General features: G+C 63.9%; 51 protein-coding genes, 2 tRNA genes and 2 riboswitches (1 of these 55 only partly in view). Of the genes, 21 read left to right on the top strand and 32 right to left on the bottom strand.

Features of this window, described 5'->3' with window-relative positions; translation table 11 throughout:
• From rpoN to HHL26_RS15715, 3 genes are all read right to left on the bottom strand, one after another.
• Positions 1 to 298, bottom strand: partial view of an RNA polymerase factor sigma-54 gene (gene rpoN, locus HHL26_RS15725; RefSeq protein ID WP_066560829.1) — the 5' portion only. The gene continues 1,220 nt to the left of window position 1, outside the view; the window shows 298 of its 1,518 coding nt (coding positions 1-298); the start codon lies at positions 296 to 298; the stop codon falls past the left edge of the window.
• 48 nt (positions 299 to 346) lie between these two features.
• Complete coding sequence (gene lptB / locus HHL26_RS15720) at positions 347 to 1,132, bottom strand: LPS export ABC transporter ATP-binding protein (RefSeq protein WP_013847841.1); 786 nt, start codon at positions 1,130 to 1,132, stop codon at positions 347 to 349.
• 336 nt (positions 1,133 to 1,468) lie between these two features.
• Positions 1,469 to 1,555 (bottom strand) — tRNA-Leu (locus HHL26_RS15715).
• Between the two features lie 147 nt (positions 1,556 to 1,702).
• Here HHL26_RS15715 and HHL26_RS15710 point away from each other — a divergent pair.
• Positions 1,703 to 2,173, top strand: coding sequence for a hypothetical protein (locus tag HHL26_RS15710; RefSeq protein WP_066562071.1), 471 nt, complete (start codon positions 1,703 to 1,705; stop codon positions 2,171 to 2,173).
• Positions 2,174 to 2,182: 9 nt separating this feature from the next.
• Here HHL26_RS15710 and gltB read toward each other — a convergent pair whose 3' ends face one another.
• From gltB to HHL26_RS15655, 11 genes are all read right to left on the bottom strand, one after another.
• Positions 2,183 to 6,721, bottom strand: a complete 4,539-nt coding sequence (gene gltB, locus HHL26_RS15705) for a glutamate synthase large subunit (RefSeq protein WP_066560824.1) — start codon at positions 6,719 to 6,721, stop codon at positions 2,183 to 2,185.
• Between the two features lie 91 nt (positions 6,722 to 6,812).
• Positions 6,813 to 8,264: an NAD(P)-dependent oxidoreductase gene (locus tag HHL26_RS15700; protein WP_066560821.1), complete on the bottom strand. Its 1,452-nt coding sequence runs from the start codon at positions 8,262 to 8,264 to the stop codon at positions 6,813 to 6,815.
• A gap of 165 nt (positions 8,265 to 8,429) precedes the next feature.
• Positions 8,430 to 9,239 (bottom strand): undecaprenyl-diphosphate phosphatase, encoded by an 810-nt coding sequence (locus HHL26_RS15695; RefSeq protein WP_066560818.1) that lies wholly within the window; start codon positions 9,237 to 9,239, stop codon positions 8,430 to 8,432.
• A gap of 154 nt (positions 9,240 to 9,393) precedes the next feature.
• A complete protein-coding gene (locus tag HHL26_RS15690; protein WP_066560815.1) occupies positions 9,394 to 10,332 on the bottom strand; it encodes a complex I NDUFA9 subunit family protein in 939 nt (312 codons plus the stop codon).
• A gap of 70 nt (positions 10,333 to 10,402) precedes the next feature.
• Positions 10,403 to 10,981 (bottom strand): TMEM165/GDT1 family protein, encoded by a 579-nt coding sequence (locus HHL26_RS15685; RefSeq protein ID WP_066560813.1) that lies wholly within the window; start codon positions 10,979 to 10,981, stop codon positions 10,403 to 10,405.
• 20 nt (positions 10,982 to 11,001) lie between these two features.
• Positions 11,002 to 11,194, bottom strand: a riboswitch (yybP-ykoY riboswitch).
• 274 nt (positions 11,195 to 11,468) lie between these two features.
• On the bottom strand, positions 11,469 to 12,704 hold the full coding sequence (locus HHL26_RS15680; RefSeq protein ID WP_066560812.1) for a peptidoglycan DD-metalloendopeptidase family protein: 1,236 nt from the start codon (positions 12,702 to 12,704) through the stop codon (positions 11,469 to 11,471).
• 76 nt (positions 12,705 to 12,780) lie between these two features.
• On the bottom strand, positions 12,781 to 13,203 hold the full coding sequence (locus tag HHL26_RS15675; RefSeq protein WP_066560804.1) for a 23S rRNA (pseudouridine(1915)-N(3))-methyltransferase RlmH: 423 nt from the start codon (positions 13,201 to 13,203) through the stop codon (positions 12,781 to 12,783).
• A gap of 43 nt (positions 13,204 to 13,246) precedes the next feature.
• Positions 13,247 to 13,636 carry a ribosome silencing factor gene (rsfS, locus tag HHL26_RS15670; protein WP_037462830.1) on the bottom strand — a complete coding sequence of 130 codons (390 nt, stop codon included), beginning with the start codon at positions 13,634 to 13,636 and terminating at the stop codon, positions 13,247 to 13,249.
• Positions 13,637 to 13,648: 12 nt separating this feature from the next.
• On the bottom strand, positions 13,649 to 14,326 hold the full coding sequence (locus HHL26_RS15665; protein WP_257721803.1) for a nicotinate-nucleotide adenylyltransferase: 678 nt from the start codon (positions 14,324 to 14,326) through the stop codon (positions 13,649 to 13,651).
• 269 nt (positions 14,327 to 14,595) lie between these two features.
• Positions 14,596 to 16,029, bottom strand: a complete 1,434-nt coding sequence (gene rmuC, locus HHL26_RS15660; protein ID WP_066560798.1) for a DNA recombination protein RmuC — start codon at positions 16,027 to 16,029, stop codon at positions 14,596 to 14,598.
• 62 nt (positions 16,030 to 16,091) lie between these two features.
• Positions 16,092 to 17,099, bottom strand: coding sequence for a GlxA family transcriptional regulator (locus HHL26_RS15655; RefSeq protein WP_066560795.1), 1,008 nt, complete (start codon positions 17,097 to 17,099; stop codon positions 16,092 to 16,094).
• A gap of 124 nt (positions 17,100 to 17,223) precedes the next feature.
• Here HHL26_RS15655 and HHL26_RS15650 point away from each other — a divergent pair, with 124 nt between their 5' ends.
• From HHL26_RS15650 to HHL26_RS15640, 3 genes are all read left to right on the top strand, one after another.
• Entirely contained in the window at positions 17,224 to 18,054 is an 831-nt protein-coding gene (locus HHL26_RS15650; RefSeq protein ID WP_066562069.1) for an alpha/beta hydrolase, read from the top strand.
• A gap of 55 nt (positions 18,055 to 18,109) precedes the next feature.
• A complete protein-coding gene (locus HHL26_RS15645) occupies positions 18,110 to 18,904 on the top strand; it encodes an SDR family oxidoreductase (RefSeq protein ID WP_066560793.1) in 795 nt (264 codons plus the stop codon).
• Between the two features lie 86 nt (positions 18,905 to 18,990).
• Positions 18,991 to 19,500 carry a hypothetical protein gene (locus tag HHL26_RS15640; protein WP_066560792.1) on the top strand — a complete coding sequence of 170 codons (510 nt, stop codon included), beginning with the start codon at positions 18,991 to 18,993 and terminating at the stop codon, positions 19,498 to 19,500.
• On the opposite strand, the gene HHL26_RS15635 is transcribed toward HHL26_RS15640, so the two are convergent.
• Positions 19,455 to 20,642, bottom strand: a complete 1,188-nt coding sequence (locus HHL26_RS15635; RefSeq protein WP_169576166.1) for an aminotransferase — start codon at positions 20,640 to 20,642, stop codon at positions 19,455 to 19,457. The two genes, HHL26_RS15640 and HHL26_RS15635, sit on opposite strands and share 46 nt — an antisense overlap.
• A 104-nt stretch (positions 20,643 to 20,746) precedes the next feature.
• Here HHL26_RS15635 and HHL26_RS15630 point away from each other — a divergent pair, with 104 nt between their 5' ends.
• Complete coding sequence (locus HHL26_RS15630) at positions 20,747 to 21,013, top strand: DUF6356 family protein (RefSeq protein ID WP_066553319.1); 267 nt, start codon at positions 20,747 to 20,749, stop codon at positions 21,011 to 21,013.
• A 112-nt stretch (positions 21,014 to 21,125) separates the two neighbouring features.
• Here HHL26_RS15630 and guaA read toward each other — a convergent pair whose 3' ends face one another.
• The 8 genes from guaA to rpsM all read right to left on the bottom strand — a co-directional run bounded on the left by guaA (position 21,126) and on the right by rpsM (position 29,582).
• A complete protein-coding gene (gene guaA, locus HHL26_RS15625; protein ID WP_066553321.1) occupies positions 21,126 to 22,685 on the bottom strand; it encodes a glutamine-hydrolyzing GMP synthase in 1,560 nt (519 codons plus the stop codon).
• A 42-nt stretch (positions 22,686 to 22,727) separates the two neighbouring features.
• Positions 22,728 to 23,981, bottom strand: a complete 1,254-nt coding sequence (locus HHL26_RS15620) for a TCR/Tet family MFS transporter (protein WP_237229903.1) — start codon at positions 23,979 to 23,981, stop codon at positions 22,728 to 22,730.
• Positions 23,982 to 24,048: 67 nt separating this feature from the next.
• A complete protein-coding gene (locus tag HHL26_RS15615) occupies positions 24,049 to 24,597 on the bottom strand; it encodes a hypothetical protein (protein WP_066553328.1) in 549 nt (182 codons plus the stop codon).
• Between the two features lie 67 nt (positions 24,598 to 24,664).
• The gene (locus HHL26_RS15610; protein WP_066553331.1) at positions 24,665 to 26,848 is read right to left on the bottom strand and encodes a prolyl oligopeptidase family serine peptidase; all 2,184 of its coding nucleotides are present in this window, start codon (positions 26,846 to 26,848) and stop codon (positions 24,665 to 24,667) included.
• 114 nt (positions 26,849 to 26,962) lie between these two features.
• Positions 26,963 to 27,388, bottom strand: a complete 426-nt coding sequence (gene rplQ, locus HHL26_RS15605; protein ID WP_066553334.1) for a 50S ribosomal protein L17 — start codon at positions 27,386 to 27,388, stop codon at positions 26,963 to 26,965.
• A 172-nt stretch (positions 27,389 to 27,560) separates the two neighbouring features.
• Positions 27,561 to 28,625 carry a DNA-directed RNA polymerase subunit alpha gene (locus HHL26_RS15600; RefSeq protein WP_066553338.1) on the bottom strand — a complete coding sequence of 355 codons (1,065 nt, stop codon included), beginning with the start codon at positions 28,623 to 28,625 and terminating at the stop codon, positions 27,561 to 27,563.
• A gap of 122 nt (positions 28,626 to 28,747) precedes the next feature.
• The gene (gene rpsK, locus HHL26_RS15595; RefSeq protein ID WP_004208752.1) at positions 28,748 to 29,137 is read right to left on the bottom strand and encodes a 30S ribosomal protein S11; all 390 of its coding nucleotides are present in this window, start codon (positions 29,135 to 29,137) and stop codon (positions 28,748 to 28,750) included.
• A gap of 76 nt (positions 29,138 to 29,213) precedes the next feature.
• Positions 29,214 to 29,582 (bottom strand): 30S ribosomal protein S13, encoded by a 369-nt coding sequence (gene rpsM / locus HHL26_RS15590; RefSeq protein ID WP_066553341.1) that lies wholly within the window; start codon positions 29,580 to 29,582, stop codon positions 29,214 to 29,216.
• Positions 29,583 to 29,903: 321 nt separating this feature from the next.
• Here rpsM and HHL26_RS15585 point away from each other — a divergent pair, with 321 nt between their 5' ends.
• Complete coding sequence (locus tag HHL26_RS15585) at positions 29,904 to 30,452, top strand: hypothetical protein (protein WP_066553344.1); 549 nt, start codon at positions 29,904 to 29,906, stop codon at positions 30,450 to 30,452.
• 615 nt (positions 30,453 to 31,067) lie between these two features.
• Here the strand turns inward: HHL26_RS15585 and HHL26_RS15580 are convergent.
• Complete coding sequence (locus tag HHL26_RS15580; RefSeq protein WP_066553346.1) at positions 31,068 to 32,579, bottom strand: acetyl-CoA hydrolase/transferase family protein; 1,512 nt, start codon at positions 32,577 to 32,579, stop codon at positions 31,068 to 31,070.
• Between the two features lie 99 nt (positions 32,580 to 32,678).
• On the opposite strand from HHL26_RS15580, the gene HHL26_RS15575 reads away from it, so the two are divergent.
• Entirely contained in the window at positions 32,679 to 33,560 is an 882-nt protein-coding gene (locus tag HHL26_RS15575; RefSeq protein WP_066561251.1) for a LysR family transcriptional regulator, read from the top strand.
• 39 nt (positions 33,561 to 33,599) lie between these two features.
• Here the strand turns inward: HHL26_RS15575 and HHL26_RS15570 are convergent, their stop codons facing one another.
• From HHL26_RS15570 to HHL26_RS15560, 3 genes are all read right to left on the bottom strand, one after another.
• Positions 33,600 to 33,860: a 3TM-type holin gene (locus HHL26_RS15570; protein ID WP_066553349.1), complete on the bottom strand. Its 261-nt coding sequence runs from the start codon at positions 33,858 to 33,860 to the stop codon at positions 33,600 to 33,602.
• An 11-nt stretch (positions 33,861 to 33,871) separates the two neighbouring features.
• Entirely contained in the window at positions 33,872 to 34,411 is a 540-nt protein-coding gene (locus HHL26_RS15565) for a glycosyl hydrolase 108 family protein (protein ID WP_066553352.1), read from the bottom strand.
• 142 nt (positions 34,412 to 34,553) lie between these two features.
• Positions 34,554 to 34,630: transfer RNA gene (locus tag HHL26_RS15560), tRNA-Pro, on the bottom strand.
• A 190-nt stretch (positions 34,631 to 34,820) separates the two neighbouring features.
• Between HHL26_RS15560 and yajC the strand changes: the two genes are divergently transcribed.
• The 7 genes from yajC (at position 34,821) to HHL26_RS15525 (ending at position 41,740) form a co-directional block, all read left to right on the top strand.
• On the top strand, positions 34,821 to 35,156 hold the full coding sequence (gene yajC / locus HHL26_RS15555; RefSeq protein ID WP_066553354.1) for a preprotein translocase subunit YajC: 336 nt from the start codon (positions 34,821 to 34,823) through the stop codon (positions 35,154 to 35,156).
• Positions 35,157 to 35,164: 8 nt separating this feature from the next.
• Entirely contained in the window at positions 35,165 to 36,766 is a 1,602-nt protein-coding gene (gene secD / locus HHL26_RS15550) for a protein translocase subunit SecD (protein WP_066553356.1), read from the top strand.
• 18 nt (positions 36,767 to 36,784) lie between these two features.
• Positions 36,785 to 37,771 (top strand): protein translocase subunit SecF, encoded by a 987-nt coding sequence (gene secF / locus HHL26_RS15545; RefSeq protein ID WP_066553359.1) that lies wholly within the window; start codon positions 36,785 to 36,787, stop codon positions 37,769 to 37,771.
• Positions 37,772 to 37,839: 68 nt separating this feature from the next.
• Positions 37,840 to 38,184 carry an MTH938/NDUFAF3 family protein gene (locus HHL26_RS15540; protein ID WP_082748367.1) on the top strand — a complete coding sequence of 115 codons (345 nt, stop codon included), beginning with the start codon at positions 37,840 to 37,842 and terminating at the stop codon, positions 38,182 to 38,184.
• Positions 38,185 to 38,307: 123 nt separating this feature from the next.
• Positions 38,308 to 39,426 (top strand): Ppx/GppA phosphatase family protein, encoded by a 1,119-nt coding sequence (locus tag HHL26_RS15535; protein WP_066553365.1) that lies wholly within the window; start codon positions 38,308 to 38,310, stop codon positions 39,424 to 39,426.
• Between the two features lie 10 nt (positions 39,427 to 39,436).
• Complete coding sequence (locus HHL26_RS15530) at positions 39,437 to 40,111, top strand: RlmE family RNA methyltransferase (RefSeq protein WP_066553367.1); 675 nt, start codon at positions 39,437 to 39,439, stop codon at positions 40,109 to 40,111.
• A 120-nt stretch (positions 40,112 to 40,231) separates the two neighbouring features.
• On the top strand, positions 40,232 to 41,740 hold the full coding sequence (locus HHL26_RS15525) for a YifB family Mg chelatase-like AAA ATPase (protein WP_066553369.1): 1,509 nt from the start codon (positions 40,232 to 40,234) through the stop codon (positions 41,738 to 41,740).
• 56 nt (positions 41,741 to 41,796) lie between these two features.
• On the opposite strand, the gene HHL26_RS15520 is transcribed toward HHL26_RS15525, so the two are convergent.
• Positions 41,797 to 42,093, bottom strand: a complete 297-nt coding sequence (locus tag HHL26_RS15520) for a hypothetical protein (RefSeq protein WP_066553371.1) — start codon at positions 42,091 to 42,093, stop codon at positions 41,797 to 41,799.
• Positions 42,094 to 42,176: 83 nt separating this feature from the next.
• Positions 42,177 to 42,287, top strand: a riboswitch (TPP riboswitch).
• Positions 42,288 to 42,344: 57 nt separating this feature from the next.
• On the opposite strand from HHL26_RS15520, the gene HHL26_RS15515 reads away from it, so the two are divergent.
• Genes HHL26_RS15515 through HHL26_RS15505 form a run of 3 tightly spaced genes read left to right on the top strand, consistent with a single transcriptional unit; the run spans position 42,345 to position 45,104 of the window.
• Positions 42,345 to 42,752 (top strand): DUF2065 family protein, encoded by a 408-nt coding sequence (locus tag HHL26_RS15515; protein ID WP_066561253.1) that lies wholly within the window; start codon positions 42,345 to 42,347, stop codon positions 42,750 to 42,752.
• Between the two features lie 11 nt (positions 42,753 to 42,763).
• Entirely contained in the window at positions 42,764 to 44,662 is a 1,899-nt protein-coding gene (gene thiC, locus HHL26_RS15510; RefSeq protein WP_269465589.1) for a phosphomethylpyrimidine synthase ThiC, read from the top strand.
• A 37-nt stretch (positions 44,663 to 44,699) separates the two neighbouring features.
• Positions 44,700 to 45,104: a hypothetical protein gene (locus HHL26_RS15505; protein ID WP_240962463.1), complete on the top strand. Its 405-nt coding sequence runs from the start codon at positions 44,700 to 44,702 to the stop codon at positions 45,102 to 45,104.
• A 467-nt stretch (positions 45,105 to 45,571) separates the two neighbouring features.
• On the opposite strand, the gene HHL26_RS15500 is transcribed toward HHL26_RS15505, so the two are convergent.
• Together HHL26_RS15500 and HHL26_RS15495 are read right to left on the bottom strand one after the other, a co-directional pair.
• A complete protein-coding gene (locus tag HHL26_RS15500) occupies positions 45,572 to 46,648 on the bottom strand; it encodes a TauD/TfdA family dioxygenase (protein WP_066553377.1) in 1,077 nt (358 codons plus the stop codon).
• A 120-nt stretch (positions 46,649 to 46,768) separates the two neighbouring features.
• Positions 46,769 to 48,139, bottom strand: coding sequence for an MFS transporter (locus HHL26_RS15495; protein WP_066553379.1), 1,371 nt, complete (start codon positions 48,137 to 48,139; stop codon positions 46,769 to 46,771).
• Between the two features lie 405 nt (positions 48,140 to 48,544).
• Here HHL26_RS15495 and HHL26_RS15490 point away from each other — a divergent pair, with 405 nt between their 5' ends.
• The 4 genes from HHL26_RS15490 (at position 48,545) to ygiD (HHL26_RS15475) (ending at position 54,528) form a co-directional block, all read left to right on the top strand.
• Complete coding sequence (locus HHL26_RS15490) at positions 48,545 to 50,971, top strand: TonB-dependent receptor (protein WP_066553381.1); 2,427 nt, start codon at positions 48,545 to 48,547, stop codon at positions 50,969 to 50,971.
• Between the two features lie 175 nt (positions 50,972 to 51,146).
• The gene (locus HHL26_RS15485) at positions 51,147 to 52,325 is read left to right on the top strand and encodes an aromatic ring-hydroxylating dioxygenase subunit alpha (protein WP_066553384.1); all 1,179 of its coding nucleotides are present in this window, start codon (positions 51,147 to 51,149) and stop codon (positions 52,323 to 52,325) included.
• Complete coding sequence (locus HHL26_RS15480; protein ID WP_082748370.1) at positions 52,304 to 53,758, top strand: MFS transporter; 1,455 nt, start codon at positions 52,304 to 52,306, stop codon at positions 53,756 to 53,758. The genes HHL26_RS15485 and HHL26_RS15480 overlap by 22 nt, the downstream gene beginning before the upstream one ends.
• A complete protein-coding gene (gene ygiD, locus HHL26_RS15475) occupies positions 53,755 to 54,528 on the top strand; it encodes a 4,5-DOPA dioxygenase extradiol (protein WP_066553389.1) in 774 nt (257 codons plus the stop codon). The genes HHL26_RS15480 and ygiD (HHL26_RS15475) overlap by 4 nt, the downstream gene beginning before the upstream one ends.
• Positions 54,529 to 54,577: 49 nt before the next feature.
• Here the strand turns inward: ygiD (HHL26_RS15475) and HHL26_RS15470 are convergent, their stop codons facing one another.
• The gene (locus HHL26_RS15470) at positions 54,578 to 55,675 is read right to left on the bottom strand and encodes an acetamidase/formamidase family protein (RefSeq protein ID WP_066553391.1); all 1,098 of its coding nucleotides are present in this window, start codon (positions 55,673 to 55,675) and stop codon (positions 54,578 to 54,580) included.
• 20 nt (positions 55,676 to 55,695) lie between these two features.
• On the bottom strand, positions 55,696 to 56,475 hold the full coding sequence (ygiD, locus tag HHL26_RS15465) for a 4,5-DOPA dioxygenase extradiol (RefSeq protein ID WP_066553393.1): 780 nt from the start codon (positions 56,473 to 56,475) through the stop codon (positions 55,696 to 55,698).
• Between the last annotated feature and the right edge of the window lie 258 nt (positions 56,476 to 56,733).

The following is a 56,733-nucleotide window of genomic DNA, read 5'->3' as shown; positions in this document are numbered from 1 at the left end:
AATCGACATCCAGCGGCGAATCCGCGACGCCCAGTCCCTGACCGATCAACTGGTCGGCATCGCCAGTCTCCGCGGACAGGTCATGCTGTTCCGCCGGCCGGTCCACGCCGTCGGCGGGCGGCGCGAAATCATCGCCGGGCGCTCCGGCCTCCAGCAGCGGGTTCTTCTCCAATTCGCCCGAAACGAACGCCTCGATTTCCAGATTGGACAGCGCCAGCAGCTTGATCGCCTGCTGAAGCTGCGGCGTCATCACCAGCGATTGGCTCTGCCGCAGGTCGAGACGGGGGGCGAGCGCCATCAGCCCTTCCCCTTGCCGCTGTGTGGAAGGGGCCGCTTGTCGGTCATGTCAGAGCGAGAAATTCTCGCCCAGATAGAGCCGCCGCACATCTGCGTTGGCCACCAGTTCGGTCGGGCTGCCCGCGAACAGCATCTTGCCGTCGTAGATGATGCAGGCGCGGTCGACGATCTCCAGCGTCTCGCGGACATTATGGTCGGTGATGAGCACGCCGATGCCGCGGGTCTTCAACTGCTTCACCAGACCGCGAATATCCGCGATGGACAGTGGATCGATGCCCGCGAAAGGCTCGTCCAGCAACACGATCGACGGATTGGCCGCCAGGGCGCGGGCGATCTCGCAGCGTCGCCGCTCGCCGCCCGACAGTGCCATGGCCGATGAATCGCGCAGCCGGGTCAGGCCGAATTCCTCCAGCAACTGTTCCAGCCGCGCCTGCCGCGCCGCCTTGTCCGGTTCCGCCAGTTCCAGCACCGCGCCGATATTCTGCGCGACGGTGAGGCCACGGAAGATCGAGGTTTCCTGCGGCAGATAGCCCAGCCCCAATATGGAGCGCCGGTACATCGGCAGGCCGGTGATGTCCTGCCCGTCCAGCACGATGCGGCCATGGTCCGGCCGCACCAGCCCCATCACCGAATAGAAGCAGGTCGTCTTGCCCGCGCCATTGGGGCCGAGCAGGCCCACCACCTCGCCCTTGCCGACGGTCAGCGAAACGTCGGCCAGCACGACGCGCTTGTCATAGCTTTTGGCGATGGAGATGACGGACAGGCCTTCACCCACTTCCTGCGGGGGAAGGGGCGATGCCGGGGCTGTCCGGTCCTGCATCATGACGTCGTCCATCACACTATCCTTGCTGCCGCATGGTTGATCGCGGGATAAATCCATGACCCGCGCGGCAATTGGCAAGCTTTGTGCATGGGATCGCCGCCGGGGCAAGGGGGAAAATGGTTTTTGTCGGCACGAAGGCCATGACCCGCGGCAAGATTGGGACTGACAGGGCCGCTTTCAATGACGATGGCGCGAAGAGCCGCCCGCCTTTCGATGATCTCACTCCGTTCCAAAACGGCGAGAACATATCAGTAACATTTTCCAACAAGTCAACAATTTGCTGCCGACGCACGCATTGCTGCGTCATGGATTGCGTGATGACAGGACTTATTGGATTTTCAGGAAAAATGGTGCGGTCGAGAAGACTCGAACTTCCACGGCCTTTCGGCCACAACGACCTCAACGTTGCGCGTCTACCAATTCCGCCACGACCGCACATCAACAGGGAAACCGGCGGGGCCGGTGCCTTGGTAGGAGGCGGCCCTTAGCAAAGGCTTTCGGGCCATGCAACAACCTATCTGCATCTGCGTTATTTTGGAGAGAGAAAGTCGGGAGCGGGCGAGAATGGAGGAGGAGACGATCATGTCCGCGCGCTTCTGGTTGTTTTCATGTGTGAGTGCAGGGGTTGCCCTGACCGGAGGATATGGGCTTGGCCTTTACGCCACGACACCGCCCAAGACCGCAACCGAAACGCCGTTGCCGGAGGCGGTCCTGCCGGAGGATGCCGCCTATGATCCGGTAAAGCTGACCGGCCCTGCGGTCATTCATTGCAAGGGTTGCGGTCCCACCTTGGCCGACCGGCAAATGGCTGCGGACATGGCGGGCTGGGACGGGATGAACGATCCCGTGGTGCGCGATTACGCCGCGCAGGATGTTGTGAGCGAGGCCGATGATGTCGAGCCGCCTCCGCCAGCGCGAACCCTGCCTGCATCGATCGAAAGATTCGTTGCTGGGGAAAGCGAAGGCAGTCTGCAACCCGTGAAGATCGCCCAGGCTCCCAATAGCAAACCGCCCGCCGAGGATAGCCCGGCGGACGCTGCTTTTTCCTACTGAACCGGCCGCTTATTCGGCGGCGACCACTTCCGCCGGAGCGTCGCTCAGCGGATGAGCGAGGCGGTTCACCATTTCCTTCGGGCAAATCTGCCAGAAATAACGGCGCCAGCGGTCCCAGTCGTCCAGGATGGTGTTCGACCATTTGCTGTCGGTCGCCACCGCATGCTGGGCGATCAGAGCCTTCAGCTCCGCTTCCCAATGGGCGCTTTCCAGTCGCTGCCAGACGATGCTTTCCGGGTTGGCGCGCGTAGGGAAGCTACCATCCTCGTCCAGGATGAAGGCCATGCCGCCGGTCATGCCCGCGCCGAAATTGGCGCCGGTCTTGCCCAGGATCACCGCCGTGCCGCCGGTCATATATTCGCAGCCATTGGCGCCGCAGCCCTCGACCACCACCTGCGCGCCCGAATTGCGGACGGCGAAGCGTTCCCCGGCCTGTCCCGCCGCGAACAGCTTGCCGCTGGTCGCGCCGTAGAGCACGGTGTTGCCGATGATCGTGTTGTCCTTGCTGCTCAAGGGGCTGGAGACGGTCGTGCGCACCGTGATGATGCCGCCCGACAGACCCTTGCCGACATAGTCGTTGGCGTCGCCAAAGATCTCCAGCTTGATGCCCTTGCAGAGGAAGGCGCCCAGCGACTGGCCAGCCGAGCCGCGCAGACGCACGGTCAGATGACCGTCCGCCAGGCTAGACATGCCGAACTTCTCGGTCACGGCGGCCGACAGGCGGGTGCCCACGGCGCGATGCGTGTTGCGCACCGTGTAGGTGAGCTGCATCTTCTCGCCCCGCTCGAACACCGCCTTGGCGTCGCGCATCATCTGCGCGTCAAGGCTGTCGGGAACGGCATTGCGCCATTCGGTCAGCGAGAAACGGCGCTGATCGTCGGGTGCGTCCACCTTGGCGAGGATCGGGTTCAGGTCGAGATCGTCCAGATGCTCGGCGCCGCGGTTGACCTGCTTGAGCAGTTCGGTGCGGCCGATCACTTCGTCCAGGCTGCGATAGCCCAGACGGGCGAGAATCTCGCGAACCTCTTCCGCGATGAAGGTCATGAGGTTGATGACCTTCTCCGGCGTGCCGGTGAACTTCTCGCGCAGGCGTTCATCCTGCACGCAGACGCCGACCGGGCAGGTGTTGCTGTGGCACTGACGCACCATGATGCAGCCCATCGCCACCAGCGACAGCGTGCCGATGCCGAACTCTTCGGCGCCCAGAATCGCCGCGATCACGATGTCGCGGCCAGTCTTGAGGCCGCCGTCGGTGCGCAGCTTCACGCGGTGACGCAGACCGTTGAGGGTCAGCACCTGATTGGCTTCCGACAGGCCCATTTCCCACGGCGTGCCCGCATATTTGACGGAGGTCTGGGGTGATGCGCCGGTGCCGCCGACATGGCCCGCGACCAGGATGACGTCGGCATGGGCCTTAGCCACGCCCGCAGCCACGGTGCCGATGCCCGCCTGGCTGACCAGCTTCACGCAAACGCGAGCGCGAGGATTGATCATCTTGCAGTCGTAGATGAGCTGCGCCAGATCCTCGATCGAGTAGATGTCATGGTGCGGCGGCGGCGAGATCAGCGTCACGCCGGGCGTCGCATGGCGCAGCTTGGCGATGAACTCGGTCACCTTGAAACCGGGGAGCTGGCCACCCTCGCCGGGCTTGGCGCCCTGCGCGACCTTGATCTCGATTTCCTCGGCCGACCCCAGATATTCGGCATGGACGCCGAAGCGGCCCGACGCGATCTGCTTGATCACCGAGTTCGCATTGTCGCCATTCTCATAGGGCTTGAAGCGGTTCGCATCCTCGCCGCCTTCGCCCGACACGGCCTTGGCGCCGATGCGGTTCATCGCGATGGCCAGCGTCTCATGCGCTTCGGGCGACAGCGCGCCAAGCGACATGCCCGGCGTCACGAAGCGCTTGCGGATCTCGGTGGTCGCCTCGACCTCGTCGATCGGCACGGCTTCGCGGGCGAAGTTGAACTCCAGCAGGTCGCGCAGATAGACCGGCGGCAAATCGCGCACGCCCCGTGAGAATTGCAGATAGGTCGAATAGCTGTCGGTCGCGACCGAGGTCTGCAACAGGTGCATGAGTTGCGCCGAATAGGCGTGGGTCTCGCCACCATTGCGCTGACGGTAGAAGCCGCCGACCGGCAGACGCACTACGGCGCTATCATAGGCGGTGTCGTGCCGCAGCTTCGCGCTATAGTGAAGCGAAGCATAGCCTTCGCCGGAAATCTTCGCGGGCATGCCGGGGAAGAGATCGTTGACCAGCGCGCGGGACAGACCAACGGCTTCGAAATTATAGCCGCCGCGATAGGAGCTGATGACCGCGATGCCCATTTTGGACATGATCTTCAGCAGGCCTTCGTTGATGGCGATGCGATAGCGTTCGAAGCACTGGTCGAGCGACAGGTCACCGAACAGCCCGCGTGCATGGCGGTCGGCAATGCTGGCCTCGGCCAGATAGGCGTTCACCGTGGTCGCGCCGACGCCGATCAGCACCGCGAAATAATGGGTGTCGAGCGCTTCGGCACAGCGCACGTTGATCGACGCGTAGCTGCGCAGCCCCTTGCGGACGAGATGGGTATGCACAGCCGCCGCCGCCAGCACCCCGGCAATGGCGATCTTATCAGAATTAAGATGCTCGTCGGTCAGGAAGATTTCGGTGCGGCCCTCGCGCACGGCCTGTTCCGCTTCCTCCCGGATGCGGGCGATGGCGGCGCGGAGCTGCTCCTGGTTACCTTCGGCCGGGAAGGTGCAGTCGATCTCGGCCACGGCCGGGCCGAAATGCCCTTGGAGCTTCGCCCATTCGGACGAGGTCAGCACCGGCGAATCCAGCACCAGCACATGGCTGTTCTGCGCGTCATGCTCCAATATGTTGTGCAGGTTGGAGAAGCGCGTCTTCAGGCTCATGACATACCGCTCCCGCAGCGGATCGATCGGCGGGTTGGTGACCTGGCTGAAATTCTGGCGGAAGAAATGGCTGACCGTGCGCGGCTTGTCGGAAATGACCGCGAGCGGCGTGTCGTCGCCCATCGAGCCGACGGCTTCCTTCGCATCCTCGACCATCGGGGCGAGGATCAGCTCCATATCCTCCAGCGTCATGTTGGCGGCGACCTGACGGCGGGTCAGTTCGGCCTTGTCCCAGCTACGCAGCGCGCTCGGCGCGTCGGCCAGATCGTTGACCGTCATGAAGTCCTTGATCAGCTCGCCATAGGGGCGCTCCCCCGCGATCTGGTCCTTGATCTCCTTGTCATCGAAGATCACGCCTTCCTGCAGGTCGACGGCGATCATCTGGCCCGGACCCATGCGGCCCTTCCGCACGATGGTGGTTTCGGGCACCACGACCATGCCGGTTTCCGAACCCACGATCAGCAGATTGTCGCCGGTCAGCGTATAGCGCAGCGGGCGCAGCGCGTTGCGGTCGACGCCCGCCACGACCCAGCGGCCGTCGGTCATCGCCAGCGCGGCGGGACCGTCCCACGGCTCCATCACGGAGGCGAGATATTCGTACATGTCCGAATGGGACTGCGGCAGTTCGGGGCTGGCCGACTGATAGGCTTCGGGCACCAACATCAGCTTGGCGGTCGGCGCATCGCGGCCCGAACGGCAGATCGCCTCGAACACGGCGTCAAGCGCGGCGGTATCGGACGCGCCCGCCGGGATCACGGGCTTGATGTCCTCCGACTGCTCACCGAAGGCGAGCGAAGCCATTTTGATCTCGTGGCTCTTCATCCAGTTCTTGTTGCCGCGGATCGTGTTGATCTCGCCATTATGCGCGAGCGTGCGGAAGGGCTGGGCCAGCCACCATTGCGGGAAGGTGTTGGTCGAATAGCGCTGGTGGAAGATCGCAACGCGGCTCTCGAACCGCTCGTCCTGAAGGTCGGGATAGAAGACCGACAGCGATTCCGCGAGGAACAGGCCCTTGTAGATGATCGAGCGGCACGACAGCGAGCAGACGTAGAAGTCCTGGATCTGCGCGGCGATGACCTGCTTCTCGATCCGGCGGCGGATGAGGTAGAGGTCTTTTTCGAACTCGGCCTGATCGCGCTCCTCCGGCATCGGCCCGGCGATCATGATCTGTTCGATCTCGGGACGGGTGCGCTGCGCCTTCTCCCCGATGACGGAGACGTCGACGGGCACCTGGCGCCAGCCATAGATGGTGTAGCCCGCGTCGATGATCTCGGCCTCGACGATGGTGCGACAGGTTTCCTGCGCCGACAGGTCGGTGCGCGGCAGGAAGATCATGCCGACGGCGAGCCGGTTGGGCAGCGGCTTGTGGCCCGAATCCGCGATCGCATCGTCGAAGAAGCGCACCGGCAGGTCGACATGGATGCCCGCGCCGTCGCCGGTCTTGCCGTCGGCATCGACCGCGCCACGGTGCCATACCGCCTTCAGCGCGTCGATCGCGCTGGCGACCACACGGCGGCTCGGGCGGCCATCCGTCGCGGCGACCAGGCCGACGCCGCAGGCATCGCCTTCCATCTCGGGATGATACATGCCCTCAGCGGCAAGGCGCGCACGCTCTTCGGGGCTCGCCATATAGGGGGTGTTGGCCATGAATGCCTCCTCGTCAAATCCGTCGGTTCGAGCCTGTCTCAAATCTCACGCCACGTTCTCGACAAGCTCGAACCGAACGGGCTGAAATGGCTTAAGCGGCTTGCCTTTCCCCGGCAGAGGCCTTGGCCTTTGCCTTGAGATAGCGGTGCATATGCTCGGTCACGTCGCGGCCGTCGCGGATCGCCCAGACCACCAGCGAAGCGCCGCGCACGATGTCGCCAGCGGCGAACACGCCGTCCATGCTGGTCATCATCGTTTTGTGATCGACGCGCAGCGTGCCCCAGCGGGTGACCGACAGATCCTCCGCGCCGAACAGCTTGGGCAGTTCTTCCGGATCATAGCCCAGCGCCTTGATCACGAGATCGGCCTCCAGCGTGTGCTCCGTGCCCGGATCGGCTTCCGGCGCGCGGCGGCCCGATGCGTCGGGCTGGCCGAGGCGCATCTTGGTGACCTTGACGCCGGTGACATGCTCCGTGCCTTCGAAGGCGATGGGGGCGGAGAGCCAGACGAACTCCACGCCCTCTTCCTCGGCATTGGCGACTTCGCGCTGCGAGCCGGGCATATTGTCGCGGTCGCGGCGGTAGAGGCACTTGACCGAAGTCGCGCCCTGACGGACGGCGGTGCGGACACAGTCCATCGCCGTGTCGCCGCCGCCGATGACGACGACCTTCTTGCCATTGGCGTGCAGCGAGCCATCCTCATGCTCCGGCACGGCGTCACCGAAACCGGCCTTGTTGGAGGCGATCAGGAAGTCGAGCGCCTTGACCACGCCCGGCGCGCCGACGCCCGGCGCCTTGATGTCGCGGGGCTTGTAGACGCCGGTGGCGATCAGCACCGCATCGTGGCGGCTGCGCAGTTCCTCCATCGTAGCGTCGCGGCCGACCTCGAAGCTTTCATGGAAGGTGATGCCGCCGTCCTTGAGGCGCTGGATGCGGCGCATGACGACGTCCTTCTCCAGCTTGAAGCCGGGGATGCCATAGGTCAGCAGGCCGCCTGCGCGATCATGACGGTCGTAGACATGCACTTCATAGCCCGCGACCCGCAGATATTCCGCTGTGGTCAGCCCCGCCGGACCCGCGCCGATGACGCCGACCGACTGGCCGGTCGCTGCGCCTGGCGCCAGCGGTTCGACCCAGCCTTCCTTCCAGGCGGTGTCGGTGATGAACTTTTCCACCGAGCCGATGGTGACGGAACCGTGGCCCGAAAATTCAATGACGCAATTGCCTTCGCACAGGCGATCCTGCGGGCAGATGCGGCCGCAGATTTCCGGCATGGTGCTGGTCAGGTTCGACAGCTCATAGGCCTCGCGCAACCGCCCCTCGGCTGTCAGGCGCAGCCAGTCGGGGATATGGTTGTGCAGCGGGCAATGGGTCGAGCAATAGGGCACGCCGCATTGCGAGCAGCGCGACGCCTGTTCTTCCGCCTTGTCCAAGATGAAGCTGCGACTGATTTCGAGGAAGTCGTCGGCGCGATCGTCGGCCGAACGCTTCTCGGGATAGGCTTGGCCCGTTCCCACGAATTTCAGCATTGGATTGTCAGCCATGGTGAGTCCCTAGAATGAATTTGCAGGGTGCCCATAGCAGAAAAACCCGCAGAGTCACGTGGATTCTGCAATTTATGTCAGCTTATATGTCCTAATTTATACTCGTTTTCCGCAGAAGCGAAGAAATGGCGAAATAATCTTGCGCGTATTAGGTCCGATTCGGCCTTATCGTAGGGAGAGCCACACCAATGCAGTGATTCCCGCAATGATTCGATACCAGGCGAAGGGGGTGAAGCCGTGCCGCGACACCAGGCCCACGAACCATTTGATCACCAGCACCGCGACGATGAAGGATACGATAAAGCCCAAGGCAATGCTGTCCCATCCGACCGTGGCGGAGGTCAGCTTGTCGCCATTTTTCAGCAGTTCCAGCGTGGTCGCGCCCAACATGGTCGGAATGGCGAGGAAGAAGCTGAACTCCGCCGCCGTGCGCCGCTCGACCCCCAGCGTCAGCGCGCCCATGATCGTCGCGCCCGACCGGCTGATGCCCGGGATCATGGCAAGGCACTGGATCAGGCCGATGCCGATCACCCGGACGAAAGGGATGTCGGCTATACCGTGGAAGCGGTTTTCCTTCACCATCCGCTCGATCGCCAGGATCGCGATGCCGCCGACGATCAGCGCCCAGGCGACGACCTTCGGCGCGCCCAGCAGTTGCTCGATATATTTGTGCAGGGCAAGGCCGATCACCGCCGCCGGGATGAACGCGACCAGCAGATTGCGAAGGAAGCGCCAGCTCGTCGGATCGTTGCGCAACAGCCCCATGCCGACCGCCCAGAAAGTCCGCCAGTAAAGCACCACCACCGCCAGGATCGCGCCCAATTGGATGATGACATTGAACATCGCCCAAGTGGACGAATCATAACCCAGCAACTCACTCGCCAGGATCAGATGGCCGGTCGAGGAAACAGGCAGAAACTCGGTCAGCCCCTCGACAATGCCAAGCAGGATGACTGTCAGATAATGCAGGTCCATGGGTGGATCGGATCCTTGTAGGGCGAACGGGAAGAAGCCCTCCCCCAGACGGGAGAGGACGCGAAGGCGTGATATCTATTGTGCAAAAGCGAAAGGCGCGCGCAAGGCGGCCTGTCGCGGTCCGATGTCGGTCCGGCTGATCGGCTTTGCCCGATCAGGCCTGAACCCGCCCGGCAAAGCGACCATGCTTGCGATAGCGGACCAGCCATTTTTCCGCGACGGCCGGCATCGGCGTGGCCGCGACGCCCAGATCGGCCAACCCGTTCGCATCCTCTGCGACGACATTGTCCTTGCCCAGCATCGCCAATTGGTCCCGTGTGATCGGCCCGCCCGGCAGCATCGCCAGCAGCGAGGCGAGCGAAGCGGGAACCGCGCACAGGCTGCGCTTCCGGCCGATGGCCTTGGCGATCCAGGCGTTGAGTTCCAGCATCGAATAGGTCTGCGGCCCGCCCAAATCATAGGTCTTGCCGCCATGGGCGCCCGGCTTTTCGGCGGCATTGGCGATGGCCTGCGCTACGTCCGCGACATAGACGGGCTGGAATTTGGTGTTCGCGCCGATCACCGGCACGACCGGGGCAAGGCGGATGATCTCTGCAAAGCGGTTGAGGAACTGGTCCTCCGGTCCGAAGATGATCGACGGGCGGATGATGGTGGCGTTGGGGAAGGCGGCCTTGACCGCCGCTTCGCCCGCGGCCTTCGACCGGCCATAGGCGGACGGGCTTTGCGCGTCAGCGCCGATCGCGGAGATATGCACCAGCGCCTTGACGCCCGCATCCGCCGCCGCCTTGGCGACATGGGCCGCGCCGTCGTGATGCGATCCTTCGAAATCGCCGGAGAGAACGCCGACCAGATTGATGACGATATCGCTGCCGGCGATGGCGCGGGCGACGCTTTCGGGCTTGCGGATGTCCGCCGCGACGAACTGGGTCTGGCCCAGGCCGCCCAGCGGCTTGACGCGCAGGGCGGTTGCCAGATCGCGCTGCGCCACGCGCACCCGCGCGCCGCGCGCCATCAGCGCCTGTGCGACCTGTCGGCCCAGAAAGCCGCCGCCGCCGAACACCGTAACCAGACTGTCCTTCATCACGCGTCCCATGCCTGTTTTTGATAGGGGTGCGCATCCCCTTGCAACAGCCGCTGCCCGCTGACAACTGGTTTACCGGGGTTTACCCGATCCAGCCCTGCAAATCAGCAATCATCCACAGGCCAAGGCCCAGGAACAGCAGAGCGGCGCCGATCTGAAGCGCGCGCATCGGCACCTTTTTCGCCAGCACGTCCCCGAACAGCACGGCAGGCACATTGGCGATCATCATGCCCAGAGTCGTTCCGGCGGTGACGGCAAAGATATTGTCGAACCGCGCGCCCAGCATCACGGTCGCCACCTGCGTCTTGTCGCCCATCTCGACCAGGAAGAAGGCGATAAGCGTGGTCATGAACACGCCTGCCCCGGAAGGGGCCTTCAGCGGCTCGTCCTCGTCGAACTTGTCGGGGATCAGCGTCCAGGCGGCCATGCCGATGAAACTCGCCGCGACGGCATAGCGGAACCAGGGCTGGGTCAGCACGCCGGCGATGGAATGGCCGACCAGCGCAGCGAGGAAATGGTTGGCGAGCGTCGCGAAGAGGATGCCCAGGATGATCGGCACCGGCTTGCGGAACCGGGTGGCGAGCAACATCGCCAGCAATTGCGTCTTGTCGCCCATTTCCGCGAGCGCGACGAGAGTGGTGGAGGTGAAAATTGCTTCCATAGGGGATTTGTCCGGGCCGGGCGAAGGATGAAGGACACAATGTCACCACCTCCCCCCACCCGGCCGGATGGGGAAGGCGATGCCATTGGTCTCGCCCGATGCGAAAGATTTGCATCCCTCGCGTCCCGCCCGCCATGACCTCTCGGCCAAATATGTTGACGAACGGCCCGCTCCTTATGCGGAACGGCTGGCTACTCCCCAGATGACGCACGGGCATCTAGGATAGATCAGGCAAGAAGGCAAGCCGCACGCGCGGCCCCAATGACGGCTTGCGGCTATCCTCCGTTCCTTTGATGGATGGAATGAGGACTGCAGATGGCCATTTGCTGCCGTTAAGCGCGCCGCGCTCCTGCGAAAGCAGGAGCCCAGTTCAGACGGTCCGATAATCCACAGAGGGCAAGACTGGGCTCCTGCCTTCGCAGGAGCACGGTTCAACCAAGGCGAACATCAATGTCCACCCTCCACCTAAATCCGAACTCGCCCATCATCAGCCCAAACCTACCAGCGGCACGATGTCGACCGGCCGCCCGTTGCGCCGCAATTCGACGGTGATGCTCGGCCGCCCCGGTCCCGCATTGCCGATCGGATCGCCTTGCCGCACGCTGTCCCCCACCGCCGCGTTGAGGCGCAGCAGGCCGGTGATCAGCGTCGTCCAGCCGCCCCCATGGTCGATGATCACGATCTGCCCATAGCCGCGATACGGCCCGGCAAAGACGATGCGCCCCGCGGTCGGCGCCACCGCCAGAGCCTCCGGCCGGGTGGCGATGGTAAGCCCCCGCGAGCGGACGCCGCTTTCGGACACCTCGCCCATGCCCGTCACCAACTGTCCGACGACTGGCAGGCGATAGGGCGGCGCCGCGCCAAGGCCGCGTGGGCGTTGGGGCGCGGGGGCGCGGGCCTGGTCGGGCCGGGCGGGGCGCGGCAAGGGGCCGGGCAAGGCCGCCAATCGGTCGCGCAGGTCGCCCGCTTCCTCCAGCTTGTCCATCAGGTCGACGATATCGCGCGCGCGCTCGCCCAGCGCCAGGGCGCGATCGCTTTCCAGATCGGCATTGGCCCGGTAATCCTGCGCGGCGAGCCGCTTTTGCGCTTCCAGCGTCTGGAGCGCGGCTTGGCGCTGCTTCAGATCCTGCTGGCTCTGCGCGAGCGAATCCGCTGCCTGTTCTGCCGTTGCGCGCAGGGCATGGCTGCGGTCCAGTTCTGCGCGCAACCCGGCGGTGCGTTCGCGGATGACGGGCAGTACCTGGCCCAGCACGGCGCGCATATGGATGGCGTCGCTGATCGATCCGGGCTGGACCAGGGCGAGAGCCAGCGGTCGTTGCGCCATCATTTGCAAGGCGGCGGTCAGCCGGACGACGGGCTCTTGTTTCGCGGCGAGGCGGGCGGCCTGGGCGCGCTGAAGCCGGGCGATGATGGCGATGCGGGCCTGGGCGGCCTGGATGTCGGCTTCTGCCTGCTGGATGCGGGCGGCCATGGCGGCGGCGCGGCGGCGGGCCTGGTCGGCTTCGTCGCGGGCCATTGCGGCTTGCCGTTCGAGCCGTTCGGAGCGGTCGCGGGCCTCATCCGACTGGCGGCGCGCGGTCTTGAGGGCGGATTGTCCTTCGCCAAGGCTGGTGCCGCCGGTGCCAGGCATGATGATGGCTTGGCCATCGGCGGCGGGCAGGCGCGAGGACGCGAGGGCCGCCGCCCCAGCGAGCAATGCCGCGATGATCGCCGTCCGTTTCACCTTTGCCCCCTGCCGGTTCCGGGTTCGGGACCGACTGGGCCTAACTAAGCCCTGTTCCGATAGAAGGAAAGCGCCTCTATCCTTCCCTGTGGTATGGATGCCCGGCCAGGATCGAGCAGGCGCGCCACAATTGCTCGGCCAGCATGGCGCGGGCCATCATATGGGGCCAGGTCATAGCGCCGAAAGCGATCAGCAGGTCGGCATTGTCGCGTTCCGCATCGTCGAAGCCATCCGCCGCGCCGATCAGGAAGCGGCATTCCCGCTTTCCGGAATCGCGCCAGCCTTCGATCCGCTTGGCGAAATCCATGGAGTTAAGCTGGCGGCCCTTCTCGTCCAGCATCACCGTCACGCAAGCCGGCGGGGCGGGAGGCAGCTTGCCGCCCCGATCCGGCAGTTCGGTGATCTTGAACGGCATGGTCAGCCGCTTGGCATAGCGGTCGACCAATTCCGCCTCGGGCGAGCGCCCGATCTTTCCGCGCGCGATGATATGGAGGAGCATGTCCTCCCCCTAATGGCTCAACGCGCGCTTGTCGAAGGGTGGATCAGGCCGTTCCCGCCACCGGCGCGTCGACAAAACCCCACATCCGCTCCAGATTGTAGAAGCTGCGCACCTCCGGCCTGAACAGGTGGACGATCACGTCGCCGGCATCGATCAGCACCCAGTCGGCCACAGGCAGACCTTCGACGCGGGCGGACCGCCCGGTGGCCTGCTTGATCCGCTCGGCCAGCTTCTGCGCCATCGACGCGACCTGACGCGACGAGCGCCCGCTCGCGATCACCATATGATCAGCGATGCTGCTCTTGCCTTCGAGGGGGATGGAAATGGTTTCCTGCGCCTGGTCGTCGTCAAGCGACTTGAGGACAAGGTCATGCAGGGCGGCAACGCTGTCGGCGCTCTGGGCCGTGTCGTTGGCGGGATGCGGTCTGGTCAAACGGGCTCCATTCTAGACAATCAACCGGCGCGTGAGCGGGTCGCGCACGCGTTTCTGTTCATATTCGCGATGCCAGAGGGGGTCTGCCTGCCGCAGCAGGGTCGCCGATCTTGGATCAGGGCGAAAGCGCAGAAGCACAAGCGCCGGCGGTCTCCAATCCGTCCATGCTGCACTCTGGCGTGCGGGCCGGACGAAGCGCCGCAGCCAGCTCATGGCCGATGAACCACGGGCGACCTCATCATAGCCGGGCCGGGCGATTACGGCAATGGGCATAATCCGGGCTATGCCGCGCCAGTCCTTCCATTGGCCGAACTGGGCAAGATTGTCGGCGCCCATCAGCCAAATAAAGCGGTGCCGGGGATAGCGGCTCTGAAGCGATTTCAGTGTGTCGACGGTATAGCGAGTGCGAAGCTGCGCTTCGATCGCTGTGGGGCGGATAGGGTTGCGCCGCGCAACTTTTTGCGCGTGGGCGAGGCGTGCGGGGAGGGGCGCCATTCCGGATTTGGGCTTCAGCGGATTTCCGGGAGACACCAGCCACCAGACTTCATCGAGCTTCAGCGCGTCCATCGCGAACAGGGAAATGGCCCGATGCCCGCCATGCGCTGGATTGAAGGAGCCGCCGAGAAGGCCGATGCGTTTCATGATTCGCCCATGCCAGTTGGCGGAGTTCGGAGCAAATCTCCTGCGCAAGTGGATAGATGTTTAGCGAGCTAAGCTGATTGTCGTAGTCTCGACAAAGGCCGGGCTTTGGGAGGCTGGGTTGCGTGCCATTCATCTATGGTTCTCGCCGGATTAGCGAAATGGAAGGCGGGTTTTGGTCTTTCCGGACATTTTCGAAGTTCGTCATCCCCGCGAAGGCGGGGATCCATCTCCTGACCTAACCGCTTGATGCAACGCTGGGAGATGGAATGGACCGGAAGTATAATTAGCTTCCTAATATTTGATCGAGCCTGTCTGTCCTATTCCGCCGCATTCGGCAGAGCCTCCGGCAACGCCCGCACGGCTTCCGCCGACACCGGCTCCCGGACCAGCGCCTCCACCGGCTCCAGTTCTTCCAGTTCCTTGCCACCGGTTTCGATATTGAGGTCGCGCAGCTTGCGTCCCGTCACTAGCACGCGGCCTTCGAAGCTTCCCACGAAGCTGTTATAATCCGCCACCGCCCCAGTGAGCCGGTTGCCAAGCTTCTTGAGCGAGCCCGCCGCCGCCGCCAGTCGTTCATAAAGTTCCTTACCGAGCATGCCGATTCGCTTGGCCTCGTCCGCCATCTTCTCCTGACGCCAGACCGCCGCCACGGTTCGGGCGATGGCAATGAGGTTGGTCGGCGTGGCCAGCAGCACGCGTTTGCCGAAGGCATGGTCCCAAAGCTGCGGATCATGCTCCAGCGCCGCGGAGAGGAAATGTTCGCCCGGCACGAACATGATCACATAGTCGGGCGCGTCCTCGAACTGGTCGGCATAGCTTTTCCGCCCCAGCGTCTCGACATGGGCGCGCATCGCGGCGGCATGGGCGGACAGGAAACGCTTCTTCTCCTCGTCGCCCTCCGCCCCATAGGCGTCCTGATAGGCGTTCAATGACACCTTGGCGTCAATCACCAGCGCCCGCCCGCCCGGCACCCGCAGGATCGCGTCGGGGCGCAGGCGGCCATCCTCGCCCTCCACGCTGACCTCGGTATGGAAATCGACATATTCGGAAAGGCCGCAGGTTTCGAGGACGTTGCGCAACTGCTGCTCGCCCCACCGCCCGCGCGCCTTGGGGGCATGGCGCAGCGAATCGACCAGACGCTGTGCTTCGGCGCGCACCGCCTCCTGCCCGGTCTTCATCGATTCGATCTCGCCGCGCAATATGCCATAGGCCTCGGTACGCTGCTGCTCGATCTGGGTGATCTTCTGGTCGTAGCGCTGGATCGTCTCATTGACTGGATGCAGCAACTGCTTGAGCTGCGCCTCGCTCTTCTCATGTGCCTGCGCCATGCGCTGGTCGGCGCGTTCGAGGAAATGGCTCTGCGCCTGGTGCAGCAGCTTGCCGCCAATCTCGCTGAACTGGGCCGAAAGCTGCTCCTTGGCGTCCTTGAGCGCAGCGATCTGCGCCTCGAACGCTTCCGCCCGCGCTTGTGTGTCGGATTGCAGCGCCGCCAGCTCCCGCGCCACCAGTTCCCGCGCCGATCGCTCCGCATCCAGCCTTTGCGCCAGATCCGCCGCCTGCGCCGCGCGCTCCTGCGCCACCACCAGTTCCTGAAGCGCCGCGTTGCGCTGGGTCGCCGCCATGTCGAGCTTGCCCGCCAGATCGGCCTTTTCCGCCACAAGTGGCGTCACGGACTTGCCCCGCAACAGCCAGCCGATCCCCAGCCCGGCGACCAGGGCTACAACAACAAGAATGACGGCCAGGCTGTCCATATATACCCCTTTATGGAACGAAAGGTGAACCTAGCGACGTGACGTCATTGCCGCAAGCCTCCTCATGCCGCCCTAGCGCTGACAGCCTGCGCATGGGGCACCGCGAAGCGCTGGCGATAATCACCGGGCGACAGGCCGACCAACCGGTGGAACAGCTTGCGGAAGGCGGCGGCGTCCTCATAGCCGACGCTCCAGGCGATCTGGTCGACCGTGCGCCGGGTGAATTCCAGAAGCTCGCGTGCCTTGGCGATCCGCAGATGCTGGGCATATTCGATCGGGGTCATGCCGGTCGCGGCCTTGAAACGGCGCTGGAAGGTGCGTTCTTCCATGCCCACTTGCCCGGCCATTTCCCCGACGCTGACCACTTTGGCCTCCCGCGCCTGCAACCAGTGCTGGACCTTCAATATCGGCTCGTCGCCATGGGTGAGGCGCGGCACGAAGCGGGCATAATGGCGCTGCTCGCGGCCTGCCGGATCGACCAGCAGGAATTTTCCCGTATCCAGCATCACCGTCGGCCCCAGCAGCCGGTCGACCAGCCGCAGGCCCAGATCGGTCCAGGCCATCAGCCCGCCCGCCGTGATGATGTCGCCATCGTCGATCACCATCCGGTCGCTGTCGAGCCGCACTTTGGGAAAGCGTTCGCGAAAGCGGTCCGCGAACAGCCAGTGCGTCGTCGCCGGCCGCCCATTCAGCAACCCCGTGGCGGCCAGCATGAAGGCGCCGCCGCAATTGGACGCGAGCGTCGCCCCCTGCGCATGGCGGTCGAGCAGCCAGCGCGCATAGGGTGCCGATTCCTCCGCATCCGGCGGGCCGGTGAGGCGCCCCGGGATCAGCAGGATCTCGGGCGTGCCGCCCAAGGCTTCGGCCTCATGCGTGTCATAGCTGCGCGTGAAGCCGTGCTCCTCGTCCCGTTCCCAATGGCTGACCCGCAAGACCGGGCCGCCATGCTCGGCCGAAAAATGCCCGGCGATCGTCAGCAGGTCGGTCACGCCATGGACCATCGCCATCTGGCAACCGGGATAAAGCAGTATCCCGACCTCCGCCCTGGGAAGCATCGTGTCAGCCATCATCGACGCCCTCATGTCGGAATCGGCCCGTTTAATGTCGGGTCCGCCAATTCTGACCATGAGCCGCTTCTCCTATTTCCGCAAGCACAGGGCGTCGGAAGCGCCCTTCATCGGAAGGGAAGTCATCATGAGCCATTTCATCACCGCCAAGGACGGCACCCGCATCTTCTATAAGGATTGGGGACCGCGCGACGGACAGCCGATCATCTTCTCCCATGGCTGGCCGCTGAGCGCCGATGCCTGGGACGCGCAGCTCGTCTTCTTCGCCAATCAGGGCTTTCGTGCCATCGCCCATGACCGCCGCAGCCATGGTCGTTCGGACCAGGTGTGGGACAATAACAATATGGATGGCTATGCTGACGATCTGGCCGATCTGATCGAGACGCTGGACCTGCATGACGTCATATTGGTCGGCCATTCGACCGGCGGCGGCGAAGTCACCCGCTATGTCGGCCGCCATGGCACCAGCCGCGCCGCAAAGCTGGCGCTGATCGGCGCTGTCCCGCCGCTGATGCTGAAGACCGAAGCCAATCCCGGCGGCCTGCCGATCGAGGTGTTCGACGGTATCCGCAAAGGCACGTTCGACAATCGCAGCCAGTTCTTCAAGGATCTCACCATCCCCTTTTACGGCTATAACCGGAAAGGCGCGGCGATCTCCGAAGGCCTTCGCGAAGAATTCTGGCGGCAGGGCATGGCGGGCGGCTTGAAGGGCCAGCTCGACAGCATCCGCGCCTTTTCGGAAAGCGACTTCACCGCCGATCTGAAGAAGGTCGATGTGCCGACGCTCGTTCTGCACGGCGGCGACGACCAGATCGTGCCGATCGGCGCTTCGGCCCTCTCCACCGTCAAGATCGTGTCCCATGCTGTGCTGAAGGTGTATGAAGGGGCGGATCATGGACTGACGCAGACGCATCAGGATCGGTTCAACGCCGACCTGCTGGATTTCATCAACGGCTGAACCGCGAAGGGGGACTTCGCGCCCCCGACGCTGTGCTTACTGCAAGGAAACGACCATGGCTCAGGAAACATTCCTCATCACCGGCGCCTCGGACGGGATCGGCGCGATCTATGCCGACCGGATCGCCCGGCGCGGCGCCAATCTGATCCTCGTCGCCCGGCGCGTGGACAAGCTTGCCGATCTCGCCAACCAACTGCACGCCCAAACCGGCGTGCATGTCGAGGTGCTGGCGGCCGATCTCGCTGACCCAGAAGACCTCGCCCGGATCGAAGCCCGGCTGCGCGATGACGACAGCATCACCGGCCTCGTCAACAATGCCGGGATCGCGGGCGAGAGCAGCTTCGTCGACACCGATCCCGCCCATCTGACCGGCATGATCGACCTCAACGTGCTGGCGGTGACGCGGCTCTCCTCCGCCATCGCGCCGCGCCTCGCGAAAAAGGGAGCGGGGGCGATCATCAACATCACCTCGGTCACGGCGCTGATGCCGGAGAGCTTCAGTGCCGTCTATCCCGCGACCAAGGCGTTCGTGCTGGCCTTCACCGAAGCCCTCCAGGCGCAATTGGGGTCCAAGGGCGTGCGCGTGCAGGCGGTGCTGCCCGGAATCACGCGGACCGCGATCTGGAGCGACGAGCAACTCGCCAACTTTCCGCCGTCCATGGTGATGGAAGCGGGCGAGATGGTGGATGCCGCGCTCGCCGGTTTCGACATGGGCGAGCCGATCACCATTCCCGCCCTGCCCGACAATGCGCAACTCGACGCCTATCTGGCCGCCCGGGCGGCGTTGCGGCCCAATCTGTCGCTCGCCCATGCGGCGCCCCGCTATGGGATTACGCAAGCAGTGGAGTAATATGTCGTCACCTCTCCTGCCCGTCATTCCCCCCAAAAGCGGGAATGACGGGGAGGAGAGCGGCAGTTTTAAAAAGGAGGCATGTCATGATCCTCGATCTCATCCCCCTGCCGCAGTTCATCGCGCTGCATGTCGGCATCAGCCTGATCGGCATCGTGAGCGGCCTCGTCGCTCTCCCGGCCATGGCGCGAGGCTGGTGGGTGCCGCGCACGCAGGCGGTGTTTCTGGTGACGACGCTGCTCACCAGCCTCACCGGCTTCCTTTTCCCCTTCCACGGCTTCACGCCCGCGATCGGGGTGGGGGCGATCTCGACCGTCGATCTGGTGGTGGCCTTCGTCGCGCTCTTCGCCCTTGATCGCGCAAGCTGGGCACGGGCGGCCTATGCGATCAGCGCGACCGTGGCGCTGTGGCTTAACCTGTTCGTGCTGGTGGCGCAGGTATTCCAGAAGGTGGCGGTGCTGGATGCCCTGACGCCCAGCGTCATGCTCGCCGCGCAGAGCCTGCTGCTGATCGCGATGCTGGTCCTCGGCGCAGCGCTCCTGCGGCGCGCTCAGGCCAAGGACGAGCGGAACGCCGCCAATCGCGCCACCGCCTGATCCAGAACCTCGTCCGCCTTGGAAAAGCAGAGGCGGACGAGGTGCGTCACCGGATCGGCGGGGTAGAAGGCGGAAATCGGGATCGCCGCGACGCCGGCTTCATCGATGATCCGCTCGCAGAAGGTGACGTCGTCCATGGCGATGCCCGAAGCGGGCAGGTCTATGGTCACGAACCAGGTGGCGGCGCTGGAATTGACGGCATAGCCCGCCCCACGCAGCCCCTCCGCCAGACGGTCGCGCGACGCCTGATATCCCTCGCGCATGGCGGCGAACCAGCCCTCCGGCTTCGCCAACCCCTCGGCCACCGCCCATTGCAGGTTGGGCGGGGTGGTGAAGGTGACGAACTGATGCGCCCGCGCCAACAGGGTGGCGATGGGCGGCGCGGCGCACATCCAGCCGACCTTCCAGCCCGTGAGCGAGAAGATCTTCCCCGCCGATCCGATCTTCACCGTCCGTTCCCGCATGCCGGGGAAGCCGATCAGTGGCTTGTGCGCGATGCCATCGAAGGTGACATGCTCCCACACCTCATCGCAGATTGCGATCAGGTCATGCTCCACGCAAAACGCCGCCAGCAGCGCCAGTTCTTCGTCGCGCAGGGCGATGCCGGTGGGGTTCACCGGATTGTTCATCAGCAGGAAGCGGGTGTTTCCGGTAACGGCGGCCTCCAGCGCGTCACGCCCGATCCGCCAGTCGGGCGGGGTAAGGCGAAGGACGCGCGCTACGCCGCCGGCGCGCTCGATCAGCGGCAGATAGGCGTCGTAAAGCGGCGCCAGCACCAGCACTTCGTCGCCCGGCCGGACCAGCGCGAGCAGGCTGGCGGCGATCGCCTCGGTCGCGCCGGAGGTGACGATAACCTCCTGCGCCGTGAGGTCGAGGTCTTGATGCCGCGCATAATGCGCCGCCACCGCCTCGCGCAGTTCGGCAATGCCCGCCATGGGCGGATATTGGTTGGATCGGGTTAGCAGCGCATCGGCGGCGGCACGCAGGATCTCCTCCGGTCCCTGGGCGTCGGGAAAGCCCTGCCCCAGATTGATCGCGCCGGTTTCCCTGGCGCGGGCCGACATTTTTTCGAAGATGGTGGTGGGCATGTTCCGATAGACGGGATGGCCGAGAGGATCGCGAGCGCTCATGCCGGTCGACATGCCGGTTTTTGGGGCGAGGGGTCAAGTTGCATGCGATCGGCTCTCTCCTTCCGCCTTCCGATGCATTATTATGCCGCCTTTCCCATCGTCACGAGCGAGCAAAGATGATCGACCGCCTGTTCCTGCAACATCCCAGAGACGTGAACGAAAGCTACGGCCAGCATTTTCAAGTGGCGACGCGCTTCGGTTTCCTGATGGTGCGGGCGGGGTTCGCCTGCATGGTCCACGGGCTGGTGCCAGCCTTCTTCACCCGCACCGGCAGCGCCACGGTCAAGCGGCTCTATGGCGAAATGCGCCAGCGCCAGCCCGATCTGGCGGAACAGCAGCCGGCTTATCTGAGCCCGCAATGGCGGCCGGATTATGAGATTTGAGGCATAGAAAAAGCCGCCCGGTTGAGGCGGCTTTTGGTTCTGTAAAGGCTGCGGCACCTTGCGGTGCCGAGTAAATCGGATGACCGTCCCCCGGACGGTCATTTGATCCGATTTACTCCCACTCAATGGTCCCCGGCGGCTTCGACGTATAATCGTAAACTACGCGGTTGATGCCCTTCACCTCATTGATGATCCGTGTGGCCACGCGGCTGAGGAAGGCGGCATCGAAGGGGTAGATATCTGCCGTCATGCCGTCGGTGGACGTCACTGCCCGCAGCGCGCAAACCGAGTCATAGGTGCGGTGATCGCCCATCACGCCCACGGTCCGTACCGGTAGCAGCACCGCAAAGGCCTGCCAGATCGCATCATAGAGCCCGGCGTTGCGGATTTCCTCCAGATAGACCGCGTCCGCCTTGCGCAGGATGTCGCAGCGGTCCTTGGACACCTCGCCCGGAATGCGGATGGCAAGGCCGGGGCCGGGGAAGGGGTGCCGCCCGACGAAAATCTCAGGCAGGCCGAGTTCGCGGCCCAGCACGCGCACTTCGTCCTTGAACAGTTCGCGCAGCGGCTCGACCAGCTTCATGTTCATGCGCTCTGGCAGGCCGCCGACATTGTGGTGCGACTTGATCGTCACCGACGGCCCGCCGGTGAAGGACACCGATTCGATCACGTCGGGATAGAGCGTGCCCTGTGCCAAGAAGTCCGCCCCGCCGATCTTCTTCGCCTCTTCCTCGAACACCGCGATGAACTCGCCGCCGATGAACTTGCGCTTCTTCTCCGGGTCGGTCAGGCCCGCAAGGCCGCCCAGAAAGCGCTCCTCGGCATTCACATGGACCAGCTTGATGCCATAATGCTCGCGGAACAGGCTCACCACCTGCTCCGCCTCGCCCAGCCGCATCAGGCCATGGTCGACGAACACGCAGGTCAGCTGATCGCCAATGGCTTCGTGGATCAGCACGGCGGCGACGGCGCTGTCGACGCCGCCCGAAAGCCCGCAGATCACCCGGCCTTCACCGACCTGCGCCCGGATGTCGGCAATCTTGGTCGCGCGGAACTCCGCCATGGTCCAGTCGCCCGCCAGCCCGCAGACATGGCGCACGAAATTGGCGAGCAGCTTCGCGCCGTCGGGGGTGTGGACGACCTCGGGGTGGAACTGCGTCGCGTAAAAGCGCTTTTCCTCATTGGCGGTGATCGCATAGGGCGCGCCCTCGCTGACCGCCACGACCTCGAAGCCCGGCGCAAGCTGCGTCACCTTGTCGCCATGGCTCATCCAGACCTGATGGCGTTCGCCGTCGGTCCAAAGGCCGTCGAACAGCGCGCAGCCCTTCTTCACCTCGATGAAGGCGCGGCCGAATTCGCCGCTTTCGCCGCCTTCGACATTGCCGCCAAGCTGCTGCATCATCGTCTGCTGGCCGTAGCAGATGCCCAGGATCGGAATGCCCGCCTCGAAGAAATGCTGCGGGGCGCGAGGGGAATCCTCCCACATCACCGAGGAGGGGCCGCCGGACAGGATGATGCCCTTGGGCTTAAGCCGCTCGAAAGCTTCGGCGGCGCTATTGAACGGAGCGATCTCGGAATAGACGCCCGCCTCGCGCACGCGGCGCGCGATGAGCTGCGTCACCTGGCTGCCGAAGTCCACGATAAGGATGGAATCCTGAAGGGGCAGCGTCATCGAATCGCCTTTATATGTCCAGTGGAAGGGATTCGCGCCCGGTTAGTGCGCTTGGGCTTCCTTGTCCAGCGAAGCCGCGTCCTGCGCCCGCCCCGCAGCCCATCCCAGCAGCGCGCCGCCCGCCAATACCGCCGCGGCGATCAGGAAAGCGCTGCCGATGAAGGGCAGCAGCGGCTTGGCGCCCACCGACATCGAATAAACCGCCCCGAAGAACAGCGGCGACACTATGCCCGCGATCGAGCCGACGCTGTTGTTCGCGCCCTGCAACTGGCCCTGCTCGGACTCCGACACGTGTTGCGTCATCAGCGATTGGATGGTCGGCATCGCCAGTCCCCAGAGCGCATTGGGGAACATCGCCGCGACGAACAGCCAGCCCGTCGACGCCAACCCCATGGCCAATATCCCGACCGCGCCGAAGCCAAGCCCGATCACCATCGTCGTCCGATCGCCTAGCCGCTTCACCACCGGCCCGACCAGCACCCCTTGCACGCCCATGTCCATGAGGCCCATCAGCGCGAACAGCGCCCCCACCTGCCACGCCCCCCAGCCGTAGCGGTCACCCGCATAAAGCACGAACGCGGCGGTGAAGAGGTGATGCGCGAAATAAAGCAGGAAGTTGACGACAGCCAGGCTGGAGAGTTCCGGATGCGACCGCAGCAGTCGCAACGCGCCAAAGGGATTGGCCCGCTTCCACGAAAAATCCATCCTTCTGTCCGCGCCAAGCGATTCCGGCAGCACGAACAATCCATAGAGAAAGGCCAGCCCCGACAATCCCGCCGCCGCCCAGAAAGGCGCCCGCAGCGAAATCTCGCCCAGCACCCCGCCCAGCAGCGGTCCGGCGACAAAGCCCCCGCTGAACGCCGCCCCGATCAGGCCATAGCCCCGCGCCCGGCCTTCGGGCGGGGTGATGTCGGCCATATAGGCGAAGGTCGAGGTAAAGCTGGAGGACGTCACCCCCGCCAGCATCCGCCCCACCGCCAGCCACCAGAGATTGGGCGCCAGCGCCATCAGCAGGAAATCAAGCGCCAGCCCGGCCACCGAAACCAGAATCACCGGCCGCCGCCCGAACCTGTCGGAGAGCGACCCGATCACGGGCGAGCAGAGAAACTGCATCGCCGCCCAGAGCGCGACGAACAGCCCGTTCCACATCCCCGCCGCCGCATTGGAGCCGGAGAGCCTTTCGATGAGCTGCGGCAGCACCGGGATGATGATCCCCATCGACATGACGTCGAGCAGCGCCGTCACCAATATGAAGGCGATCGCGGCGGTTTGGCGATGGGGCATGCGGGCGGGCACGAGAAAACTCCTGGACGAGTTTCTCGCCTAGAGACTCCGCCTCGCCCTGCCAAGCCTTTGAGGCCGGTTACCGCGCGGCGCGGTCCCGGCGGAAATAGACATCCGCGATCCGGCCGTTCTGCACCGAACAGGTGAAATGCTGCGACCTGCCGTCCTGCGTTCGCCAGCCGGAGCGCACCTCGACATCTCCCTCCACATCATAGCCGCCGCGGGTTTCGCGCGGTTCCTGCACCTGGCGCACTTCGGCATAACCGCCGTCGCGTTCGGCTTCGTCGCGGGCGGCGAGGGCGCAATGGGTGATCGCTTCCTCGCTGGCCTGATCGGCCGGGGTGGCGGCGGGATCGTCCTGCCGGCCGTAGCGATCGGATTGGGGGCCGGAACGGGCGGGCTCCTGATCCGCCGCCACGACGTCCGAAAAATCATCGTCGGCGCGGGGTGGGCTTGCCTGATCCTCGGGCGTCTGAGGCTCGTCGGCGGGCGGCTGCGCCTCGTCGGACAAGTCGTCCTGTTGCTGCTGGTAGTCCTGTCGTGGCTGGAATGCCTGCGCCGAAGCCGCGCCGCCCGTCAGCAGGGCCAGCGCCATCAGCGATCCCGTCATCCACCTTGTCCTGTTCATCGGCCCGCATCCCTCAACCAGTTTTGCAGGAGTGCTATGCCTGTCCGGCTGTCAGGGGGCTGAACGGCTATTTCGGTTCGTCGCGTATCCGCAGCCCAGTGAACTGCGCGGCGAAGGCATAGTTGTCGGCATATTCGTCGATCAGTTTGTCGACCGGCTTGCCGGAGCCATGGCCGGCCTTGGTATCGATCCGGATCAGTCGCGGTTTCGGCCCCAGCTCCGCCGCCTGAAGCGCCGCTGCATATTTGAAGCTGTGCGCCGGGACCACCCGGTCGTCCGTGTCGCCGGTGGTGACGAGGATCGCGGGATAATCCTTGCCGCCGATGATGTTGTGATAGGGCGAATAGGCATAGAGCAGGCGGAAATCCTCCTCCCGGTCCGGCGATCCATAATCGTCGATCCAATAGCGTCCGGCGGTGAAGCGGTCGAAGCGCAGCATGTCCATCACCCCGACTGCGGGCAGGGCGGCGGCGAACAGGTCGGGCCGCTGGTTCACCACCGCCCCGACCAGCAGGCCGCCATTGGACCGGCCCTCGATCGCGAGGCCGTCTTTCGTTGTATAGCCATTGGCCTTCAGATATTCGCCCGCCGCGATGAAGTCGTCGAACACATTCTGCTTGTTGGCGAGGCGGCCCGCGTCATGCCACGCCTTGCCGAATTCCCCGCCGCCGCGCAGATTGGCGATGGCATAGACACCGCCCTGCTCCAGCCAGGCCATGCGGGTGGCCGAATAGCCGGGCGTCAGCGCGATGTTGAAGCCGCCATAGCCGTAAAGGATAGTCGGCGCGGAGGTCTTGGCGAGAGCCAGCGCCTTCTTGCGGATCACCGTCATCGGAATCATCGTGCCGTCTTTCGACGGGTAGCTGATCTGCTCGATGCCGTAATCGTCAGGGTTGAAGGGCAGGTCCGGCCGCGCGAACAGCTCGTACCGCAGCGTCGCGGTGTCGAAGCGATAGATGCTCGACGGCGTGGTGAAGCCGGAAAAGCTGAAAAAGGTTTCCGGGTCGCCGTCGCGCCCGCCAAAGCCTGCCGCCGTGCCCATGCCGGGCAGCGGCACGTCGCTGACCTTGCGCCCGTTCAGGTCGACCAGCTCCGCCACGGTTTCCGCATCGGACAGATAGGCGAGGATCAGCCGGTCCCCCACCAGCGATCCGCCGGCCAGCGTATCCATGCGTTCGGCCACCACCTGCTTGCCGCTGCGCCGGGGATAGCGGGCGTCGATGCTGACGACGCGGAGATGCGCGGCATATTGATCGGTGATGAAATAGAGCGTCGGCCCCCGGCTGCCGATCAGCCGCCAGTCATTGGTGATGCCCTTGACCAGCGATCGGATCTTCACCTTGCCGCCGGTCAGTTCGGCCAGATGCAGCTCCCGGCGCGGATCGGTGCCCTGGAAACTGCTGATGATCAGCCAGCGGCCGTCCTGGGTCACTTGCGCCATGTGGCTGAGCCGGGGTTGGTCGGGGGTGGCGTAGATCAGTTGGTCCTGTGCCTGCGACGTGCCGAGGCGGTGATAATAAAGCTGCTGCCCGACCGTAGAGGACTGAAAGCTGGCCCCATCCTGCGGCGCGGCGAAGCGGGAATAGAAGAAGCCCTGCCCCTGTCCGTCCCAGGCGAGCTGGGAGAATTTCACCCATTGCACCGCGTCGTCGAGCGGCCTGGCGGTGGCGACGTCCAAAACCTTGAGCGTGCGCCAGTCGCTTCCAGCCTCCTGCACGGCATAGAGCAGGAAGCGGCCGTCGGGGGAGGGCGCCCATTCTGCCAGCGCGTCCGACCCGTCCTCGGCCCAGTCATTGGGGTCGATCAGCAGGCGCTGCTGGCCATTGATGCCCTCGCGCACATAGAGCGGCGTCTGGTTTTGCAGCCCCTTGTTATAGCCGTAGAAGTAGCGCCCTCCTGCCTTACGCGGGATGGTGTAGCGGCCATGGGCGAGCAGAGCCTGCATCCGCGTCTTGAGGATGTCGCGGCCCGGCAGGGCGTCGATGAACCGGCGGGTGAGGCGGTTTTCCTGCGCTACCCAGTCGCGGATGGCGGGATCGCCGCGCAGGTCGTTTTCCAGCCAGCGATAAGGGTCGGTCACCTTGACCCCGAAATGATCCTCGACCAGATCGAGCCGTCTGGCGGCGGGATAGTGCAGTCCGGAGCTTTTGGCGCTGGCCTTGGCGGCGCTGGCGGCTGCATCCGGCTCTGCGTGGGCGGGAAGGGCGGCCAGCAACAGCGACGCCAAAGCAAGCCAGCCAAAGCCGCGCATCCTCTCTTTTTCCCCTATCCCGATGGAAACAAAACGAAACAGGCCGTGGCCCTTATCAAGCCACGGCCTGTTCTGAAATCAAATTACCACTTTTGAGTAAGCGGTATCAGCGGATCATGCCGCTTCCAGCTCGTCGGCATCGGCGCTCTGGACCGGACCCGAGTCCTGACCCTTGGCATCGACGTCGCGGTCGACCAGCTCGATGATCGCGATCGGCGCCGCGTCCGAAGCGCGGATGCCGGCCTTGATCACGCGGGTGTAGCCGCCATTGCGATCCTTGTAACGCTCGGCCAGGACTTCGAACAGCTTGGTGAGCTGCGTATCGTCCTGCAGGCGGGCATGGGCCAGACGGCGGTTCGACAGGCCACCCTTCTTGGCGAGGGTGATCAGCTTTTCGACGTAGGGACGCAGTTCCTTCGCCTTGGGCGTGGTGGTGAGGATCTGCTCATGCTTGATGAGCGAAGCCGCGAGGTTGCGGAGCAGCGAGTTACGATGCCCGGCGCTGCGCTGCAGCTTGCGATGACCAACCTTGTGACGCATTTTGTCTTCCTTCGTTCGTTAAGGGCCCGTTTGAGGTAGCCCAGACCAGGCGGCAATCGGGGGCGCCGCCGTTCCCCTGCCTGAAAAACAGGCGAAGTTCACACCGTCCATGGAGCCATGTCCATGGGGGTGTTCATTCCCCTCTCCGCGTGTCCGGGAGAGGGGAAAAGGATTAGCCCAGCAGCTCCTGTTCGAGCTTCTTGGCCATTTCCTCGATATTTTCCGGCGGCCAGCCGGGGATGTCCATCCCCAGGCGCAGGCCCATGGACGACAGCACTTCCTTGATCTCATTGAGCGACTTGCGGCCGAAATTCGGGGTGCGCAGCATCTCGGCCTCGGTCTTCTGGACCAGATCGCCGATATAGATGATGTTGTCGTTCTTGAGGCAGTTGGCGCTGCGGACCGACAGTTCCAGCTCGTCCACCTTCTTGAGCAGATAGCGGTTGATCTGGTTCGCGTCGCTTTCGCCTTCGCCAGCCGAGGCACCCGCAGAGGCACCGGCGGCCGGAGCGGCGACGGGCAGCGCGTCCTCGAAGTGGACGAAGAGCTGGAGCTGGTCCTGCAGGATGCGGGCGGCATAGGCCACCGCGTCTTCCGGCGTGACGGTGCCGTCGGTCTCGAGCGTCAGCGACAGCTTGTCATAGTCCAGTTCCTGGCCGACGCGGGTATTGTCGACCTTGTAGGCGACCTGACGGACCGGCGAGTAGAGCGCATCGATCGGGATCAGGCCGATCGGGGCGTCCGCCGGACGGTTGGCAACGGCGGGGACATAGCCCTTGCCGATGTCAGCGGTCAGTTCCATGTTGAGGGTCGCGCCCTGGTCCAGATGACAGATCACCAGATCGGGGTTCATCACTTCGATGTCGCCAACGGTGATGATGTCTCCCGCGCGCACTTCGGCAGGGCCGGTGGCGGACAGCTGGAGACGGCGCGGACCGTCGCCTTCCATGCGCAGCGCGACCTGCTTGATGTTGAGGACGATGTCCGTCACATCTTCGCGCACGCCGGCGAGCGAGGAGAATTCGTGGAGGACGTTCTCGATCTTGATCGAGGTGACCGCCGCGCCCTGGAGCGAGGACAGAAGAACCCGGCGCAGCGCATTGCCAAGCGTCAGACCGAAGCCGCGCTCCAGAGGTTCAGCGACGAACGTCGCCTTGCGCTTGCCGTCGCCCGCCACCTTGATCTCAAGGCTGTTGGGCTTCTTCAATTCCTGCCAGTTCTTCATGTTGACAGTCATGTATTTCCCCTGGGGATGAGGCCGAAACGTTCAAAAATCCTGACCCGACAGGACGTTCCGACCGATGCAGATGGGTAAGCGGGCGACGCGTCCGCCGCCCGCCAAAGCCTTGGCGTCGATGATCAGACGCGGCGGCGCTTGGAAGGACGCACGCCATTGTGCGGGATCGGCGTCACGTCGCGGATCGAGGTGATGTGGAAGCCGACGGCCTGCAGAGCGCGCAGAGCCGATTCACGGCCCGAACCCGGACCCTTCACTTCGACTTCCAGGGTGCGCACGCCATGTTCGGCTGCCTTGCGGCCAGCGTCTTCGGCGCAGACCTGCGCGGCGTACGGGGTCGACTTGCGGCTGCCCTTGAAGCCCATCATGCCGGCCGAGGACCACGAAATGGCGTTGCCCTGGGCGTCGGTGATGGTCACCATGGTGTTGTTGAAGCTGGCGTTGACGTGAGCCACGCCGGCCGAGATGTTCTTGCGTTCGCGGCGCTTGATGCGCTGGGGTTCGCGTGCCATTTTTGCTCTATCCTACTGAAATCGTTTGAAAGTAGAAGTCGCCGGAGGGTCATGCCAAAGGCTCGACCCTCAACGATTACTTCTTCTTGCCGGCGATCGGCTTGGCCTTGCCCTTGCGGGTGCGCGCATTGGTGTGCGTGCGCTGGCCGCGGACCGGCAGACCCTTGCGGTGACGCAGGCCGCGATAGCAGGCCAGATCCATCAGGCGCTTGATGTTCATCGCGGTTTCGCGGCGCAGGTCGCCCTCGACCGTGAGGTCGGCGTCGATCGCTTCGCGGATCTGCAGGACTTCGGCGTCCGACAAATCCTGAACGCGGCGGCTGTGGTCGATGCCCAGCTTGTCAGCGATGTCGGCGGCGGTCTTGCGGCCGATGCCGTGGATGTAGGTGAGCGCGATGATCACGCGCTTGTTGGTCGGGATGTTGACACCCGCAATACGTGCCATGGTATTCTGTACTCCTGCTCCACGGGGCGGTTGGCGCCGCCCCATCTCAAAGCGTCAGGGCTGAAAATCCTTGAATAAGGATTCGCAACCGATTCGATAGACCCCAAGACGCAAAAAAGACGGCCAGTGCCACCGCACTGCCGCTTGTCAGCGTATTGGGAAGGGGTGCCCTTACCGATTCGATCCCAGACTGTCAATGACGGGTCGGCGCAAAAGCGGTGAGATCTAGCGCTTCTTCGGACCCGCTCATCCGGCCGGAGCGGACGCATCATCCCGCCCTTTTCGGTTGATGCAATCCCTTTCCCTGGGCATGGAGGGGGGATGCGCTTCACTCTGCCCTCCGCCGCGCTGGCGCCCATCGCCATCCCGACCGCTTGCCTTCTGCTGGCGTCCTGCGTTGGCGCGCCCGAGCGGCCCGCCCCGGCCCCTGCGCCCCGGCCTGTTCCGGCGCCGCAGTCGGCGCCGCCTCCACCCGCGCCGCTCCAATGGCAGGACCGCGACACCACGCCCGGCGACTGGCGCTATCAGGTCGACGGCGCCGGATCGGTCGCCCTGTTCGGCGCTGATGCGCAAAGCAGCCTGTTCGTCATCCGCTGCGACAAGACGATGCGACGCATCAGCCTTTTGCGCCCTGGCATCGCCCAGCCGGCGATGACGCTACGGACAAGCTATGGCGCGGTGAGCTGGCCCGCCAGCGCGGCCGCCGGGACGGTCCCTGCGACGCAGGCGATCCGCGCCGCCAACGACGCGGCGCTCGATCAAATCGCCTATAGCCGGGGCCGTTTTGCGGTCGAGGTGCAGGGTCTGCCCACGCTGATCCTGCCCGCCTGGGCGGAGGTCGGCCGCGTCGTCGAGGATTGCCGCGCCTAAGTCTCTGATTTCAGGGAGTTTCCGCGATTTTCAAAGCAAATCGCCTGTGAAATGCGGACGTAGAAGTATGATTCGAAAAAAGAATTTTACAAGCCTTGAACATGCGGCCCGTCTGATTCACATATCATTTCATAGACGGCGAAGGACCAGTACCGGGAACGGCTATAGGGGCTTCAACTAGCGAAAGGAGGTGATCCGATGTCTCATGGTTCAGCAATGGGGTCGGTCAAGTCCATTCGGGGAACGCGCCGCTGAGCGACGCCGTTAGCGTCGGTTTTGCAGAATTTCGGTGACTGTCGACTGCGGCTTTCGCGGGCGAAGCGTCGTATCTGGAAAATAGCGCGATTACCGTTTCCCTTGGGCGGCGCTTCCGGCCGCTGACCATGTCAATGATGGGCCGTTGGGTAAACCACCCAACGGCCCCTCTCATTTTCTGGCAAGATCGTTGTTTACGATTTGCCGCGCTTTGGCTGGCAACTGTTCCACGGAAAATTGGCGGGTCTGCGCGTGCGCTCGCAGACCCGCCGGGGCATGATGCTGGCTGAAGGCTGGTTGACGATCAATCCGGTAGGATGGGGTGCAAGCCTGTCTGGATTGAGCGTCGGGCCAATGCCCCTACCCCCGCATCGTGCCCGTATCGATATAACGCTGGTGCCAGGCCAGCGCCTCGCCCGGCAACATGGGCGATTGCAGCCCGAACGACCCGGCCATCGCCCGCTTGAAATAATCCTTCAGCATCGGCCGGAAGTCCGGATGCGCGCAATTTTCCATGATCAGTTCCGCCCTCTGCCGGGGCGCCAGCCCGCGCAGGTCCGCCAGCCCCCGCTCGGTCACGATCACCTGCACATCCTGGTTGATATGATCGACATGGCTGCAATGCGGCACGATGGCGGAGATCGCGCCGCCCTTGGCGGTCGACGGCGTCGTGAAGATCGACAGGAACGCGTTGCGCGCAAAGTCCCCAGACCCGCCAATGCCGTTCTGAATCCGCGACCCCATCAGATGCGTCGAATTGACGTTGCCGTAAATGTCCGCCTCGATCAGTCCGTTCATCGCGATGCAGCCCAGCCGCCGCACCAGCTCGGGATGGTTGCTGATCTCCTGCGGCCGCAGGATCATCCGGTCCCGATAGCGCCCCATATCCGCATTCAGCCGGGCCGCCGCCTCCGGGCTCAGCGACAGGGACGTCGCGCTCGCCATGCGCAGCTTGCCCGTATCGAGCAGGTCCAGCATGCCGTCCTGGATTACTTCGGTAAAGGCGACCATATCCTCGAACGGCGCGTCGATCAGGCCGGTCAGCACCGCATTGGCGATATTGCCGACGCCCGATTGCAGAGGCAGCAGCGAGGCGGGCAGGCGGCCCTTCTTCACCTCATGGCTCAAAAACTCTAGCAAGTGCCCGGCGATCGCCCGCGCCTTGTCGTCGGGCGGGGTAAAGGGGGCGTTGCGGTCCGGCGCGTCCGTCTCGACCACCGCGATCACCTTGTCCTGATCGCAGCGGAAGGTGGGCTGGCCGATGCGCTGGTCGGCGCGCACCAGCGGGATGGGCTGGCGATGCGGCGGCAGCGCCGTGCCGTAATAAATGTCGTGCATCCCTTCCAGCGCGGGGTTCTGCCAGCGATTGACCTCCAGGATCACGCCCTTGGCCCGGTCGATCCACGTCTTGTTGTTGCCGACCGAGGCGGAGGGGATCAGTTCGCCCTCGGCCGTGATTCCCGTCACCTCGATCACGGCCACGTCCAGATCGCCCAGAAAACCCTGCCACGCCATCGGCGCCACCTGGCTCAGATGCATGTCGAAATATTGCATATGCCCGCTGTTGATCCGCTCGCGGGCAATCGGATCGCTGTTGTAGGGCAAACGGAACTCGATGCCATCGGCCTGCGCCAGCGCGCCGTCCAGCTCCGGCCCGGTGGACGCGCCGGTCCATACCTTCACCCGGAAAGGCTCGCCCGCTGCATGGGCGGCGGTCATCCGCGCGGCGAGCGCCAGCGGCACGGCCTTGGGATAGCCCGAGCCGGTAAAGCCGCTCATCCCGACGGCCATGCCGTTATGGATCAGCGCGGCGGCTTCCTCGGCCGTCCGGCATTTGGCGGCCAGCCCCGCATGGGCGATGCGATCGGTCATGGGCATCCTCTTCCTGCTTTCCTGCGCGATGGCTTCTGGCTTTTCGGCTCTCCTGACAATAAGGATAAGCCGCACAATATCTGTGCGAGTAGCGTTCAAATGTCCGATCTGTTGATCGCCATGCGGACATTCGTCCGACTATGCGAAAAACCCAATTTCTCCCGCGTAGCCGAAGAAATGCATGCGAGCCACACCACCATCGCGCGACGGCTCGATCAGGTGGAGGCGCATTTCGGCACGATCCTGTTCCATCGCACCACGCGCAGGCTGATCGCCACTCCGGAGGCGGACCGCCTACTGGTTCACGCCCGTGCGATGCTGGATGCGCTGGACGTGGCGGAGCAGGATTTCGGCCCGGTCCGCAACCAGCCGAGCGGCCTCGTGCGCATCGGCTTCACCACCGCGCTCGGCCTTTATTATGTCGAGCGGCTGGGCGAGCTGACCGCCTGCTATCCTGCGCTGCAGCTCGATTGCGCGATGACCGACTGGCAGCGCGATGTGGTGGAGGATCGCCTCGATCTTGCGTTGCGCGTGGGTCCGGTGGGCGATGAAAGCCTGGTCGTCCATCCGCTGGGCATGCTGCCGCGCCTGTTGGTCGCGCATCCCGCTTATCTGGCCGATCATGGCGCCCCGGCCACCGCCGAGGATCTTTCCGGCCATATCTGCATCGCCTATGCCTATGGCGATGTGCCCGCCCGCTGGACGATCGACGGGCGGGAGAGGGTGTTCGGCGGCACCTTCCGCAGCGACAGCAGCGAAGCCGTCCACCGCGCGGCCTTGAGTGGCCTTGGCATCGCGCTGCTCCCCGCGATCCGGGTAAAGGGCGACATCGAAGCGGGGCGGCTGGTTCCCGTCCTTCCCGACAGCAACATCGCCCCGCTCGACATATGGGCCGTCCACCCCTCGCACAAACGCCTGCCGCCAAGAGCCCGCGTGGTGCTGGACTTCCTCAAGGCCAATTTCCCGGGCGAACGACCCTGACTTTCATTCGTTTCGGGGGAAATCGGGAAATATTCGGCGCTACCGCTCCACCCCCTTGGCCTTCCCCCAGGCCCGCGCCGCCGTATATCCGAGATAGCCTGTGCCGAAGAGCGCATAGAGCGGCTCCGGCAATGCGTTGAAGTAAGCCCGCATCGCCCGGATGATCCCCGCCGCCATATCTGGCCGCACGCCGCCGATCAGCCCCAGCGGCACCGACCAGAGCAGCAAGCCGTACATCACATAGAGAAAGGCCGGCCGCGCCCGCAGCGTCCACCGGTCTTCCGCAATTCGCCTCGTCATGGGAGTTTCCCCTACCCGATCCGGTTTGCCAGCCAGCCATAGAGAAAGGCTTCATTGGCCGGCCGCTTTTCCGCCAGCGCCATATAGCGCTCCCCCTGCAGGGCTTCGAGCGCCACGATCAGCACCCGCTCCCCGGCCTTGCCGCGAAGCTTCAGAAACGCTCCCAGCGCCGCGAGGGTCTTGGCGCCGACCGACTGATCGACCTTCAGGTCGGGATAGTCCGCTTCATTGCGGTTGAGCGCGTTCAACGCGCGCTGGAGGAAGCCGCCGGCCGTCCCCGGCCCCATGTTCACCGCCGTATCGAACAGTTCCGCGGCGACTTTGGGCGCCAGTTCCGCGACAAAGGCGAAACCCGGCTTCTCCCAATAAAGCCGCCGATAGATCGCCTCCGCCACGCCGCGGGGGAAGGTGCGCATATCGCCCATAAACCCATTGGCCCGCGCCACCGCCTGGGTGATCCCGAAATTGGTAGGTCCGCCGCGATCGGCCGGATGGTTGCCATAAGCCCCCTCCCGCGCGATCACCTCATCGATCAGAGCCGAAATATCCATGAAACCCGCCCTCCTGTTGCAGAAAGGCGGATTATTTATCCCATTTGGTTCGTTGTAGGACAGCAAAAAAGCGCCGCTCAGCGCAAACGGGAATTTAAGATGGAGGAGGTTGGCAAGGCGTCTGACGCCTTAATCGTCTATTTGGTCGGGACGAGAGGATTCGAACCTCCGACCCCCACACCCCCAGTGTGATGCGCTACCAGGCTGCGCTACGTCCCGACCGGAGCGGCGCAATTAGAAGCAGTTTGGGGAATATGCAAGGGATTCGATGAAGGCTTTTTGCCCTTTCGTCGGAAACCCTAATCATGTTGCCTCAGCCGCCCTATCTGTGTTAGCCGCGCGCCCTTGATCTGTGGGCGTTTATCCTGCGTCCGCAACTGGACAAGACAATAAGGCGAAAGTCCCAAGCATGTTTATATCTCCAGCCTTTGCCCAGACTGCGGGCGGGGAATCGTCCGGCGCCTCCATGCTGGTTCAGATGGCCCCGCTGCTCCTGATCTTCGTTGTCTTCTATTTCCTGCTGATCCGTCCGCAGCAGAAGAAGATGAAGGACCATAAGGCCAAGATCGACGCCGTGAAGAAGGGCGATCAGGTCGTGACCGGCGGCGGTCTGGTCGGCAAGGTGGCCCGCGTCGACGAATTTTACGTCGATGTCGAACTGGCGCCGAACATGAAGGTCAAGGCGGTCAAGTCCACCCTGACCGACGTGATCGACCCCGCCACCGCCAAGCCTGCGAACGACTGAGCGGCCCGATGCTGAATTTCCCTCGCTGGGCGGTAGCCGCGATTCTGCTGCCCTTGGCCATTGGCATAGCCTGCGCCGTGCCGAGCTTCCTGCCCGATTCCGCGGTCGCGCACCTGCCCAAATTCATGCAGACCCGCGTGAATCTGGGCCTCGACCTGTCGGGCGGCAGCCATTTGCTGCTGGAAGCCTCGACCCAGGATGTCGCCAAGCAGCGCATCGCCAATATGGAGGAGCAGGTCCGCACGGAACTGCGCCGGGGCGATACCAAGATCGCGATTGGCGATATTTCCAGCCGCGACGGGAAATTGAGCTTCATGGTCCGCAACCCCTCGCAGGTCGATGCCGCTGTCGAGCGCATCCGGCCGTTGACGCAGGGGGCAGGCCTGACCGGCCAGCGCGACTTCAATGTCGAGGTGGTGAACAGTTCCACCATCACCATCACGCCGACCCAGGCGGGCATCGACAATGCGGTGAAGGGCGCGATGGAAGTCGCGACCGAGGTCATCCGCAAGCGCATCGACGAAATGGGCACGCGCGAGCCGACCATTCAGCAGCAGGGCGACAACCGCATCGTCGTGCAGGTGCCGGGCCTTCAAAATCCCAAGGCGCTGAAGGACTTGCTGGGCCAGACCGCCAAGCTTGAGTTCAAGCTGGTCGACGTCAACGCCAACCCCGCCGAAGTCGCGCAGGGCCGTGCGCCGGTGGGCAGCGAAGTCCTGCCCTATCCGGCCAATCCGTCCGGGTCGCCGGTGATCGCGGTCCATCGCCAAGTCATGGTGTCGGGCGAGGATCTGACCGACGCGCAGCAGGGTTTCAGCCCGCAGGGCAATGAGCCGATCGTCAACATCCGCTTCAACGGCGCGGGTGGGCGGAAATTCGGCCAGGTGACGTCGCAGAATGTCAACCGGCCCTTCGCCATCATCCTCGACGGCAAGGTGTTGTCGGCGCCGAACATCAACGAACCGATTCTGGGCGGCAGCGCGCAGATCAGCGGCAGCTTCACCGTGGAAAGCGCCAACCAGCTCGCCATCGCGCTGCGTTCGGGCAAGCTGCCCGTCGCGCTGACCGTGGTGGAAGAACGCACCGTCGGCCCGCAGCTCGGCGCGGACTCGATCAAGGCGGGTCTGCTCGCCTCGGTGATCGCGGTCGCGGCGGTCGCCATGTTCATGTTCGCCAGCTATGGCCGCTTCGGCATGTATGCGAACCTCGCCGTCGCCATCAACGTGCTGGTGATCCTGGGCGTGATGGGGATACTCGGCGCGACGCTGACGTTGCCGGGCATCGCCGGTTTCGTGCTGACCATCGGTACGGCGGTCGACGCCAACGTGCTGATCTACGAGCGTATCCGCGAGGAGCGTCGCCGTGGCCGGAACGTCGTGCAAGCGATCGAACATGGCTATAAGGAAGCCAGCCGCACCATTTTCGAGGCGAACGTGACCCACGCCATTGCTGGCGGCATCATGCTCGCTCTGGGCTCGGGTCCGGTGAAGGGCTTCGCGATCGTGCTGCTGATCGGCATCGCGACCAGCGTGTTCACTGCCGTCACCTTCACCCGCTGGATGGTGTCGCTCTGGGTCCGGGCCAAGCGCCCGACCGAGATCCACATCTGACGGGGCGAGAGAAACAATATGAAACTGCTTAAACTCGTCCCTGACAACACCAATATCGGCTTCGTGAAGCTGCGCCACTGGGCCTTTGGCCTGACGGCGCTGCTGACGGTGCTGGCGGTCGGCGCCACCTTCTACAAGGGTCTCAACCTCGGCGTCGATTTCGTGGGCGGCCTGATGATCGAGGCGAAGTTCCAGCAGCCGCCGCAGACCGACAAGGTGCGTGGGGTGATCGACCGTCTGGGCGTGGGCGATGGCTCGCTCCAGCAATTTGGCGATCCCAGGACGGTGCAAATCCGCCTGCCGCTCCCCGAACAGGGCGGCGCGGGAGCGGCCAACGCCATCGTCGAAAAGGCGCGCAAGGCGATGACGGCGGAATTTCCCGGCGTCACCTTCTCCCGCTACGACACGGTGTCGGGCAAGGTGTCGGGCGAACTGATCCAGAACGGCGTGCTGGCGGTGATGCTGGCGGTGATCGGCATCGCGATCTTCTCCTGGTTCCGCTATGAATGGCAGTTCGGCATCTCGACCTTCGTCGCGATCATGCACGACGTGCTGATGACGCTGGGCTTCTTCGCCATCACGCAACTGGAATTCGACCTCAACATCGTCGCCGCCGTGCTGACGATCGTGGGTTATTCGATCAACGACAAGATGGTGATCGACGACCGCATCCGCGAAAATATGCGCAAATATCGCAAGATGGACATGAAGGCGCTGATCGACCTGTCCGTCAACGAGACGCTGCCGCGCACAGTCATGACGTCGGTAACGGTGCTGCTGGCGCTGGGTGCGCTGCTGCTGCTGGGCGGCCATGTGCTGCGCGGCTTCACGGCGGCCATGATGCTGGGCATCATCGTCGGCACCTATTCGTCGGTCTATGTGTCCTCTTCGCTGCTGATCACTCTCGGTTTGTCGCCCGCGACGGCCGAGAAGAAGGCGAGCAAGACCAATATCGCGGCGCAGGCCGAGCGCATGGGACCGCGTGACGATGGAGCGCGGCCCTGAACGGCGACGCATCGGGAAAGGGGCGCACGGGGATCGAACTGCGCCGCGATGAGGCGGGGCAGGGGCCGATCGTCACCGGCTTTCAGGGGCGGGGCTTTCGGGTCAGGGACGATGTCTTTCCCGATGGCCTGCTGCTTTCGCCGGTGCGTGCCCTGGCCTGGCAGGAGGCGCCGCGCGTCGAGGCTCTGACCGTGCCGGATCTGGGCGACCTGTTCGACCTTGATCCGCTGCCGGAATTTCTGCTGATCGGCACGGGCGCTAGCCTGCGCCAGCCGCCGCGCCCCTTCGTCCGGGAACTGGAAGCCAAGGGCATCGGGGTCGAGGTGATGGACAGCCGCGCCGCCGCCCGCGCCTGGGGCGTGTTGCGCGCCGAGGAACGCTGGATCGTCGCGGCCCTGCTGCCGCTCATCTAGGGGCATTTGCGCTTTATCGAAGGGGCTTTCCGGGGCCGCCTTGCGCTTTTTTCTTCATCCGCTTACTCTTGGGGCAAGTTCCGGCGCCTTTCGGCGTTGGCGAAGAAGAAAAGAGATACGGCCATGGTGCAGCAAAGCCGCCCATCGCCGCAGAGTTCCGGCCCAGCCGGCGGAGTTTCGGGCACAGGGGTCCGTTCCGGTCAGGGCAATGGGAGCAAGGCTGCGGCCCTCACTCCCCCGTCGAAATCGCGGGGTCTTTTGCCTCATCCGCTGCGCGGACGCCGCTCTTATGCGGCCATCGACCTGGGCACCAATAATTGCCGTTTGCTGATCGCCAAGCCCTCGGCCGACGGCTTCATCGTCGTCGACGCCTTTTCCCGAATCGTGCGGCTGGGGGAGGGGCTTGCGGCTTCGGGGCGGATCAGCGACGAAGCCATTGAGCGCGCCATTGCGGCATTGTCGGTCTGTGCGGACAAGCTGCGCCGCCGCCATGTCACCTTGGCCCGATCGGTCGCGACGGAGGCCTGCCGACGCGCCTCGAACGGCGCCGATTTCATCCAGCGCGTCTACCGCGAAACCGGCATCGCGCTCGATATCATTACCGCGCAGGAAGAGGCGCGGTTGGCGGTGCTGGGCTGTCACGCGCTGCTGGAGCCGGGCGATGGTCCGGCGCTGATCTTCGACATTGGCGGTGGGTCGACCGAACTGGTTCTGGTCAACTCCCGCCGGGAGGGCGCGCCGCATATCGTCGATTGGGTGAGCGCGCCCTGGGGCGTCGTGTCGCTGACCGAGAGCGAGCCCTTCGATCATGCCGATCCCATGGATCGTCTGGCGGCTTATGGCCGGATGCGCGCGCGCGTGGCCGATGCTTTCTCGCCGCTGGCCCGCCGCCTGCCCACTCCGCAGCCCGATATCCGCTTGCTCGGGACATCGGGGACAGTGACGACGCTGGCCAGCCTGCATCTTGACCTGCCGCGCTATGACCGGCAGGCGATTGACGGGCTGATCGTGCCGTCGACGTCGATGCGGGCGATTTCCGCGCGCCTGTCCTCCATGGCTCTGGCGGAGCGGCAGAAGCTGCCCTGCATCGGGACGGAGCGGGCCGATCTGGTGGTGGCGGGTTGCGCCATATTGGAATCTATCCTCGACATCTGGCCTGCCCAGCGATTGGGCGTGGCGGATCGCGGCATTCGCGAAGGCATATTGCGCGGCCTGATGGACCGCGACGGAGTAAAGATGTGAGAGGCGAGCTTTGAGAGGCACTGGCGCCGGCAAGGTGCGGGTCAAGACGGCGAAGGGACGGACGGCGCAGTCCACCCGCTGGCTCGAGCGGCAGTTGAACGACCCCTATGTCCGCCGCGCCAAGGCGGAAGGGTGGCGCAGCCGCGCCGCCTTCAAGCTGATTGAGCTGGACGAGAAGTTCCACTTCGTAAAGGGATCGCGGGCTGTCGTCGATCTGGGCGTGGCGCCGGGCGGCTGGGCGCAGGTGGTGCGCAAGCTCTGCCCCAAGGCGAAGGTGGTGGGCATCGACCTGCTGCCGACCGATCCCATCCCCGGCGTGACGCTGTTCCAGATGGACTTCATGGACGACAAGGCGCCCGCCTTGTTGGCGGAGGCTTTGGGCGATGCGCCGGATCTGGTGATTTCCGACATGGCGGCCAATACGGTCGGGCATGCGGCGACGGACCATCTGCGCACCATGGGGCTGGTCGAGGCGGCGGCGATGTTCGCGGTGGAAAATCTGCGCAAGGGCGGCACCTTCGTCGCCAAGGTGTTCGCGGGCGGCACGGACGCCGATCTGCTGGCCATCCTCAAGAAGCATTTCACCACGATCAAACATGCCAAGCCGCCCGCCAGCCGGAAGGGCAGCGTCGAATGGTATGTCGTGGCGCAAGGGTTCAAGGGGCGGCCTGAAGCCGAAAGCTGAACCGGCCGACGGGCGCGGGATCGCGCCTGCGATCAAGCCAAGACATTGAAATAACCTTGTGTTCCTGCGAAGGCGGGAACATGGCGGGGCAGGCCGAATGGCGCGCAGGGGGTTTTCGCATTGGTTTCGACGGTATCGACGGTCGCCTATCTGGGGCTGGAGGCGCGTGGCGTGGAGGTGCAGTGTCAGCTTGTGCCCGGCCTGCCCAATTTCATCGTCGTCGGCTTGCCCGACAAGGCCGTAGCGGAGAGCAGGGAGCGGGTGCGCAACGCCATTGCCGCCATCGGGCTTTCGCTGCCGCCCAAGCGGATCACCGTCAACCTGTCGCCCGCCGATCTGCCCAAGGAGGGATCGCATTTCGATCTGCCGATAGCCCTGGCCCTGCTAGGGGCGATGGGGGTGATCGATGCCGAGACGCTGGCGGGCTATGTCGTCGTCGGGGAGTTGGGGCTGGATGGCCGCATCGCGCCGACGCCGGGGGTGCTGCTCGCCGCGTTGCATGCCGGTGAGCGGGAATTGGGGCTGGTCTGTCCGGTGGCGCAGGGCGCCGAGGCGGCCTGGGCCGGGCAGGTCGAGGTGATCGCCGCGCCGGACCTGTTGACGATCCTCAACCATTTCAAGGGGACCGCCGCTTTGTCGCCACCCCAGCCGGGCGAAGTGGAACCGCCGGTGCGGACCGCCGACCTCCGCCAGGTGAAGGGGCAGGAGACGGCCAAGCGGGCGCTGGAGATCGCGGCGGCGGGCGGTCACAATCTGCTGATGATCGGGCCACCGGGTGCGGGCAAGTCGCTGATGGCGAGCTGCCTGCCGGGGATATTGCCGGAACTGACGCCGGGCGAGGCGCTTGAAACCTCCATGGTGGCGAGCGTCGCCGGGACGCTGGAGGGGGGGCGGATCAGCCGGGCGCGGCCCTTCCGCAATCCGCATCATAGCGCGTCGATGGCGGCGTTGGTTGGCGGCGGACAGAAGGCGCGGCCGGGCGAAGTCAGCATGGCGCATCTGGGCGTGCTGTTTCTCGACGAATTGCCGGAGTTTCAGCGGACCGTGCTGGATTCCCTGCGGCAGCCGCTGGAGTCGGGCGAGGTCACGGTGGCGCGGGCCAATGCGCATGTGACCTTTCCGGCGCGGGTGCAGTTGGTGGCGGCGATGAATCCGTGCCGTTGCGGGCATCTGGGCGATCCGGCGCTGGCTTGCTCAAGGGCGCCGCGCTGTGCGGCGGATTATCAGGCCAAGGTGTCGGGTCCGCTGCTCGACCGCATCGACCTGCATGTGGAGGTTCAGGCGGTGACGGCCGCGGATCTGGTCTTGCCGCCGCCCGCCGAAGGATCGATCGAGGTCGCGGCGCGGGTCGCGGCGGCGCGCAATGTGCAGACGCGGCGTTATGAGGGGACGCGCGTGCGGACCAATGCCGAGGTGGATGGCGAGCGTTTGGAGGATATCGCCGGGCCGGACCAGGCGGGGCGCGAACTGCTGGCGCAGGCCGCGGCGGCGATGAAGCTGTCGGCGCGGGGCTATACGCGGGTGCTGCGGGTGGCGCGGACGATCGCTGACCTCGCCGGGGCCGATCACGTCGGACGCGTGCATGTCGCGGAGGCGCTGAGTTATCGGAGAAGGGCGCCAGTGAATTGATCGGGGTGGATTGCGTGGTTAGCGGACATTGATGTTGGTCTGCGCGATACGGCCATTCACCCCTTGATCCGCCCCACCATCGCCTGCCCCACCACCCTCTGCCGCACATAGCGCCGCTTCAACAGCACGCTCGTCACCAGCAGCGGCACGCCAACGATAATGCAGATCGCCCCCAGCATCGGCGGCCAAAGCCCGAACAGGCTATGCACATTCAGCGCGGAAGGCGTCAGCAACAGCAGGAAGCCCGCCGTCAGCAGCCACAACCCCCAACGGCGCGGTCTGACCGCCACCATGCGCATCTCATGCCGGTGCGCCTTGCGCCCTTCTTTGGTGGACAGATCGGGATGCTTCATCGCGGGCCACTAAAGCGGAAAAGCCCACCAACTGTCCAGCGCCACAACAGGGCTTCCGTTCGCGCGCCGCATCGGCTATCCAAGCGCCATCCCCGGGGGACCGTCCACAGACGGTTGAGAGGCGGCTGACGTGGCCGCGACCCGCTGAACCTGATCCGGATAAGACCGGCGTAGGGAGGGAACGGCTTGTTCGCTTGCAGCAGCCCGCGCCCATCCTCCGCCCCAGAGCGCAAAAGGAGGACGGCACGCCCATGAACACCATTTCCGTTCTGACCCTGCGTCTGGCCGAAGCCATAGGCCTTTACATGATCGTCATCGGCATGGGCGGCCTCACCGCCCCGCAACGCTGGCGGGCGATGATGGATGATCTGGAGCGCTCGCCGGGTCTGGTCATGGCGTTGGGCTTCCCGGTCTTCGCGGTCGGGGCGGCGCTGGTGCTGATCCACAGCATCTGGCGCGATCCGCTCTCCATCATCGTCTCGACCATCGGTTATGCCGCCCTGATCGAAGGCGCGCTGCTGCTCGCCGTCCCCGGTCCGCTGATCAGGATTGGCCGCTGGTCGCTCAACTTCACCCGCGCCTGGGCGATCGTCTCGATCGTACTGGGCATCCTCCTGTTTCTCGCTGGCCTCACCGGCCGCGCCACCGTCATCGCCTGAAAGGAAAGCATATGGCCGACGTTGATTCGAAGATTGAACTGGCTTCCGATGGAAGCCAGCGGCCAGCCCGCACAGAGATGCGCGTCACCACCGGCCCCATCCGGGGCAGTCGCAAGATCCATGTCGGCCCCTTGAAGGTCGCGATGCGCGAGATCGACCTGGAACCGGGCAGCGGCGAGCCGCCCGTCCGCGTCTATGACACTTCCGGCCCCTATACCGATCCGAATGCGCGCATCGACATCATGGCGGGCCTCCCGCAACTGCGCCGCGACTGGATCATCGCCCGCGGCGATGTCGAGGAATATGACGCCCGGGCGATCAAGCCTGAAGACAATGGTCTCAAAGGCCCCGACCGCAGCGGCGGCGTCCAGCCCTTCCCGAACCTCGTCCAGCGCCCGCTGCGCGCCAAGGCCGGCGCCAACGTCTCCCAGATGCACTATGCCCGCCGCGGCATCATCACGCCGGAGATGGAATATGTGGCGGAGCGCGAGAATCTCGGTCGTGCCCGCCTCGCGGAATATGTGCGCGACGGCCATGACTGGGGCGCGGAAATCCCCGACTATGTGACGCCGGAGTTCGTCCGCGATGAGGTCGCGCGCGGCCGCGCCATCATCCCCAACAATATCAACCACCCGGAATCGGAACCGATGGCGATCGGCCGCAATTTCCTGGTGAAGATCAACGCCAATATCGGCAACAGCGCCGTCGCTTCGGACGTGGCGAGCGAAGTCGACAAGCTGGTCTGGTCGATCCGCTGGGGCGCCGACACGGTGATGGACCTGTCGACCGGCCGCAACATCCACGACACCCGCGAATGGATCATGCGCAACTCGCCGGTCCCGATCGGCACCGTGCCGATCTATCAGGCGCTGGAGAAGGTGGGCGGCATCGCCGAGGAACTGACCTGGGAAATCTTCCGCGACACGCTGATCGAGCAGGCCGAGCAGGGCGTCGACTATTTCACCATCCATGCGGGCGTGCGCCTGCCCTATATCCCGATGACCGCCAAGCGCGTCACCGGCATCGTCTCGCGCGGCGGGTCGATCATGGCGAAATGGTGCCTCGCCCATCACAAGGAAAGCTTCCTCTACGAGCATTTCGACGAGATCACGCAGATCATGAAGGCCTATGACATCGCCTATTCGCTGGGCGATGGCCTGCGTCCCGGTTCGATCGCGGACGCCAATGACGAGGCACAGTTTGCCGAGCTCTACACGCTGGGCGAACTCACCAAGCGCGCCTGGGAACAGGATGTGCAGGTGATGATCGAAGGCCCCGGCCATGTGCCGATGCACAAGATCAAGCAGAATATGGACAAGCAGCTTGAGGCCTGCGGCGAGGCGCCCTTCTACACGCTTGGGCCGCTCACCACCGACATCGCGCCGGGCTATGACCATATCACCAGCGGCATCGGTGCCGCGATGATCGGCTGGTACGGCACGGCGATGCTCTGCTATGTCACGCCCAAGGAGCATCTGGGCCTGCCCGACCGCGACGACGTCAAGGTGGGCGTGGTGACTTACAAGCTCGCCGCCCACGCCGCTGATCTGGCGAAGGGACACCCCGCCGCCAAGGTCCGCGACGATGCGCTTTCCCGCGCCCGTTTCGAATTCCGCTGGCGTGACCAGTTCAACCTGTCGCTCGACCCGGATACGGCGGAAAAATATCACGATCAGACGCTCCCGGCCGAAGGCGCCAAGAGCGCGCATTTCTGCTCCATGTGCGGCCCCAAATTCTGCTCGATGAAGATCACGCAGGAGGTGAGGGATTTCGCCGCGAAGCAGAACCAGCCCGCTGACAGCTTCCTCGCGGCGGAGGATGCCGAGAAGGGCATGGCTGAAATGAGCGAAATCTTCCGGCAGACAGGCAGCGAGCTTTATATGGGCGCCGGCGACCGGGAGCATGATTGAGGGGGCGGTCGTCTCGCGCTGGTTTGGCGTGAGTCGAATGGTGCTTTGGGCGGCCTTGACTCTGGTGTCAGCCGCCCTCGCTTTGGCGGCGCCCCGGCTGCCTGCCGAGGCAGGGGCGAAGCCTGACTTCTCCACCGTTCAAACGGCCGCTGCGGCCAAGGCGCTGGTTGCCAAGGGCAAGCTCGTGCCCATCCTTCTCTTCCCTGCTGAATTCGGGGGCGAAGCGATCCCGGAAAACATGATCTATATAACGCCCGGGGCGGCCGCAGCGCGAGAATTGCTGATCGGCACACTGACCCGGCTGATCAAGGAAGGAAGCATCGACAAGATGGAGGTGGAGCCCAGCTACAAAGGCCGCAGCTTCATCCCGACCGCGATCAGGATGAAAGCTTGGCACAGCAGCAAGCCCGGGAGCTTCGAACCGACCATCAGGGTCTGGTGATTGCGGGTGGATGGGGTCTTGCTTTGAGGCAAGCCATGGTCTCGCTAGAGCATCGTGCGGAAAAGTGGGAACCGACTTTCCGCTTAAAACGATGCGACAACAAGGAATTAGAGCGCGCGCCCTGCGTCTGATTTAGCGCAGCGCGCTCTAGAGGATGTCCTATGGGGATGGTGGCAATGTGAGAAAGGGCAAGATTCGGCCTTCGTGGTAGATGGGTGGTAGATGAGCGTGGTAGATTTTGCCTCATGGCGATGCGCGAAAAGAGCGCCGTTGGCGAGGCGATTGCCTGTTCGCGCAGACCCGTGCTCATCGCCGGCGCGGAAAGCATCGCCGCTACCTGAAAGCGGGTCGCCCGTATCTATGATTGAGATTTGCGTGCAAAAGCCTGTTGTCGCACTGCAATCGCGCCGGAACATCACTGCGTCGTGCTGACCTTCAGGAGATGCCGGGACTAATACGAACCCGGATCACAGCCCCCAATTATGCCTTGGATAGCAAATCTCCGAAATATGGTTCCGGTCCAGCTGCGCCGCGGCCTCAGACGAACGGTCGACTTTCTGGAATGGTTTTCCGAACCCGTCCACCAGAGGGCGCCCGGTGTCTCGCTTCAGCCACAGGCGCAACAGGTGACGCTTGCGTTCGGGTTGCGGGAAATCGACATAACTGGTGCGGGAATGCAGCGCTGCATAGTTCAGCAGCCACTGGACGTCGCCGGGCCGGAAATCCATGGTGACCGGCAGGCCCGGGACCAGGAAAATCTCGTCGAGAAGGTCCAGCAATTCATATTGCTGCGGCGTCATGCGGGGCACTTCGGGATAATCCTGGGCTGACCGGATCACGTTCGACCCGGCATACATACTGAAGACGCCGTCGATGAAGGACACCATGGGCGACGAATAATAGCGCGCCGGAGCATCATGGTCCTGCCGGTACCAGTCATAGTGCCAGACATCGTACATCAGCGGGGCCAGGTCCGGACGCCGCCGGACGATCTCATTGTAGATGGTGACGCCGCTAATCAGGATGGACGCGCCGCCTTCGCGCGCGCCGCGCAGGCACATCAGGCCGACGACGTCGCTGCTGTCCGAATGGAAGTTCAGGCGGTCGCGCGTCCGGCTGGGCAAGGCGGATGGATCGTCCATGGTCTTGTTGCTGGTCGCCACGACATGGTCGAACAGGTCACCCAGGTTATTCTGCTCCATCGGTTTGCCCAGATGCAGGCCAAGGAGGTAGAAGATCGCCGCGCTCAGCGCATCGGAATATAGTTCCGAACGTAACCCCCGGACCAGGACGAAGCCACGCCCATTGTCCATGTCCGCGGCCCAGCTGGCCAGGCCCCTTGCCGTGACGGGCAGGGGATAGCGGTCAGCTGTTATGGTACGAAGGTCGGGATCGTCCATCAGGAATTGCGCGCCGACCTTTTCGATCTCGGCGATCTCCTCTGCGCTCAGCATGTAGAGCCAATCGGTCGAATCATTGATTTCATCGCCCGTCCATGCGGCCGGGGAAGTAATGATGTTTGCCTTTTCGAATGTCTTCGTCATGCCGATTGCCGTTCCTTGACCATCATGGTTACGGGCGCAGACCCCTTAACCAATATCCTATCCCGCAAAGCCGTTCTCTTGAAGGCGGATGGGCTGTTCTGGAACCCGCAATCATTTGTCTTATTGCGTCGCTGCCCGTTGTGGCCGGTGTCGCGCTCCGCCGCGCCACAGATGGGACACCGCCAGGCTGCCCAGGATCATCACGACCGCCATGCAGATGGAAATGGTCCGCACGGACAGGCTGACTTCCACCAATATGCCGCCGATCATCGTCCCGGTGCCGCCGCCCAGAAGGCGGGCGAAACCCGTGACCCAGCCGACGCCGGTCGCCCTGATGTCCCCAGGATAGGAATTGGCAGTCAGCGCCTGTATCCCCGCGAAGCTGCCGTCCAGCAGGAAGAAGGTGATGAAAATCATCGTGACGCCAAAGGTGGGATTCGCGCCACTTGACCCCAGCAGCACGATCGCGACCCCCGTCAATATATAGGAAATGGTGAGAACCCGCGCCGCGCCCAGCCTGTCCATGACCAGGCCGATGACGATGGCGCCTGCGATGCTGCCGAATTTGCCGAGCGCGGTTATCATGCCCGTCGCGAACATGTTGGCCCCCGACTGGAGCAGGACGGTGGGCAGCCAGTAGGATGTGAAGAATTCCAGCGAATAGGCGGCCGACATGGCGAACCAGAGCAGGAACGTCATGACATGGCGTCCGTCGCGCAGGATCTGCGCCGCCGGATTGGCGCCCGATTCGGCCATGGTGCTGGCCGGTACGTGGAAATGTGGCGGGTGGTTTTCGCCGCGCGCGCTCGCCAGTCGCGAGCCGATGGAGGCGATCTGGGGCGAACCGGGGCGGTACCGCACAAGGAAGGAGAGCGATTCGGGAAGGCCCAGCGCCAGCAATATGGTCCACAGCATTGACAGGCCACCGCTGAAGAACAGGAGCGATTTCCATCCGAACACGGGAATCAGCAGAGCTGCTGCGATACCGGCCAGCGCCATACCCAGGGCGATGCCGGACATGGTCGCCATGATGATGACGGACTTGTGCCGCGCGGGCGCATAGTCGGCGGTCAGGCTGAAGGCGGTGGGCACGGCGGTGCCAAAGCCGATGCCAATCAGGAACCGCACGACGAACAGTCCGCCTTCGCTGCCTGCAAAGGATGTCAGCAATGTGCACAGGCCCATGAGGAAGCTGGATATGACCAGCAGCCGGCGCCGCCCGATCCGGTCCGAAAGCGGCGCGACCAGCACGGCGCCGATCAGCGATGCGATGACCGTGCCGGTGTAGATCGTGCCCAATATGGTGGGGGACAGGCCGTATTCCTGGCTGAGCGACGGGCCGACATAGCCTACGCCATAGGTGTCCATGCCCTCAATCAGCATCAGCATGCCGCACAATATCGGTACGCGCAGCACCAGCCCCTTCATCGGGGATTCGTCAATATATCGATCAACCAGGACCGAGGGGGATTTGCTGTTGCCGTTCGCCATGACTGTCCTTGTCCCGCACCTGCCTCTTGCCGACAGGGGGGAGCATAACCGGCCATCCGCGCGCCGTCGCGTCTCCAGGTCGCGCATAGTTGTCGCCACGCACCGGTTCTTTTGGATAAGCGTGAAGTGCGGGAGGCGAGTCTGATGCCAGAGGGTATCTGCGCTGCGCGCGGCAAGGGTGGGGAAAACCCGAAACTGATCGTTCTGGGGACGTTGGAAAAAGCAAAATATCATGTGGGGTGCGTCAGGAAGGTAAATGAGACCAACTATTCCGGTTGTTGAGTCAACACGCTTCGGTGGAACCCGTGGTTACGATCCTGGGGCAACCGTGCTTCGGGGGCTGGGATGCCAACAGGCCTCATCCCCCTGTGAAATTTCGGCACGGTCATTCAGGGAGTAAACGACATGCGGTTCCGTCACACCTTGCTTGCATACGCATCCTGCATCCCCGCCTTTGCCATCATGACGGCCCAGGCCCAGGAAGCGCCGGTGCCGACCGATAACCAGAAGACGCAGGAAACTGTGCGGGACGACACGGCGTTGCAGGCCATCGTCGTCACCGGCAAGCGCCTGGGCATCACCAATGTGCGTCCGACCGCGACCGTGAGCGGTCTGGAGCAGGAGGTGACCGAGATTCCCCGTTCCGTGACCACGGCGGACTCCGCGTTGCTCAAGGACATCCAGGTCCGCTCCATCCACGATCTGACGGCCGTTGCGCCGGGTACCTATACCGCCGCCTTCTATGGCGTGGCGGGCGCTGTGCAGATCCGCGGCAATGTGTCCGACAGCTATTATCGGGGCTTCAAGGGCATCAATAATATGGGCTATTACGAAACGCCCACGGAAAGCATCAGCGGCATGGAACTGGTGCGCGGTCCGGCGAGCCCGAACTATGGCGCGGGCAAGATCGGCGGCATGCTGAACCTGACGCCCAAGACCGATATTGCGACCTCTCTGAAGGGCACCACCGATTTCAAGGGGCTGGTCACTGCACAGGTCGGTTCCTATGGCGAACGCAAGGCGACGCTGGAAGGCGGCCTGCCGTTCAAGATCGGCGATCTGGACGCGGCGATCTATGCCTATGCCTATTATAATGATTCGGACAGTTACTATCGCCACTTCAGCCCGAACGACAAGGAATTGCAGATCGGCTATGCCATGGATCTGGGCGGCGGCACCGAACTGACCATCGGCGGACGCTATCTGGACCAGTCCGGCCATCTGGCGTCGCCCGGCTGGAACCGCCTGACCCAGAACCTGATCGACAACGGCAATTATCTGGCCGGTTCGCCGCTGGTGTCGTTGGCCGCGCCGGGCGCACAATCGCTGATGCCCGCACAACTGGCGCCCTACATCACCAGCCTGCGGCAGAGCACGAGCTTTGCGAACCCGCTGCCCCGTGGCACGATCAGCAATCTGACGCGGCTTGATCCGGCGACGGTCGAATATGTGAAGCTGTCGCGCCGGAACCTCAACACCTCGCCGCTGGATTTCAACGACAACAAGGTGTTCACCGCCTATGTCGACCTGATCCATAATTTCGACAATGGCGATCAGGTCAAGTTGCAGGGCTTCTATGAAGACCTGAAAAACGACATGTACAGTGCTGCCGGATCGGCTACTGCCGCCGATGGCGATGTCAAGGAAATCCGACTTTCCTATCTGGTGAAGCGCGATTTTGGCGAAGGGTTCGGTTTCCAGGCTATTGTGGGCGCAAACTATCGCGACTACAAAATCCACGATTTCCAGAACTATGGTCGCCAATATGTGATCTGGGACCGCAATGATATTTCGGCGGAACCCACCGCGGACATGATTATCAACAACCAGTATCTCAATCCCAATGGGCCGGTGTGGGATTTCCGCTATTATAGCCGGATCAAGTCGGTCGGCGCCTTCATTAACGGAGACATCACGCTGTTCGACAAGGCGCATATCCAGGGCGGCGCACGCATCGACGATTATAATATCCGTTCGCGCAATGACGGTCTGGTGACGTTCGGCGGGGCTTTGGGAACCGATTATTACGGGTCGAAGTCGCCGATCAGCTGGCAGGCCAGCCTCAATTACGAGCTGCCTTTCGGTTTCATCCCCTATGTGACCTATGCCAAGACGCAGAGCCTGGAAACCAACAAGGGCGGTGGCGTTGATCCGGCCCTGCTGATCGGCAGGAAATATCTGTCGCCGTCCGAACTGAAGGAGGCTGGCATCAAGGGCTCGCTGCTCGATGGCAAGCTGTTCCTGAGCCTTGCTGCCTACAAGATGAAGCGGCAGCAGCGCGATGCATTGTCGGGGGCCATCAATGAAGCGCACAGCAAGGGGCTGGAAGCGGAAATCCGCATGCAGGTGACGCCGGAATTCAGCCTGCTCGCTGTCGGTGCGCTGCAACAGACCAAGCGCCGCGGCTATGCCACGGTTCTGTTGAACGCCGCGCAGCTTGGCCGGGACGGGGCCGACATCTATGCGGCCGAATGGACTGCCGGGTCGACCAGCTTCACCGGCGCCACCGGCTATTATATCGACCGGGTGCTGCCCAAGGAGACCTTCAGCATTTTCGGGACCTATAAATTCCCCTTCGGCCTGAAGGCCAATGCCGGCATCAGCTATGTCGGGGAAATCAGCGGCATCGCGCCGGGTGCCGTGAAGGTTCCGGACTATGTCACGGCCCGCGCGTCGCTCAGCTACACGATCGACCGCTATACCGTCGACCTGTCTGTCGAAAACCTTACCGACAAGACCTATTTCTATCTTGGGCAGGACACCTACAGCGAAGTGGCGGCGATGCCGGGCATGGCTCGCGCATTCCACCTCCGCGTCGCAGCCCAGTTCTGACCGAGGGGCGTTCCGGGCACTGCACGGCCCGGAACGCCATTTCGTGCGGTGCAGCATAAAATCAAGAAAGCGAACGTTGCCGTCCATTCCCGAATGTCGCGCAGGATGAAACAATTCATGGCGGACCGGGAGCGGACGGCGAACGGGCCAGTCATGGAAATCTGGGATTGATCTGATGTCGAAAGTTTTGAACGACAGTTTCTTCGAGAGCATGAAAAGCTCGGTTCTGCCGGTGGACGAGGCAGAGATGCTGCCGCCCGCATGCTATACCGACCCGCAATTTTTCGAGTTCGAGAAGGATGCGATCTTCGCCAGGGAATGGCTGTGCGTGGGGCGCAAGGAATGGGTCGGCAAGCCGGGTGATTATTTCACCTCCATGCACATGGGCGAACCGATAGTCATAGCCCATGGCCGCGACGGTGAAATCCGCGCCATGTCGACAGTATGCCAGCATCGCGCGATGCTGGTCGCCGAAGGACATGGCAATACCCGTTCCTTCCTGTGCCCCTACCACCACTGGGCCTATGGGCTGGACGGCCAGCTGATCGGCGCGCCGGCGATGGAGCGGGCCTGCAAGTTCGACAAGAGCAAGATCAGCCTGCCCAAGTTCAAGGTCGAAATCTGGCTGGGCTTCATCTTCATCAATTTCGACCTGGACGCCGCGCCGCTCGCGCCGCGCCTGACGAAAGTGACGGAGGTGCTGGAACCCTATGATCTTGCCAATGCCGACACGTCCATGGACCTGGAGGAAGCAACCTTCCCATGGAACTGGAAGGTGATGTTCGAAAACAACAATGACGGCTACCACGCCAACCGGCTCCATGCCGGACCGGTGCATGACATCGCCCCGTCGGAATTGTGCGAATTTCCGCAGGATCTGCCGGAGGATACGGCCGGTTACTATCGCTACAATGGCACGGTCCACGCAGATGCGAGCTTCAATCCGACGCTTAAAGCCCTGCTGCCGACCTTCCCCAAGCTGACCGAGGCGGATCGCAATCGCCTGCTCTTCGCCAATGTGCCTCCGTCCCTGTCGCTCATCATCCGCAGCGACCTGGTCGCCTTCATCATCCTGCACGCCAACACCCACGACACCATCAGCGCCAAGCGCGGCTGGCTGGCGGCGCCGGGCGCGAGCCGGCAGCCCCTGTTCGCCGAACGGTTGAAGATCAACCTGGAAACCTCGGCCGAGATTGCCGAGCAGGACATTCATGTTGACGGATTGATCCCGATCGGCCTGCGTTCGCGCTATGCCGCGCGAGGGCGCTATTCCTGGCAGGAACAGGCCCAGCGCGAATTCAATGCCTGGCTGGTGAAGCGGTATCAGTCGGAATGGGACGCCCGCAAGGCGTGACGCGAAAGGGGACGACGCCTTCCCCGTCAGGGCAGGCGCTGGTCACATCGCCCGTTCGGACAGGCGGGGTGATGCTGGTCGGCGCCGCCTTGTTCATGGAGATGCTGGACGGATCGATCCTGACGACCGCCCTGCCATCCATGGCGCCCGAATTCGGCGTAGCGCCCGTTCAGCTCAAAATGGCCATCACCGGCTATCTGCTGGCGGTGGCGATCTGCATTCCCATGTCCGACTGGCTGGGCCGGCGGGTCGGCGGGCGAAGGTTGTTCATGGCAGCGCTTGCGCTGTTCGGTGCGACATCTGCGGCATGCATGGCCAGCCCCAATCTCGGCTTTCTCGTCATGACGCGCATAGTGCAGGGCGTGGCCGGCGCGATGATGGTGCCAGTCGGCCGGTTGCTGGTGCTGCGCGACCTGCCGAAAGGGGATCTGGTCCGGATCATCGCCATGCTGACCTGGCCAGCGCTGCTTGCGCCAGCTATCGCGCCGCCGCTCAGCGGACTGGTGGTCGAATATGCATCCTGGCGATGGCTTTTCGCCATCAACATTCCCTTCTGTCTGACCGCATTGGCGCTGGCGCCCTGGTTGTTGCCGCGATTGCCCCCTGAACGGCCGGTGTCGCTTGACTTTGCAGGCTTGGCGCTGTGGGTTGCGCTGGCGACGATGCTGGTGCTCGTGCTGGGCGATGCGACGCGCCTTGGGCCTTTGTGGACGGGAGTGGCGGTGTGCGGCACGGCGGCCATCGCCCATATGCTGTGGCGGCATCTGCGCCGCGCGGATCATCCGCTGCTGGACCTCACACTGCTCCGTGACCGCAGCTTCGCTCATGCCCTGCGGGGCGGCAGTGGCGTTCGCATAGCGATTTTTGCCAACCCTTTCCTGCTGCCGTTGATGATGCAGCTGGGCCTTGGTCTGTCGCCGGTCGATACCGGGATGCTGATGCTGATTGCGACAATGGGCAATATCGGTTTGAAGCCATTCACGACACCCTTGATGCATCGCTTTTCCTATCGCTCCATCCTGTTGGTGAACGGCCTGTTGTTGAGCGTGGGGTTTGGCCTGTTCGCCTTTCTTGACAAGGACACGCCCCGGCTGATTCTGATTGCGCTGCTGGTGGGTACCGGCATGGCCCGGTCGCTGCATTTTTCGGCGCTCAACACGCTGGCGTTCCGAACCGTTCCGTCCACGCACATGCCTGTCGCCAACATGATGTTCAGCGCCGTGATGCAGATGAACGCCGCGCTGGGCGTGGCGATGAGCGCGATGGCACTCCAGCTGTGGCCGGAATTGGCGGGCTCGGGTCATGGCGACGACATGGCGCCCTTCCGCTTCGCCTTTGCGCTGGTTGCGATCTGCACGCTTGCGGGGGTGCTTGACGTCCTGAAGCTGGAGCGCGAAGCCCGATCCACTCAACCTCTTGCGGAGATTCCATGACACCGGCACCTGCACTCTTCCTTGGCCATGGGTCACCGCGCGACGCGCTGAAGGATACGGCCAGTGCCCGGGCATGGGCCGAACTGGCCGGTCGTTTCCCGCGCCCACGCACGATCCTGTGCATATCGGCGCACTGGGAATGCAAGGGCGTGCTGGTCACGCGGGCGGAAAGCCAGCGCACCATCCATGATTTCTACCGCATGCCGGAGGAATTATACGCCATCCGCTATGACGCGCCGGGCGATCCCGACCTGGCCTTCGCTATCGAGGCGCGGCTGGAGGCGTTTCGCGCCCGTACCGATCTGGACAGCTGGGGGCTGGACCATGGCGCCTGGACGCTGCTGCGGGTGATGTATCCGGAAATGGATATTCCGGTGCTGCAACTCAGCATGGATGTCCGCCGCGACCCGGCCGGCCACCATGCCATCGGCCAGGCGCTGGCCGGGTTACGCGACGAGGGCGTGATGATCCTGGGGTCAGGCAATATCGTCCACAATCTGCGCGTGGAACGGCCGCGCGGCGATCATGTCTATCCCTGGGCACGAGCCTTTGACGATGCGGTTGTGGAGCGATTGAAGGCGGGCGACCATGCCGCGCTGATCGACTATGGTGGACTGCCGGGCGCGGCGGATGCGGTGCCGGAGAATGAGCATTATCTTCCGCTGCTCTATGTCCTGGGCGCCAGCCGTGACGGTGAGCGGCCGCATATCTTCAACCGGGAGATATTGTCGGCGGTGTCGATGACCTGCGTCGCCTACGGCATGGACTGAGGCCATTCGGGCGACGACCGGGGAACGGTCATCGCCCGCACCCCGCCCCTTATTTCTTGTCAGGCCAGATCCGTTCGCCCCGCGCCGGGAAGATGGAGCGCGGTATGCGCACATGCACGCCTTGCGTCCCGTCGACCACCTGCGTCACGGCAAAGTCGGAGGCGACGCTCATCAACGAATAGCCGTCTTCACGCGACAGATTCTGGTTCTCGGTCAGCAGACGCAGCATGTCGACGGACGCATTCTTCATCGCCGCGTCCAGATCCTCGCCAAAGCCATGGACGATCCAGTGTTCAGGCGTTTCGAGCAGTGGCGAGGGGAATTCGAAATCCTTGCGCAACACCACCTGCATCAGCACGTTCAGCGACGCCTCGATCGCGGTGCCGCTGATTTCGCCGTCGCCCTGGCTGATATGCGGGTCGCCGATGGAAAACAGACCGCCATCGACCTGCACCTTGTAGTACATGGTCGAGCCCGCGCCGATGCGCCAATTGTCGATATTGCCGCCATGCAGGCCGGGTGGGATCGTGCTGACGCGGCCATTGACCGCCGGAGCGACCCCCGCCGTGCCCAGATGCGGTCGCACCGGCACCCTGACGCCGTTCAGCGCCCTCTGACGGTCGCATTCGGGGCAGCGGGTGACGGTGCCGGGTGTCAGGTATTTTCCATTGAAATCATAGGCATAGCTTGCCATGGCGGTGTTGGTGTCGGGGTCGAGTTCATAGATGGTCACCCGTTCCTTCTCGTCAAACTCGGTATAGAGATGGCCCCAATTTGCGGCGAGGTTCGACCCGTGGCGGAAACGCGGCTGCATCGCCAGATACCGGACCTCCAGCATGTCGCCGGGCCTGGCCCCCTCGACATGGATCGGGCCGGTCATGATGTGAACGCCAGGTGTGCGGTCGGCCTCCGGCGTTTCGCGGAAGATGCGCCAAATCTTTTCGTCCATCAACAGGTCGGGATCGTCGCCGGCATGGTGGGTGACGGCCTCCGCCTGGATCAGGTCGCCCGAACGGATGCGCAGGGCAGGGGGCTGGGCCGGGTCGAAATAACCCCAATGCGTCGTTTCGGGCAGCGCCTCCAGATGATGGAGGGCGCCCGGGACGATTGTGGGGCGGACTTTGCCGGGTTCAGAGGTAAATGCCATGTCGGTTTTCCTGTGGATGGTCAGGCGGCTGCCAGCCTGAGCGTGGTCATGTCTATGGAACTGTACTGAACGAAATCGCAGGAGAAGCTGGCCGCGTCCCCCGGGTGGCGAGCGCCCAACACGTAAAGGAGCGGCAGAAAATGTTCGGTGCTGGGCAGGGCGTTGCGCATGTCCTGCCCCAGTTGTTCAAAGCCGATGACGGCGCCGCTGTCGTCACGCTCGATGGCGTCGCGTATGGCGGCGCCGAACCGGACGGCATAGTCGCGGGGAGCGGCGCTGTCGGTCCGGATCACGTCGCGCAAATTATGGACGATATTGCCCGATCCCAGGATCAGCACTCCTTCGTCGCGCAGCGGAGCGAGCGCCTGGCCGATGGCGAAATGTTCCCGCGCCGAGAGATTGGCGTCGATGCTCATCTGGACCACCGAGACATCGGCCTTGGGAAAGATCTTCATCAGCACCGACCAGCAGCCATGGTCGAAGCCCCAGCTATCGGTCTGGTGGATCATGCGCGGCGCCAGCAATCCTTCGATCCGACGGCACAGCGCGGCATCACCGCGTGCAGGATATTGGAATTCGTGCATGGCGCGGGGGAAGCCGCCAAAATCATGAATGGTCGGCGGATGCGCCTGCGCCGTCAGGCCGATACCCCGTGTCATCCAGTGGGCGGAGATCATCAGCACCGCCTGCGGCTTGGCCACGCCTTCCAGTTGAGAGCGCCAGGCGGCCGTGACGTCATTTTCCAGCAGAGCGATCATGGGTGTCCCATGACCGAAGAAGATCGTCGGCAACCGGTTCATATGTTTGCGTATCGCTCCCTGGAGGCTGGTGCTCGATGCGACGATAGAGCAGCCGACAGCGCGTGCGATTGGGATAGAACGCATTATTGCTTGACCTGAAGCGGGGCTGCATGGCCCATTCGGACCTAAGGGTCTTCTCTGATTGGGGCGTTTTGGGTCAAGCTGTTTCCTCGTATTCGTGACCGTTCCCATGGATCACTCGCTTCTCTCCGCGGTCAGCGCTGGGCTGCCGCATAATGGGGTCAGGAGAGCGGGATG

The sequence above is a fragment of the Sphingobium sp. TB-6 genome, assembly GCF_012927365.1.
Classification (GTDB): Bacteria; Pseudomonadota; Alphaproteobacteria; order Sphingomonadales; family Sphingomonadaceae; genus Sphingobium.
Note: the sequence above shows the minus strand (reverse complement) of the source record. Positions and strands in the feature narration are given on the sequence as shown.

Excerpts from the sequence above, each read along its gene's own strand:
- lptB (WP_013847841.1), bottom strand. The coding sequence starts at position 1,132 with ATGGACGACGTCATGATGCAGGACCGGACAGCCCCGGCATCGCCCCTT.
- HHL26_RS15710 (WP_066562071.1), top strand. The coding sequence starts at position 1,703 with ATGTCCGCGCGCTTCTGGTTGTTTTCATGTGTGAGTGCAGGGGTTGCC.
- gltB (WP_066560824.1), bottom strand. The coding sequence starts at position 6,721 with ATGGCCAACACCCCCTATATGGCGAGCCCCGAAGAGCGTGCGCGCCTT.
- HHL26_RS15700 (WP_066560821.1), bottom strand. The coding sequence starts at position 8,264 with ATGGCTGACAATCCAATGCTGAAATTCGTGGGAACGGGCCAAGCCTAT.
- HHL26_RS15695 (WP_066560818.1), bottom strand. The coding sequence starts at position 9,239 with ATGGACCTGCATTATCTGACAGTCATCCTGCTTGGCATTGTCGAGGGG.
- HHL26_RS15690 (WP_066560815.1), bottom strand. The coding sequence starts at position 10,332 with ATGGGACGCGTGATGAAGGACAGTCTGGTTACGGTGTTCGGCGGCGGC.
- HHL26_RS15685 (WP_066560813.1), bottom strand. The coding sequence starts at position 10,981 with ATGGAAGCAATTTTCACCTCCACCACTCTCGTCGCGCTCGCGGAAATG.
- HHL26_RS15675 (WP_066560804.1), bottom strand. The coding sequence starts at position 13,203 with ATGCTCCTCCATATCATCGCGCGCGGAAAGATCGGGCGCTCGCCCGAG.
- rmuC (WP_066560798.1), bottom strand. The coding sequence starts at position 16,029 with ATGGACAGCCTGGCCGTCATTCTTGTTGTTGTAGCCCTGGTCGCCGGG.
- HHL26_RS15655 (WP_066560795.1), bottom strand. The coding sequence starts at position 17,099 with ATGATGGCTGACACGATGCTTCCCAGGGCGGAGGTCGGGATACTGCTT.
- HHL26_RS15650 (WP_066562069.1), top strand. The coding sequence starts at position 17,224 with ATGAGCCATTTCATCACCGCCAAGGACGGCACCCGCATCTTCTATAAG.
- HHL26_RS15645 (WP_066560793.1), top strand. The coding sequence starts at position 18,110 with ATGGCTCAGGAAACATTCCTCATCACCGGCGCCTCGGACGGGATCGGC.
- HHL26_RS15640 (WP_066560792.1), top strand. The coding sequence starts at position 18,991 with ATGATCCTCGATCTCATCCCCCTGCCGCAGTTCATCGCGCTGCATGTC.
- HHL26_RS15635 (WP_169576166.1), bottom strand. The coding sequence starts at position 20,642 with ATGTCGACCGGCATGAGCGCTCGCGATCCTCTCGGCCATCCCGTCTAT.
- HHL26_RS15630 (WP_066553319.1), top strand. The coding sequence starts at position 20,747 with ATGATCGACCGCCTGTTCCTGCAACATCCCAGAGACGTGAACGAAAGC.
- guaA (WP_066553321.1), bottom strand. The coding sequence starts at position 22,685 with ATGACGCTGCCCCTTCAGGATTCCATCCTTATCGTGGACTTCGGCAGC.
- HHL26_RS15615 (WP_066553328.1), bottom strand. The coding sequence starts at position 24,597 with ATGAACAGGACAAGGTGGATGACGGGATCGCTGATGGCGCTGGCCCTG.
- HHL26_RS15610 (WP_066553331.1), bottom strand. The coding sequence starts at position 26,848 with ATGCGCGGCTTTGGCTGGCTTGCTTTGGCGTCGCTGTTGCTGGCCGCC.
- rplQ (WP_066553334.1), bottom strand. The coding sequence starts at position 27,388 with ATGCGTCACAAGGTTGGTCATCGCAAGCTGCAGCGCAGCGCCGGGCAT.
- HHL26_RS15600 (WP_066553338.1), bottom strand. The coding sequence starts at position 28,625 with ATGACTGTCAACATGAAGAACTGGCAGGAATTGAAGAAGCCCAACAGC.
- rpsK (WP_004208752.1), bottom strand. The coding sequence starts at position 29,137 with ATGGCACGCGAACCCCAGCGCATCAAGCGCCGCGAACGCAAGAACATC.
- rpsM (WP_066553341.1), bottom strand. The coding sequence starts at position 29,582 with ATGGCACGTATTGCGGGTGTCAACATCCCGACCAACAAGCGCGTGATC.
- HHL26_RS15585 (WP_066553344.1), top strand. The coding sequence starts at position 29,904 with ATGCGCTTCACTCTGCCCTCCGCCGCGCTGGCGCCCATCGCCATCCCG.
- HHL26_RS15580 (WP_066553346.1), bottom strand. The coding sequence starts at position 32,579 with ATGACCGATCGCATCGCCCATGCGGGGCTGGCCGCCAAATGCCGGACG.
- HHL26_RS15575 (WP_066561251.1), top strand. The coding sequence starts at position 32,679 with ATGTCCGATCTGTTGATCGCCATGCGGACATTCGTCCGACTATGCGAA.
- HHL26_RS15570 (WP_066553349.1), bottom strand. The coding sequence starts at position 33,860 with ATGACGAGGCGAATTGCGGAAGACCGGTGGACGCTGCGGGCGCGGCCG.
- HHL26_RS15565 (WP_066553352.1), bottom strand. The coding sequence starts at position 34,411 with ATGGATATTTCGGCTCTGATCGATGAGGTGATCGCGCGGGAGGGGGCT.
- yajC (WP_066553354.1), top strand. The coding sequence starts at position 34,821 with ATGTTTATATCTCCAGCCTTTGCCCAGACTGCGGGCGGGGAATCGTCC.
- secD (WP_066553356.1), top strand. The coding sequence starts at position 35,165 with ATGCTGAATTTCCCTCGCTGGGCGGTAGCCGCGATTCTGCTGCCCTTG.
- secF (WP_066553359.1), top strand. The coding sequence starts at position 36,785 with ATGAAACTGCTTAAACTCGTCCCTGACAACACCAATATCGGCTTCGTG.
- HHL26_RS15535 (WP_066553365.1), top strand. The coding sequence starts at position 38,308 with ATGGTGCAGCAAAGCCGCCCATCGCCGCAGAGTTCCGGCCCAGCCGGC.
- HHL26_RS15520 (WP_066553371.1), bottom strand. The coding sequence starts at position 42,093 with ATGAAGCATCCCGATCTGTCCACCAAAGAAGGGCGCAAGGCGCACCGG.
- HHL26_RS15515 (WP_066561253.1), top strand. The coding sequence starts at position 42,345 with ATGAACACCATTTCCGTTCTGACCCTGCGTCTGGCCGAAGCCATAGGC.
- thiC (WP_269465589.1), top strand. The coding sequence starts at position 42,764 with ATGGCCGACGTTGATTCGAAGATTGAACTGGCTTCCGATGGAAGCCAG.
- HHL26_RS15505 (WP_240962463.1), top strand. The coding sequence starts at position 44,700 with ATGGTGCTTTGGGCGGCCTTGACTCTGGTGTCAGCCGCCCTCGCTTTG.
- HHL26_RS15500 (WP_066553377.1), bottom strand. The coding sequence starts at position 46,648 with ATGACGAAGACATTCGAAAAGGCAAACATCATTACTTCCCCGGCCGCA.
- HHL26_RS15495 (WP_066553379.1), bottom strand. The coding sequence starts at position 48,139 with ATGGCGAACGGCAACAGCAAATCCCCCTCGGTCCTGGTTGATCGATAT.
- HHL26_RS15490 (WP_066553381.1), top strand. The coding sequence starts at position 48,545 with ATGCGGTTCCGTCACACCTTGCTTGCATACGCATCCTGCATCCCCGCC.
- HHL26_RS15485 (WP_066553384.1), top strand. The coding sequence starts at position 51,147 with ATGTCGAAAGTTTTGAACGACAGTTTCTTCGAGAGCATGAAAAGCTCG.
- HHL26_RS15480 (WP_082748370.1), top strand. The coding sequence starts at position 52,304 with ATGGGACGCCCGCAAGGCGTGACGCGAAAGGGGACGACGCCTTCCCCG.
- ygiD (WP_066553389.1), top strand. The coding sequence starts at position 53,755 with ATGACACCGGCACCTGCACTCTTCCTTGGCCATGGGTCACCGCGCGAC.
- HHL26_RS15470 (WP_066553391.1), bottom strand. The coding sequence starts at position 55,675 with ATGGCATTTACCTCTGAACCCGGCAAAGTCCGCCCCACAATCGTCCCG.
- ygiD (WP_066553393.1), bottom strand. The coding sequence starts at position 56,475 with ATGAACCGGTTGCCGACGATCTTCTTCGGTCATGGGACACCCATGATC.